At 68.4% G+C, this 54,898-nt stretch carries 56 protein-coding genes and 1 riboswitch (1 of these 57 cut by a window edge); of the genes, 15 read left to right on the forward strand and 41 right to left on the reverse strand.

Annotated features, from left to right (window positions below; all coding sequences use genetic code 11):
* Window positions 1–28: 28 nt before the first annotated feature.
* Together ACFSCU_RS15965 and ACFSCU_RS15970 are read right to left on the reverse strand one after the other, a co-directional pair.
* A complete protein-coding gene (locus ACFSCU_RS15965; RefSeq protein ID WP_180549240.1) occupies window positions 29–1,186 on the reverse strand; it encodes a M20 aminoacylase family protein in 1,158 nt (385 codons plus the stop codon).
* Between the two features lie 69 nt (window positions 1,187–1,255).
* Window positions 1,256–2,731 (reverse strand): MFS transporter, encoded by a 1,476-nt coding sequence (locus ACFSCU_RS15970; protein ID WP_180549241.1) that lies wholly within the window; start codon window positions 2,729–2,731, stop codon window positions 1,256–1,258.
* A gap of 349 nt (window positions 2,732–3,080) precedes the next feature.
* On the opposite strand from ACFSCU_RS15970, the gene ACFSCU_RS15975 reads away from it, so the two are divergent.
* From ACFSCU_RS15975 to ACFSCU_RS16000, 6 genes are all read left to right on the forward strand, one after another.
* Window positions 3,081–4,112, forward strand: a complete 1,032-nt coding sequence (locus ACFSCU_RS15975; protein ID WP_180549242.1) for an LLM class flavin-dependent oxidoreductase — start codon at window positions 3,081–3,083, stop codon at window positions 4,110–4,112.
* Window positions 4,109–4,426: a hypothetical protein gene (locus tag ACFSCU_RS15980; RefSeq protein WP_333706922.1), complete on the forward strand. Its 318-nt coding sequence runs from the start codon at window positions 4,109–4,111 to the stop codon at window positions 4,424–4,426. Before ACFSCU_RS15975 ends, ACFSCU_RS15980 begins: the two co-directional genes overlap by 4 nt.
* 80 nt (window positions 4,427–4,506) lie before the next feature.
* Window positions 4,507–5,127, forward strand: coding sequence for a DUF938 domain-containing protein (locus tag ACFSCU_RS15985; RefSeq protein WP_377561138.1), 621 nt, complete (start codon window positions 4,507–4,509; stop codon window positions 5,125–5,127).
* A gap of 61 nt (window positions 5,128–5,188) precedes the next feature.
* Complete coding sequence (gene gmk, locus ACFSCU_RS15990) at window positions 5,189–5,809, forward strand: guanylate kinase (protein WP_333706924.1); 621 nt, start codon at window positions 5,189–5,191, stop codon at window positions 5,807–5,809.
* A gap of 23 nt (window positions 5,810–5,832) precedes the next feature.
* Window positions 5,833–6,033, forward strand: coding sequence for a DNA-directed RNA polymerase subunit omega (gene rpoZ, locus ACFSCU_RS15995; protein WP_180551632.1), 201 nt, complete (start codon window positions 5,833–5,835; stop codon window positions 6,031–6,033).
* Between the two features lie 125 nt (window positions 6,034–6,158).
* Window positions 6,159–8,390 (forward strand): RelA/SpoT family protein, encoded by a 2,232-nt coding sequence (locus tag ACFSCU_RS16000; protein ID WP_180549244.1) that lies wholly within the window; start codon window positions 6,159–6,161, stop codon window positions 8,388–8,390.
* Window positions 8,391–8,509: 119 nt separating this feature from the next.
* Here ACFSCU_RS16000 and greB read toward each other — a convergent pair whose 3' ends face one another.
* Complete coding sequence (gene greB / locus ACFSCU_RS16005) at window positions 8,510–9,076, reverse strand: transcription elongation factor GreB (RefSeq protein ID WP_180549245.1); 567 nt, start codon at window positions 9,074–9,076, stop codon at window positions 8,510–8,512.
* Window positions 9,077–9,106: 30 nt separating this feature from the next.
* The gene (locus tag ACFSCU_RS16010) at window positions 9,107–9,469 is read right to left on the reverse strand and encodes a hypothetical protein (protein WP_180549246.1); all 363 of its coding nucleotides are present in this window, start codon (window positions 9,467–9,469) and stop codon (window positions 9,107–9,109) included.
* 172 nt (window positions 9,470–9,641) lie between these two features.
* Here ACFSCU_RS16010 and mutS point away from each other — a divergent pair, with 172 nt between their 5' ends.
* On the forward strand, window positions 9,642–12,284 hold the full coding sequence (mutS, locus tag ACFSCU_RS16015) for a DNA mismatch repair protein MutS (RefSeq protein ID WP_377561139.1): 2,643 nt from the start codon (window positions 9,642–9,644) through the stop codon (window positions 12,282–12,284).
* Between the two features lie 32 nt (window positions 12,285–12,316).
* Complete coding sequence (locus ACFSCU_RS16020) at window positions 12,317–13,144, forward strand: proteasome-type protease (RefSeq protein ID WP_180549247.1); 828 nt, start codon at window positions 12,317–12,319, stop codon at window positions 13,142–13,144.
* Window positions 13,145–13,147: 3 nt separating this feature from the next.
* On the opposite strand, the gene ACFSCU_RS16025 is transcribed toward ACFSCU_RS16020, so the two are convergent.
* Window positions 13,148–14,002 (reverse strand): CPBP family intramembrane glutamic endopeptidase, encoded by an 855-nt coding sequence (locus ACFSCU_RS16025; protein WP_180549248.1) that lies wholly within the window; start codon window positions 14,000–14,002, stop codon window positions 13,148–13,150.
* A gap of 104 nt (window positions 14,003–14,106) precedes the next feature.
* Between ACFSCU_RS16025 and ACFSCU_RS16030 the strand changes: the two genes are divergently transcribed.
* Window positions 14,107–14,931 carry an alpha/beta fold hydrolase gene (locus ACFSCU_RS16030; protein ID WP_180549249.1) on the forward strand — a complete coding sequence of 275 codons (825 nt, stop codon included), beginning with the start codon at window positions 14,107–14,109 and terminating at the stop codon, window positions 14,929–14,931.
* A 129-nt stretch (window positions 14,932–15,060) separates the two neighbouring features.
* The gene (locus tag ACFSCU_RS16035; protein WP_377561140.1) at window positions 15,061–15,624 is read left to right on the forward strand and encodes a GTP-binding protein; all 564 of its coding nucleotides are present in this window, start codon (window positions 15,061–15,063) and stop codon (window positions 15,622–15,624) included.
* Between the two features lies 1 nt (window position 15,625).
* On the opposite strand, the gene ACFSCU_RS16040 is transcribed toward ACFSCU_RS16035, so the two are convergent.
* From ACFSCU_RS16040 to ACFSCU_RS16080, 9 genes are all read right to left on the reverse strand, one after another.
* On the reverse strand, window positions 15,626–16,234 hold the full coding sequence (locus tag ACFSCU_RS16040; protein ID WP_377561141.1) for an alpha-ketoglutarate-dependent dioxygenase AlkB: 609 nt from the start codon (window positions 16,232–16,234) through the stop codon (window positions 15,626–15,628).
* A 297-nt stretch (window positions 16,235–16,531) separates the two neighbouring features.
* Window positions 16,532–17,104 (reverse strand): histidine phosphatase family protein, encoded by a 573-nt coding sequence (locus ACFSCU_RS16045; protein ID WP_257645539.1) that lies wholly within the window; start codon window positions 17,102–17,104, stop codon window positions 16,532–16,534.
* Entirely contained in the window at window positions 17,095–17,895 is an 801-nt protein-coding gene (locus tag ACFSCU_RS16050) for an adenosylcobinamide-GDP ribazoletransferase (protein WP_180549252.1), read from the reverse strand. The genes ACFSCU_RS16045 and ACFSCU_RS16050 overlap by 10 nt, the downstream gene beginning before the upstream one ends.
* A 28-nt stretch (window positions 17,896–17,923) precedes the next feature.
* The gene (locus tag ACFSCU_RS16055; protein ID WP_377561142.1) at window positions 17,924–19,219 is read right to left on the reverse strand and encodes a serine hydrolase domain-containing protein; all 1,296 of its coding nucleotides are present in this window, start codon (window positions 19,217–19,219) and stop codon (window positions 17,924–17,926) included.
* A gap of 46 nt (window positions 19,220–19,265) precedes the next feature.
* Window positions 19,266–20,303, reverse strand: a complete 1,038-nt coding sequence (gene cobT / locus ACFSCU_RS16060; RefSeq protein WP_377561143.1) for a nicotinate-nucleotide--dimethylbenzimidazole phosphoribosyltransferase — start codon at window positions 20,301–20,303, stop codon at window positions 19,266–19,268.
* 26 nt (window positions 20,304–20,329) lie between these two features.
* Window positions 20,330–22,372: a cobyric acid synthase gene (locus ACFSCU_RS16065; RefSeq protein WP_377561144.1), complete on the reverse strand. Its 2,043-nt coding sequence runs from the start codon at window positions 22,370–22,372 to the stop codon at window positions 20,330–20,332.
* Window positions 22,369–23,397, reverse strand: a complete 1,029-nt coding sequence (locus tag ACFSCU_RS16070) for an aminotransferase class I/II-fold pyridoxal phosphate-dependent enzyme (protein WP_180549253.1) — start codon at window positions 23,395–23,397, stop codon at window positions 22,369–22,371. The genes ACFSCU_RS16065 and ACFSCU_RS16070 overlap by 4 nt, the downstream gene beginning before the upstream one ends.
* Before the next feature lie 171 nt (window positions 23,398–23,568).
* Window positions 23,569–24,549 carry an adenosylcobinamide-phosphate synthase CbiB gene (gene cbiB / locus ACFSCU_RS16075; protein ID WP_377561145.1) on the reverse strand — a complete coding sequence of 327 codons (981 nt, stop codon included), beginning with the start codon at window positions 24,547–24,549 and terminating at the stop codon, window positions 23,569–23,571.
* 55 nt (window positions 24,550–24,604) lie between these two features.
* Window positions 24,605–25,153, reverse strand: coding sequence for a hypothetical protein (locus ACFSCU_RS16080; RefSeq protein ID WP_377561146.1), 549 nt, complete (start codon window positions 25,151–25,153; stop codon window positions 24,605–24,607).
* Window positions 25,154–25,309: 156 nt separating this feature from the next.
* Between ACFSCU_RS16080 and ACFSCU_RS16085 the strand changes: the two genes are divergently transcribed.
* Window positions 25,310–25,567 (forward strand): hypothetical protein, encoded by a 258-nt coding sequence (locus tag ACFSCU_RS16085; RefSeq protein ID WP_180549255.1) that lies wholly within the window; start codon window positions 25,310–25,312, stop codon window positions 25,565–25,567.
* Window positions 25,568–25,837: 270 nt separating this feature from the next.
* On the opposite strand, the gene ACFSCU_RS16090 is transcribed toward ACFSCU_RS16085, so the two are convergent.
* From ACFSCU_RS16090 to ACFSCU_RS16150, 13 genes are all read right to left on the reverse strand, one after another.
* On the reverse strand, window positions 25,838–26,209 hold the full coding sequence (locus ACFSCU_RS16090; RefSeq protein WP_180549256.1) for a hypothetical protein: 372 nt from the start codon (window positions 26,207–26,209) through the stop codon (window positions 25,838–25,840).
* 215 nt (window positions 26,210–26,424) lie between these two features.
* A complete protein-coding gene (bioB, locus tag ACFSCU_RS16095; RefSeq protein ID WP_180549257.1) occupies window positions 26,425–27,471 on the reverse strand; it encodes a biotin synthase BioB in 1,047 nt (348 codons plus the stop codon).
* Between the two features lie 178 nt (window positions 27,472–27,649).
* Window positions 27,650–28,198 carry a methylated-DNA--[protein]-cysteine S-methyltransferase gene (locus tag ACFSCU_RS16100; RefSeq protein WP_377561147.1) on the reverse strand — a complete coding sequence of 183 codons (549 nt, stop codon included), beginning with the start codon at window positions 28,196–28,198 and terminating at the stop codon, window positions 27,650–27,652.
* Window positions 28,195–28,590, reverse strand: coding sequence for a type II toxin-antitoxin system tRNA(fMet)-specific endonuclease VapC (vapC, locus tag ACFSCU_RS16105; protein WP_333705661.1), 396 nt, complete (start codon window positions 28,588–28,590; stop codon window positions 28,195–28,197). Before vapC ends, ACFSCU_RS16100 begins: the two co-directional genes overlap by 4 nt.
* Window positions 28,591–28,843: 253 nt before the next feature.
* The gene (gene vapB / locus ACFSCU_RS16110; RefSeq protein WP_180549259.1) at window positions 28,844–29,080 is read right to left on the reverse strand and encodes a type II toxin-antitoxin system VapB family antitoxin; all 237 of its coding nucleotides are present in this window, start codon (window positions 29,078–29,080) and stop codon (window positions 28,844–28,846) included.
* Between the two features lie 78 nt (window positions 29,081–29,158).
* Complete coding sequence (cobO, locus tag ACFSCU_RS16115; protein WP_180549260.1) at window positions 29,159–29,740, reverse strand: cob(I)yrinic acid a,c-diamide adenosyltransferase; 582 nt, start codon at window positions 29,738–29,740, stop codon at window positions 29,159–29,161.
* Entirely contained in the window at window positions 29,730–30,527 is a 798-nt protein-coding gene (locus ACFSCU_RS16120) for an ABC transporter ATP-binding protein (RefSeq protein ID WP_377561148.1), read from the reverse strand. The genes cobO and ACFSCU_RS16120 overlap by 11 nt, the downstream gene beginning before the upstream one ends.
* Complete coding sequence (locus ACFSCU_RS16125; RefSeq protein ID WP_377561149.1) at window positions 30,524–31,570, reverse strand: FecCD family ABC transporter permease; 1,047 nt, start codon at window positions 31,568–31,570, stop codon at window positions 30,524–30,526. The genes ACFSCU_RS16120 and ACFSCU_RS16125 overlap by 4 nt, the downstream gene beginning before the upstream one ends.
* 316 nt (window positions 31,571–31,886) lie before the next feature.
* Window positions 31,887–32,897: an ABC transporter substrate-binding protein gene (locus ACFSCU_RS16130; RefSeq protein ID WP_377561150.1), complete on the reverse strand. Its 1,011-nt coding sequence runs from the start codon at window positions 32,895–32,897 to the stop codon at window positions 31,887–31,889.
* The gene (locus ACFSCU_RS16135; RefSeq protein ID WP_377561151.1) at window positions 32,894–33,484 is read right to left on the reverse strand and encodes a bifunctional adenosylcobinamide kinase/adenosylcobinamide-phosphate guanylyltransferase; all 591 of its coding nucleotides are present in this window, start codon (window positions 33,482–33,484) and stop codon (window positions 32,894–32,896) included. The genes ACFSCU_RS16130 and ACFSCU_RS16135 overlap by 4 nt, the downstream gene beginning before the upstream one ends.
* Complete coding sequence (locus ACFSCU_RS16140) at window positions 33,477–34,310, reverse strand: cobalamin-binding protein (RefSeq protein ID WP_257645541.1); 834 nt, start codon at window positions 34,308–34,310, stop codon at window positions 33,477–33,479. The genes ACFSCU_RS16135 and ACFSCU_RS16140 overlap by 8 nt, the downstream gene beginning before the upstream one ends.
* Entirely contained in the window at window positions 34,307–35,704 is a 1,398-nt protein-coding gene (locus ACFSCU_RS16145; protein WP_377561152.1) for a cobyrinate a,c-diamide synthase, read from the reverse strand. Before ACFSCU_RS16145 ends, ACFSCU_RS16140 begins: the two co-directional genes overlap by 4 nt.
* A 77-nt stretch (window positions 35,705–35,781) precedes the next feature.
* On the reverse strand, window positions 35,782–37,650 hold the full coding sequence (locus ACFSCU_RS16150) for a TonB-dependent receptor domain-containing protein (protein ID WP_180549264.1): 1,869 nt from the start codon (window positions 37,648–37,650) through the stop codon (window positions 35,782–35,784).
* Window positions 37,651–37,734: 84 nt separating this feature from the next.
* A riboswitch (cobalamin riboswitch) is annotated at window positions 37,735–37,998 on the reverse strand.
* A gap of 57 nt (window positions 37,999–38,055) precedes the next feature.
* Here ACFSCU_RS16150 and ACFSCU_RS16155 point away from each other — a divergent pair.
* The 3 genes from ACFSCU_RS16155 (at window position 38,056) to ACFSCU_RS16165 (ending at window position 40,057) form a co-directional block, all read left to right on the forward strand.
* Window positions 38,056–38,307, forward strand: coding sequence for a restriction endonuclease subunit S domain-containing protein (locus tag ACFSCU_RS16155; RefSeq protein ID WP_180549265.1), 252 nt, complete (start codon window positions 38,056–38,058; stop codon window positions 38,305–38,307).
* A complete protein-coding gene (locus tag ACFSCU_RS16160; RefSeq protein ID WP_180549266.1) occupies window positions 38,304–38,645 on the forward strand; it encodes a cell division protein ZapA in 342 nt (113 codons plus the stop codon). The genes ACFSCU_RS16155 and ACFSCU_RS16160 overlap by 4 nt, the downstream gene beginning before the upstream one ends.
* Before the next feature lie 587 nt (window positions 38,646–39,232).
* Window positions 39,233–40,057 carry a sulfite exporter TauE/SafE family protein gene (locus tag ACFSCU_RS16165; RefSeq protein WP_377561153.1) on the forward strand — a complete coding sequence of 275 codons (825 nt, stop codon included), beginning with the start codon at window positions 39,233–39,235 and terminating at the stop codon, window positions 40,055–40,057.
* 137 nt (window positions 40,058–40,194) lie between these two features.
* On the opposite strand, the gene ACFSCU_RS16170 is transcribed toward ACFSCU_RS16165, so the two are convergent.
* Entirely contained in the window at window positions 40,195–40,872 is a 678-nt protein-coding gene (locus ACFSCU_RS16170) for a sulfite exporter TauE/SafE family protein (protein WP_180549267.1), read from the reverse strand.
* A gap of 82 nt (window positions 40,873–40,954) precedes the next feature.
* Window positions 40,955–42,337: an oxygen-independent coproporphyrinogen III oxidase gene (gene hemN / locus ACFSCU_RS16175; protein ID WP_180549268.1), complete on the reverse strand. Its 1,383-nt coding sequence runs from the start codon at window positions 42,335–42,337 to the stop codon at window positions 40,955–40,957.
* A 186-nt stretch (window positions 42,338–42,523) separates the two neighbouring features.
* Between hemN and fnr the strand changes: the two genes are divergently transcribed.
* Entirely contained in the window at window positions 42,524–43,243 is a 720-nt protein-coding gene (gene fnr, locus ACFSCU_RS16180) for a fumarate/nitrate reduction transcriptional regulator Fnr (protein ID WP_180549269.1), read from the forward strand.
* Window positions 43,244–43,374: 131 nt separating this feature from the next.
* Here the strand turns inward: fnr and ACFSCU_RS16185 are convergent, their stop codons facing one another.
* The 12 genes in view from ACFSCU_RS16185 to nuoF are tightly spaced (at most 23 nt apart) and all read right to left on the reverse strand, a layout consistent with a single transcriptional unit that may run on beyond the window.
* Window positions 43,375–43,857, reverse strand: coding sequence for a DUF1178 family protein (locus ACFSCU_RS16185; RefSeq protein WP_180549270.1), 483 nt, complete (start codon window positions 43,855–43,857; stop codon window positions 43,375–43,377).
* 10 nt (window positions 43,858–43,867) lie between these two features.
* Window positions 43,868–44,455: an NUDIX domain-containing protein gene (locus ACFSCU_RS16190; protein WP_180549271.1), complete on the reverse strand. Its 588-nt coding sequence runs from the start codon at window positions 44,453–44,455 to the stop codon at window positions 43,868–43,870.
* A 1-nt stretch (window position 44,456) separates the two neighbouring features.
* Window positions 44,457–44,762, reverse strand: a complete 306-nt coding sequence (locus tag ACFSCU_RS16195) for a DUF2818 family protein (protein ID WP_180549272.1) — start codon at window positions 44,760–44,762, stop codon at window positions 44,457–44,459.
* Between the two features lie 4 nt (window positions 44,763–44,766).
* Window positions 44,767–46,254 (reverse strand): NADH-quinone oxidoreductase subunit NuoN, encoded by a 1,488-nt coding sequence (gene nuoN, locus ACFSCU_RS16200; RefSeq protein WP_377561154.1) that lies wholly within the window; start codon window positions 46,252–46,254, stop codon window positions 44,767–44,769.
* 10 nt (window positions 46,255–46,264) lie between these two features.
* Complete coding sequence (locus ACFSCU_RS16205; RefSeq protein ID WP_180549273.1) at window positions 46,265–47,740, reverse strand: NADH-quinone oxidoreductase subunit M; 1,476 nt, start codon at window positions 47,738–47,740, stop codon at window positions 46,265–46,267.
* 17 nt (window positions 47,741–47,757) lie between these two features.
* The gene (gene nuoL, locus ACFSCU_RS16210) at window positions 47,758–49,773 is read right to left on the reverse strand and encodes an NADH-quinone oxidoreductase subunit L (protein ID WP_180549274.1); all 2,016 of its coding nucleotides are present in this window, start codon (window positions 49,771–49,773) and stop codon (window positions 47,758–47,760) included.
* Window positions 49,774–49,780: 7 nt separating this feature from the next.
* Window positions 49,781–50,089, reverse strand: coding sequence for an NADH-quinone oxidoreductase subunit NuoK (nuoK, locus tag ACFSCU_RS16215; RefSeq protein ID WP_180549275.1), 309 nt, complete (start codon window positions 50,087–50,089; stop codon window positions 49,781–49,783).
* Window positions 50,086–50,757, reverse strand: coding sequence for an NADH-quinone oxidoreductase subunit J (locus tag ACFSCU_RS16220; protein ID WP_180549276.1), 672 nt, complete (start codon window positions 50,755–50,757; stop codon window positions 50,086–50,088). Before ACFSCU_RS16220 ends, nuoK begins: the two co-directional genes overlap by 4 nt.
* 23 nt (window positions 50,758–50,780) lie before the next feature.
* On the reverse strand, window positions 50,781–51,290 hold the full coding sequence (nuoI, locus tag ACFSCU_RS16225) for an NADH-quinone oxidoreductase subunit NuoI (protein ID WP_180551634.1): 510 nt from the start codon (window positions 51,288–51,290) through the stop codon (window positions 50,781–50,783).
* Between the two features lie 14 nt (window positions 51,291–51,304).
* Complete coding sequence (gene nuoH / locus ACFSCU_RS16230) at window positions 51,305–52,387, reverse strand: NADH-quinone oxidoreductase subunit NuoH (RefSeq protein ID WP_180549277.1); 1,083 nt, start codon at window positions 52,385–52,387, stop codon at window positions 51,305–51,307.
* Window positions 52,384–54,498 carry an NADH-quinone oxidoreductase subunit NuoG gene (gene nuoG / locus ACFSCU_RS16235; protein ID WP_377561155.1) on the reverse strand — a complete coding sequence of 705 codons (2,115 nt, stop codon included), beginning with the start codon at window positions 54,496–54,498 and terminating at the stop codon, window positions 52,384–52,386. The genes nuoH and nuoG overlap by 4 nt, the downstream gene beginning before the upstream one ends.
* A gap of 18 nt (window positions 54,499–54,516) precedes the next feature.
* Window positions 54,517–54,898 carry the 3' portion of an NADH-quinone oxidoreductase subunit NuoF gene (gene nuoF, locus ACFSCU_RS16240; protein ID WP_377561156.1) on the reverse strand. It continues 965 nt past the right edge of the window, so 382 of the gene's 1,347 nt are visible here — the last part of the coding sequence; its start codon lies off the right edge, out of view — the gene reads right to left on this strand; the stop codon is at window positions 54,517–54,519.

Below are 54,898 nucleotides of genomic sequence, written 5' to 3' on the forward strand. Positions count from 1 at the left end.
ACCGTGCAGGAATCGACCGTCCGGGGGTTCACTTCAGGTAGGCCTCAGCCACCGCCACCCAGTACGCCGCACCGACCGGCAGGTTCTTCTGGTCGAACACGTACATCGGGTGGTGCACGTTGGGCGTGTCGCCGTTGCCGACGAAGCAGTACACGCCCGGCACCTTCTGGGCGTAGAAGGCGAAGTCCTCGCTGCCCATGAAGGTGGGGCCAGGCGTGACGACGTTGTCGTCGCCCAGCACCTGCCGCGCGATGTCGATGCATTTGTCGGTGTTGGCCTCGTCGTTGATCAGGATGGCGCCCGGCTGGCCCTCGCGGATCTCGAACTTGACGTTGTACGCCTCGGCCGTGGCCTTGGTGATGGAGCGGATCTTGTCCAGCACCATCTGGCGCGTCTCGGGCTTGCGGGTGCGGGTGCTCATGCGCAGGATGGCGTTCTGCGGGATCACGTTGCCCGCGTTGCCCGCCAGGAACGCCCCGACGCTGACGACGGCGGCGTCCATCGGCGCCACGTTGCGCGAGACGATGGTCTGCAGCGACATCACCAGCGCCGCGCCGGCCACCAGCGGGTCGATGCTCTTTTCGGGCATGGAGCCGTGGCTGCCGACGCCGGTGAGTTCGATCTCCCAGTTGTCCACCGCGGCCATGATCGGGCCGCCGGTGAAGTGCAGCTTGCCCACCGGCAGGCCGGGCATGTTGTGCATGCCGAAGATCACGTCCATCGGAAACTTCTCGAACAGGCCGTCGGCGATCATGGCGGGCGCGCCGGCCATCACCTCCTCGGCGGGCTGGAAGATCACGTTCAGCGTGCCGTTGAAGTTCTTCGTCTTCGCCAGGTATTCGGCCGCGCCCAGCAGCATGGCGCTGTGCGCATCGTGCCCGCACATGTGCGACTTGCCTTCGATCTTGCTCTTGTACGGCAGGTCGGAACCCTCCTGCACCGGCAGGGCATCGGTGTCGGCGCGCAGCCCGATGCGGGCCTTGCCGTCGCCCACCTTGAGCTGGCCGACGACGCCCGTCTTGCCGATGCCCTCGGTCACTTCGTACCCCCATTCGCGCAGCTTGCCGGCGATGTAGGTGGCAGCGGTCTGCTCCTCGAAGGCCACGCCCGGGTTCTGATGCAGGTAGTGGAAGTGGCTTTCGATCTTGCCCTTGTCAGCGTTCACTTTTTCAAGGATGGCGGTCATTGGTCTATCTCCTGGAATCGATGTTTATGGAATGGGCTCGCGCCATGGCGGCGCGAGCCGGTCAGGCCATCAGGCCTTCTTGCCTTTCGGGATGGTGAGCATGATCGAGATCATGGCGAACACCACCATCAGCAGGTTGAAGCCGAGGGCGATGATGGCGGCCTCGCGGATGGCCACGTTGTCCTGGCGGCCGACGAAGGTGATCACGCCTTCCAGCCAGTGGATGCTGTCGTTGTTGGCGCGCAGGGCCGTGAAGATGGCCGCCGAGATGGCCACGCCGAAGGCGCCACCGAGCGAAGAAGCCATCTTGTAGATGCCCGAGCCCGAGCCGGCCTGTGCGGCGGGCAGGTTGGACAGCGCGGCGTCGGTCGAAGGCGTGGCGTAGAAGGCCAGGCCAATGCCGAACAGGATGTAGGCGATCACGGCCAGAACCTTGTAGTCGCCCAGCATGAGGTTGGTGGGCATCAGCAGGATGATCGACAGGCCCGTGATCAGGCAACCCCACATCATGGGTTTGCGCGAGCCGAAGCGCTGCAGCAACTTTTCACCCACGCGTATGAAGGCGATGATGGCGATGGCGTAGCCCAGCGTCAGCATGCCGGCCTGTTGCGCGTTCATGTTGCCACCCAGCTGCACCAGCTGCAGCGACACGATCAGCATGCCGGCCACGCCGTTGAGCATGAAGTTGGAGATGGTGGCGCCGGTGAAGATCTTGTTGTCGAACAGCTTGAAGTCGATGAACGGCTTGCCGGCCTTGCCTTCGGCCATGAAGAACAGCACGCCAGCCACCACGGTCAAGGCAGCAGCCGTCAGGATGAAGGGGCTCGTCCAGCCGAGCTTGTTGCCTTGCGTGATCACGATCTGCAGGCCCACCATGCCGACCATGAAGGTCACGATGCCGGCCAAGTCAAGCGTGGCGTTGCCGTCGCTGTCGACCTTGCTCTCGGGCGTGCCGCGGATCATCAGCATGCCCAGCACGGACACCGCCGCACAGGCAAAGAAGATCGAGCGCCAGCCGAAGTTCTGCGTCATCAGGCCGCCGAACAGCGCGCACAGGCCCGAGCCGCCCCACGAGCCGATCGACCACATCGACACCGCACGCTGGCGTTCGGCGCCGTCCCAATAGGTCTTCACCAAGGCCAGGCTGGCGGGCATGATGCAGGCCGCCGACACGCCCTGGATGGCGCGGCCGAGCATCAGGAACGGGGTGGACATGGCGCCCGTGGGCGTCAGGGCGATCATCAGCGCACCCACGATGCTGAGGATGAAACCCAGGTTCATGATGCGCACGCGCCCGATGCGGTCGGCCAGGCCGCCCATCACCACGATGAACATCCCCGAGAACAGGGACGTGATGGCCACGGCGATGTTCATCAGGTTGGCCTCGATGCCGAGGTCCTTCTGCATGTCGGGCGCGATGTTGAGCGTGGTCTGGGCAAACAGCCAGAACGCGATCACGCCCATGATCATGCCGAACAGCAGCTTGTCGTTGCCCTTGAAGGCGACGGCCTGGCTATTGCCGGCGGAAGCGGCGACGGTACTCATGTGTGAATCTCCTCGATTCGGTTTCAGACAAGGGGCGAGAAGCGGCAGGACGCCGCAGGGGCACAGGGCAAACAAGGCAGTCGAGCGCCGGGGACGCTGGCTGCGGTTCGGTCGGTGGCTGATGGCATCTGAAGGGCTCCCCTCTTGACAAGTTGAACTATTCAACAGTTGAAATGTTACGACCATCAGTTGCAATCTTCAACTTTCAGCCGCTGCTTCTTTGACGTGCATCAAACCGAGTGTGGCCGGCAAAAATGACAGCTGTTGCGGCCCGGCGACGATGGTCGGCAGCCGGCGCACTGCCCACCCACCGCCTGCAGGCCGGGCGCGAACGCACCACAATACGGGCATGACCAAAGCACTGAAAGACATCGCCTTCTCCATGCTCGACCTGGTGCCGGTGCGCGAGGGCCACAGCGTGGCCGACGCGCTGGCCGTGTCGCTGCAGACCGCGCAGCACGCCGAGCGCCTGGGCTTCACCCGTTACTGGCTGGCCGAGCACCACAACATGGCGGGCATCGCCAGTTCGGCCACCGCCGTGCTGGTGGGCCACATTGCCGGCGGCACGCAGCGCATCCGCGTCGGCTCGGGCGGGGTGATGCTGCCCAACCACCCGCCGCTGACGGTGGCCGAGAGCTTCGGTACCCTGGCCGAGCTGTACCCCGGCCGCATCGACCTGGGCCTGGGTCGCGCCCCCGGCACCGACCCGATGACCATGCGCGCGCTGCGCCGCGACCGCGTGGAGACGGTGGACGACTTCCCGCGCGACGTGGCCGAGCTGCAGCACCTGCTGGGCGAGCCCAGGGCGGGCCAGAAGCTGATCGCCAACCCCGGCGCCGGCACGCAGGTGCCCATCTGGCTGCTGGGCTCCAGCCTGTTCAGCGCCCAGCTGGCGGCCGAGCGCGGCCTGCCCTACGCCTTCGCCTCGCATTTCGCGCCGGCCATGCTGCTGCAGGCGATCGAGGTGTACCGGCGCGGCTTCAAGCCCTCGGCCCAGTGCGAAAAGCCTTACGTGATGATCGGCGTGCCGCTGGTGGCCGCGCCCAGCGACGCGGAAGCCACCTACCTGGCCAGCAGCATCTTCCAGCGCGTGCTGGGCATCCTGCGTGGCGCGCGCGGGCTGCTGCAGCCGCCGCAGGAGGGCTTCTTCGAGCGCCTGAGCGCGCAGGAGAAGGCCGGCATCGCCGACTTCCTGGCCTGCGCCGTCATCGGCTCGCCAGACACCGTGCGCCAGGGCCTGCAGGCGCTGGCCGCCGAGACCGGCTGCGACGAGATGATCTTCACCTGCGACCTCTACGACCCGGCGCTGCGCCTGCGCTCGCTCGACATCGCCGCCCAGGTGCGCCAGGGCGGCGTGACGGCCAGCACCACGGGCGCATGAAGCAGGCCGGCCCGCGCGCGGCCCTGTGCGCAGTGCTGCTCGCGTCCACCTGGCTGGCCGAAGGTTGCGCCGTGGCCAGCGCCACCGCCGGTGCCGCCATCTCGGTCACCGGCGCGGTGGTGTCCACCGGCGTCAGCCTGACGGGCAAGGCGATCGGTGCGGGCATCGATGCCATGTCGTCGAAGCCGGACGAGGCCGACGGCAGCGGCATCGTCATCCGCGAACGCATGGCACCGGCGCCCGAGGCGGCGCCACGCTGCACCCCCATCACGGGCGATGCCGCCCCTGCCGAGGGGATGGTGCACTGCCGCTGACCACGGATCACTACACTTTATATAGCTGCTTGCGCTTACTGGATAAGCGCCAGAGGCCAAAAACACCTGAAACCCATCACATGCCCACCCTGCCCCACAGCCCCGCCGCCGAGCGCAACCAGGGCCCCATCCTGGCCGTGCTGCGCGGCCTGCTGGGCGCCGAAGGCCGGGCGCTGGAGATTGCCAGCGGCACCGGCCAGCACGTCGCGCATTTCGCCGCCGCCCTGCCCGGCTGGCACTGGCAACCGACCGACGTGGACGACGCAGGCTTCGGCACCATCCGTGGCTGGGCCTTGCAGACCGGCGCCACCAACGTCGCCCGGCCGCGGCGGCTGGATGTGCTGGACGCCCCCTGGCCGTCCGACGGCGAGCCGTTTGCCGAGCCGTTCGACCTGGTCTACGCCGCCAACCTGCTGCACATCAGCCCCTGGCCTTGCTGCGCCGGGTTGATGGCCGGCGCCGCCCGTCACCTCGCGCCCGAGGGGCACCTGGTGGTGTACGGCCCCTTCATCGAGCACGGCGTGCCCACCGCCCCCAGCAACCTGGCCTTCGACGCCGACTTGCGCCGCCGCCGCCCCGCCTGGGGCTTGCGCCAGCTGGACGAGGTGCAGCGCACGGCGCAGGCGGCGGGGCTGCAGCTCACCCAGCGCCACGCCCTGCCGGCCAACAACCTGCTGCTGGTGTTCGGGCGCCATCGCTAAAATCCGCGCCATCGGGTGGCACGGCCACTCCTGAATCAATAGCTGCTCGCGCCCACCACCTATGGACCATCCTGGCAATCTCTTCGTCGTCGCTGCGCCCAGCGGATCGGGCAAATCCACCCTGGTCAATGCGCTGCTGGAGGTCGACGCCGGCGTGGCGCCCTCCATCTCGCACACCACGCGCGCGCCGCGCGGGCAAGAGAAGGACGGCCGCGAGTACTTCTTCATCAGCAACGAGGCGTTCGACGCCAAGATCGCCGCCGGCGACTTCCTCGAATGGGCGCTGGTGCACGGCAACCGCTACGGCACCTCGCGCCAGGCCATCGAGGCGCGCATCGCCGCCGGCGGCGACGTGGTGCTGGAGATCGACTGGCAGGGCGCGCTGCAGATCCAGAAGCTGTTTCCCGACGCCATCCTGGTGTTCGTGCTGCCGCCCAGCTGGGAAGAACTGCGCTCGCGCCTGACCCGCCGCGGCGAGGACGCGCCCGACGTGATCGAACTGCGGCTGGCCAATGCCCGCGAAGAGCTGGCGCAGGCCCAGCACTTCGACTTCGTTATAATCAATGAGGTATTTGAACGTGCGCTTTTCGACCTGAAAACCATTGTTCACGCGCAGCGCCTGCGCTACATCGCCCAGAAAAGCGCCCGCGCCGACACCTTCCAAGCCCTCGGCATCGCCTGACACCTCCCGGAGAGACCGCCCCCATGGCCCGCATCACTGTCGAAGACTGCCTCGAGCAGATCCCCAACCGTTTCCAGCTGGTGCTGGCCGCCACCTACCGCGCCCGCATGCTGAGCCAGGGCCACACGCCCAAGATCGAAACGCGCAACAAACCCGGCGTGACCGCGCTGCGCGAGATCGCCGCCGGCAAGGTGGGCCTGGAAATGCTCAAGAAAGTGCCCTGAAAGTTACCGAGCACCGCTCAACGGCTGCCAGCGCCTGTCGCTTCCAGCCCAGCAAAGGCGCCCCGCGGGGCGCCTTTCTCGTTGCAGCTGCACAAATTGGTGACAGCCCGGTTAAATTAGGGGCCATGGGATCCGTCATGCCGCCGATCATCGAGCAGCCCATGGCCGCCGCCAACGCCGCCGCTGCCAGCTTTGCCGCACTCGAGGCCAAGCTCGATTACCTGGATCCGGCCGACGTCGAACTGGTGCGCCGCGCCTACCGCTTTGCCGACCAGGCGCATCTGGGCCAGTTGCGCCACAGCGGCGAGCCCTACATCACCCACCCCATCGCCGTGGCGGCGCAATGCACCGAATGGAAGCTGGACGCCCACGCCCTGATGGCCGCGCTGCTGCACGACGCGATGGAAGACTGCGGCGTGACCAAGGCCGACCTGGTGGAGGAGTTCGGCGCCCCGGTGGCCGAGCTGGTCGATGGCCTCACCAAGCTCGACAAATTGCAGTTCAGCACGCGCGAGGAAGGCCAGGCCGAATCCTTCCGCAAGATGCTGCTGGCCATGGCGCGCGACGTGCGCGTGATCCTGGTCAAGCTGGCCGACCGCCTGCACAACATGCGCACCATAGGCGACATGCCGCGCAGCAAATGGGGCCGCATCAGCACCGAAACCATCGAGATCTACGCCCCCATCGCCCACCGCCTGGGCCTGAACCAGGCCTACCGCGAGCTGCAGGACCTGGCCTTCCGCCACCTCAAGCCGTGGCGCTACGTGGTGCTGGCCAAGGCCGTGCACAAGGCGCGCCAGCGCCGGCGCGACCTGATCCAGAAGGTGCAGGCCGAGGTGCTGGCCGCGCTGACCGATGCCGGCCTGACGGCGCACATCATCGGCCGCGAGAAGACGCTCTACTCCATCTACCGCAAGATGGACGACAAGCACCTGTCGTTCGCGCAGGTGAACGATTTGTACGGCGTGCGCGTGGTGCTGCTCAACACCATCAGCTGCTACACCGCGCTGGGCCTGCTGCACCAGCTGTACAAGCCGGTGCCGGGCCGCTTCAAGGACTACATCGCCATCCCCAAGGTCAACGGCTACCAGTCGCTGCACACCACGCTGGTGGGGCCGGCCAGCATCAACATCGAGTTCCAGATCCGCACCGACGCCATGGACCTGGTGGCCGAGGCCGGCGTGGCCGCGCACTGGCTGTACAAGGCCGGCAAGACCGAGGGCGGCGACGAGCTGGGCACCAAGTGGCTGCAGTCGCTGCTCGACATCCAGAACGAGACGCGCGACGCCACCGAGTTCTGGGAGCACATCAAGGTCGATCTCGTGCCCGACGCGGTCTACATGTTCACGCCCAAGGGCCAGATCATGGCGCTGCCGCAGGGCGCCACGGTGGTCGATTTCGCCTACGCCATCCACAGCAACATCGGTGACCACGCCGTGGCCGCCAAGGTCAATGGCGAGCAGGTGCCGCTGCGCACCGAGCTGCACAACGGCGACGTGATCGAGATCATCACCGCGCCCGTCTCCACCCCCAACCCGGCGTGGCTGGGCTTCGTGCGCACAGGCCGCGCTCGCTCGCGCATCCGCAGTCACCTGAAGGGGCTGGCGCAGAACGAGTCGCGCGAACTGGGCGAGAAGCTGCTGGCGCAGGCGCTGCGCGCCGAAGGCGTGGGCCAGCCGCCCGGCCAGGAGGAAACCGACAAGCCGCTGTGGGACAAGCTGCTGCGCTTCACCGGCAACCGCACGCGCGAGGAAATGATGACCGACATCGGCCTGGGCAAGCGCAGCGCCAACATGGTGGCCAAGCGCCTGGTCACCATGCTGGCGGCCAGCGGCGTGCGGCCCGACGCGCTGATGCTGACCCACGCGCGCTACACGGCGCACGAGAACCTGTCGCAAGGCGCCGTGATCCTGGACGGCGCGCCCAACACCACGGTGAAGTACGCCACCTGCTGCCGCCCCATCCCCGGCGACGGCGTGCTGGGCTACCTGGGCCGCGGCGAAGGCCTGGTGGTGCACACCGACGACTGCGCCGTGGCGCGCCGCCTGCAGAACAAGGACGCCGAGCGCTTCATCACCGTGGCCTGGGCCGACGAGCCGGTGCGCAACTTCGAGGTCGGCGTGGTCGTCACCGTGGTCAACGGCAAGGGCGTGCTGGCCCGCGTGGCCGCCGCCATGGCCGCGGCCGAGGCCGACATCGTGCACATGGGCATGACCGACGAAGCCGCGCAGGACGCGCTGGACCTGCGCTTCGTCATCACCGTGCGCGACCGCGAGCACCTCGACACCGTGCTGCGCCACCTGCGGCGCACGCAGTCGGTGCTGCGCGCGGCGCGCATCATGCCGGCGGCGGGTTGATTCCGCACATACTCCCCAACTACCTGGCCGCTAGCGCCCGTGTGACGGGCGCAACAAGCCTATACTCCCCATGAGATGTTCGGCGGAGAGAATTCCCACGCAGCCTGCAGCCTGCGTCGCTACGCCGGCCCGGCCGGCGCCGGGTACGCCACCGCCAGCACCTCGATCTCCTTCACGCCCGCGGGCGTCGGCAGTTGCAGCACGTCGCCCACGCGCGCGCGCAGCAGGGTGCGGGCGATGGGGCTGATCCAACTCACCTCGCCCTGGCTGTTGTCCACCTCGTCGATGCCCTTGATGGTGACGCTGCGCTCGGCGCTGTCGTCATCGGCATAGGTCACGCGCGCGCCGAAGAACACCTGCTCGCCGCCATGGTGCACGCTCGGGTCGGTCACCTCGGCCACCTCCAGCCGCTTGGTCAGAAAGCGGATGCGGCGGTCGATCTCGCGCAGGCGCTTCTTGCCGTACAGGTAGTCGCCGTTCTCGCTGCGGTCGCCGTTCTTGGCCGCCCAGTGCACGGTCTCCACCACCTTCGGCCGCTCGTCGTCGATCAGCGTCAGCAATTCGCCGCGCAGGCGCGCATAGCCCTGCGGCGTGATGTAGTTCTTGCCGCCCACAGGCAGCGGCGGCAGTGCGATGTCGTCATCATCGTCGCCGCCATCGGTCTCGCGGGTGAAGGCCTTGCTCACGGATCGAGCCCTTCCTGCCTCAAGCCATGGTCACGATGGCTTGCCCTGGGTGTAGAAGCTGCCCACGAAGGGCGTGCTGGGCAGCGTCAGGCGGGCGCCGCCTCTGCCGTGCGCACGCCCATCGGCTGGCTGGCGCGGGGGCTTTTGCAGCAGGCGTTCGATCGCGGCCACGCTGGTGTTCTTGGGCGCGGCCGTCTCGACGGCGCCGAAGGTCTCGGTCCACAGGCCATGCAGTTCGTCCCAGGTCAGGTCGGGCATGCCCGAAACCTTCTGGCGGTTCAGCCAGTGGCGCCAGCACGGCGTGTGGTAGCTCGCGTCCTGCATGCAAATCGATTCGCCGTCGTAGTTCGGCCATTCGGGGAGGGTGATGTTTCCTTTGATTTCGTGACTCATGCCCCCACATATAGGGGCACTTGTCCCGATTTCAAACCGGGCGGCTTTTGTGTGGCTGCCAGACGCTGCCGCCGCGTGGCGCCACCGCCGGCGCGCAGCGTAAGATGCCGCGAAAAATCCACGCCGGTGGGCCGGCCACATCAGCGCCGGCCCCGCCCGGCCGGGCCGTGACATGAGCAGAGCCGTACCGCCAGAACCCACCCCCGCCGCACAAGCCCCCAGCGCCGGCGCCGCCCACACGCCGATGATGGCGCAGTATCTGCGCCTGAAGGCCGACTTCCCTGACACCCTGCTGTTCTACCGCATGGGTGACTTCTACGAGATGTTCTACGCCGACGCCGAACGAGCCGCGGCGCTGCTCGACATCACGCTCACCACGCGCGGCCAGTCGGCCGGGCAACCGATTCCGATGGCGGGCGTGCCCTTCCATTCGGTCGAAGGCTATCTGGCGCGCCTGATCAAGCTGGGCGAATCGGTGGCCATCTGCGAGCAGGTGGGCGACGTGGCCACCAGCAAAGGCCCGGTGGAGCGCAAGGTGGTGCGCGTGGTCACGCCCGGCACGCTGACAGACAGCGAACTGCTGAGCGACAAGAGCGAATCCATCCTGCTGGCCTTGCACGCGGGGCCACGCAACCGCTGCGGCCTGGCCTGGCTGGCGGTAACGCAGGGCCAGGTGCACCTGGCCGAATGCGCGGCCGACGAACTGCCCGGCTGGCTGGAGCGCGTGGCGCCCAGCGAGCTGCTGCTGCCCCAGGACGCCACGCCCGCCTTCGAGCAGCGCCTGAAGGACGTGCGCCCCGCCGCGGGCCGCGCACCCGCCCTCACCCACCGGCCCGAATTCCAGTTCGACGCCGCCCTGGGCCGCCGCAAGCTGCTGGCGCAGTTGCAGACCGCCAGCCTGGCCGCCTGGAACGCCGAAGACCTGCCCCACGCCCACGCCGCCGCCGCCGCGCTGCTCACGTATGCCGAGCACACGCAGGGCCGCGCGCTGACGCACGTGCGCGGCGTGATGGTCGAGCGGCCGGGTGAGCTAATCGACCTGCCCGCCACCACGCGCCGCAACCTGGAACTGGTACAGACGCTGCGCGGCGAGGACGCACCCACCGTGTTCTCGCTGCTCGACACCTGCATGACCGGCATGGGCAGCCGCCTGCTGAAAAGCTGGCTGCTGGCGCCCGCGCGCGACCGGGCCCAGGCCAGCGCGCGCCTGCAGGCCATCGGCGCGCTGCGCGACGGCTTGTGGCAGAAGCTGCGCGCGCAGCTCAAGGGCACCAGCGACGTGGAGCGCATCAGCGCCCGCCTGGCCTTGAACCAGGTGCGCCCGCGCGAGTTGGTGGCGTTGCGCCACGCACTACAAAAACATGAGCTTCTGGCGCTGGTGGGACGGGCGCCAGAGCCACTTTTGGCTCAAATCTCCGCCGACCTGGCACCGCCCGCCGAAGCGCTCGATCTGCTGCGCACCGCGCTGCTCGACGAACCCGCGGCGCTGATCCGCGACGGTGGCGTGATCGCGCCGGGGCTGGACGCCGAACTGGACGAACTGCGCGCCATCTCGGAAAACTGCGACGCCTTCCTGATCGACCTGGAAGCGCGCGAGCGCCAGCGCACCGGCATCCATAACCTGCGCGTGCAGTTCAACAAGGTGCACGGCTTCTACATCGAGGTCACGCAAGGCCAGGCCTCGAAAGTGCCCGACGACTACCGCCGCCGCCAGACGCTGAAGAACGCCGAGCGCTTCATCACGCCCGAACTCAAGGCCTTCGAGGACAAGGCCCTGAGCGCGCAGGAGCGCGCCCTGGCGCGCGAGAAATGGCTGTACGAGCACCTGCTGGCCGAACTGCAGCCGCACGTGCCGCAGCTCACCCGCTTTGCCCGCGCCATCGCGGCGCTGGATGCGCTGAGCGCGCTGGCCGAGCGCTCGCTCACGCTGAACTGGTGCGCGCCGCAATTCGTGCGCGAACCCTGCATCGAGATCCGCGCCGGCCGCCACCCGGTGGTCGAAGCGCGCCTGGCCGAGACCAGCGGCACGCCCTTCATCGCCAACGATACGGTGCTCGGCCCCAAGACCCGCATGCAGGTCATCACCGGCCCCAACATGGGTGGCAAGAGCACCTACATGCGGCAGGTGGCGCTGATCGTGCTGCTGGCGTCGATGGGCTCGTACGTGCCGGCGCAGAGCTGCCGCCTCGGCCCCATCGACGCCATCCACACCCGCATCGGCGCCGCCGACGACCTGGCCAACGCGCAGTCCACCTTCATGCTCGAGATGACCGAGGCGGCGCAGATCCTGCACACGGCCACGCGCGAATCGCTGGTGCTGATGGACGAGATCGGCCGCGGCACCAGCACCTTCGACGGCCTGGCGCTGGCCAGCGGCATCGCGGCGCAGCTGCACGACAGGCTGCAGTGCTTCACGCTGTTCGCCACGCACTATTTCGAGCTGACCGAGTTTCCGGGCACGCACCACGCGGCCGTCAACGTGCACGTGGCCGCCGCCGAAAGCGGTCACGACATCGTGTTCCTGCACGAGCTGCAGCCCGGCCCGGCCAGCCGCAGCTACGGCATCCAGGTGGCGCGACTGGCCGGCGTGCCGGCGCCGGTGGTCAACCATGCGCGGCATGTGCTGAGCGCGCTGGAGCAAGGCGCCAGCGCCAGCCAGGCACAGGTCGATCTGTTCGCGCCGCCGCCCGCCGCCGCGCCGGCCGAGCCCAGCGCCGTAGAATCCGCCCTCGCCCGCATCGACCCCGATGCCCTGAGCCCGCGCGACGCCCTGGACGCGCTTTACCAGCTCAAATCGCTTGCAGCCAAGGCCTGACGGGCGCAAGCAGCTACATACTCCATAGCAAAATGACCTACTGCTGCGCCATCAAAGTCAACGCAGGCATGGTGTTCCTGTCGGATTCGCGCACCAATGCGGGTGTCGACGCCATCAGCACCTTCCGCAAGATGCTGATCTACGAACGCGCCGGCGACCGCTTCATGGTGATGCTGTCGGCCGGCAACCTGTCGATCTCGCAGTCGGTGCGCGAGATCCTGCAGACCGAATCCGTGCGAGACCCGGAGAGCGGCGACCCGATCACGATCTGGAACGCCCGCAGCATGTTCGACGCCGCCCAGGTGCTGGGCGCGGCGGTGCGCCACATCAACCAGCGCGACGGCGCGGCGCTGCGGCAGGCGGGGCTCGAATTCAACGTGTCGCTGATCCTGGGCGGGCAGATCGCGGGTGAAGGCATGCGCCTGTTCCTGGTGTATTCGGCCGGCAACTTCATCGAGGCCACCACCGAGACGCCGTTCTTCCAGATCGGCGAATCGAAATACGGCAAGCCCGTGCTCGACCGCGTGGTCGAGCCCGAGATGCCGCTGGACGAAGCCACCAAGTGCGCGCTGGTGTCGATGGATTCGACCATGATGTCCAACCTGTCGGTCGGCCTGCCGCTCGACCTGGTGGTGTACGAAGCGGGTGCGCTGGCCAGCGACCGCGTGGTCTGCATCGACCAGGAGAACCCCTACTTCGAGATGCTGCACAAGAGCTGGGGCCAGCGCCTGCGCCAGGTGTTCGACAGCATCGAGGACCCGCAATGGAACGGCGAAGCGACCGACGTGCCGCTCAAGGTGTGCTCGACGCGCCACCCGCCGCTGAAGAAGATCACCCAGGCCGACGAGCGGCTGATCTGAATTTCAAGCCAAATCGGGCCGCAGCGCGCGCCGGTAAAGCGCTGCCAGCAACAGTATTGATAGCAAGGTGAGCAGCGGCCCGGCCCAGGCCAGGGCCTCGATCCAGGGCTGTGCCAGGCGCACATCGGGGTAGCGCGCCAGGCCCGTGGCCAGCGCCAGCGTGTTGTTCAGGCTGTGCAGCAGGATCGGCGCGCTGATCGAGCCCGTAAGCTCGTACGCCAGCACCAGCACCAGGCCCACGCCCACCAGTTGCCACAGTTGCTGGGCCTGCCCCTCGCCGCCGTGCGCCCAGGCAAACAGCCCGGCCGACACCGCCGCGCCCACGGCCACGCCCCAGCCCAGCGGCCCATGCCGCGCCAGGCCATCGCGCAGGCTGCGGTAGATGAGGCCGCGGAACAGCAGCTCCTCGCCCAGCGGTGCCAGGGCCACGATGCACAGCACCAGCGCCAGGTCGAACACCGTGTCGTGCCCCAGGCCGAAGCTGCGCATCACGGTGGCCGAGGCCTGCGCGGCGGCGGGGTCGACGGCCTCGATGGCCTCGACCACGGCGAAGGTGACCACCGCGAGCACCGCCACCACCACCGCCGTGCGCCACGGCCGCGCCGGCACCCAGCCCCAGTCTGCCGCCAGGGCGCGCCGGCCGATGGCCCACGGCACCGCCAGCGCCACCGCGATGAACATCAGGAACTGCGCCACCTGCCCCCACACGCCCACCCAGCCCAGCAGCACCAGCGCGAACAGCAGCCCCAGCGACAGCGCCACGCCCACCACCGCATACCACCAGCGCCAGTGGCCCACGGGCAGCGCGCTCCAGCGCGGTTGCGGGCGCGGGGGTGCGAAGGGCGGGCGACGTGGCATGGCGGGGTGGAAAGAAAGACGGCATTGAAACATGGCCGCAGCCAGCGCCCCGGCCGATGCGGTGTAATCCAGGGTTCGACCTTTCGCCTTGCAGTGTCTCGTTCATGTCCGCCATCGTCTTCTCTCACGGCAACAGCTTTCCGGCCAGCACCTACCGCGTCATGCTCGACAGCCTGCGCGCGCGCGGCTACCAGGTCAGCGCCATCGAGAAATACGGCCACGACCCCGCCTATCCCGTCACCGACAGCTGGCCGCACCTGGTGCGCCAGCTGGCCGACTTCGCCGCCCAGCGCCAGCAGGAAGCGGGCGGCCAGCCGCTGTGGCTGGTGGGCCATTCGCTGGGCGGCATCCTGAGCCTGATGTGCGCGGCGCGCCACCCCACGCTGGCGCGCGGCGTGCTGATGCTGGATTCGCCCCTCATCGCCGGCTGGCGCGCCGGCGCCATGGGCGTGGTCAAGCGCACGGCGCTGATGAAGCGCCTCTCGCCCAGCCTGGTCAGCCGCCGCCGGCGCGACCAGTGGGAAAGCCGCGAGGCCGTGTTCGAGCACTTCCGCGGCAAGAAGATGTTTGCCGCCTGGCACGAACAGGTGCTGCACGATTACGTCGACCACGGCACCTTCGACGCCGATGGCACCTGGCGCCTGGCCTTCGACCGCGAGGTCGAATCCGCCATCTACGACACGCTGCCGCACCAGATCGGCGCGCTCCTGCGCGAACACCCGCTGCAATGCCCGGTGGCCTTCGTCGGCGGCCTGGCCTCGGTCGAGATGAAGCAGGCGGGCGGACTGGATTCGATCGCCGAGCTCACGCAAGGCCGCGTGATGATGCTGGACGGCTCGCACCTGTTCCCCATGGAAAAGCCGCTGGCCACCGCCGCCGCCGTGGAAGCCAGCCTGCGCGGGCTGGACGATTCGGCGCGTGGCGTGTGAATGTCACGCTCTGGCGGCGCGAGGGCACCGCCGGCGGGGCCGTTGCGCGGCCCGCCACCCTGGAATCGGCTGTGATGATTTCGTATGACTTCCGGCGTGCCGTTTGGCACCCGCACCAGGGATTGCTGCATGGCTGAATGGAGTGTGTTGTTCATGGGGCCGGTGGGCGCGGGCAAGACCACCGCCATCCACACGCTGTCCGACATCGAGGTGGTGCATACCGAGGCACGCGCCACCGACGCCACGCGCCATCTCAAGGCCACCACCACGGTGTCGATGGACGTCGGCGTGCTGCACCTGCCAGGCAACGACAAGCTGCGCCTGTACGGCGCGCCGGGCCAGGACCGCTTCGACTTCATGTGGGACATCCTGCTGGAGCAGGCCAAGGCGGCCATCGTGCTCGTCAACCACGCCGCGCCCCACCCCGAGCGCGACCTGGCCCTGTACATGCGCAACATCGCCGAGCGCCTGGGCCAGCGGCCGCTGCCGCTGGTGGTGGGCGTGACGCATGCCGACCGCCAGCCAGACCGGCCCCTCAGCATCTACGACGACTGCCTGATCCCCCCGCCCCACGTGCCCGCCCACAGCCGCGTACCGCTGCTGCAGCTGGATGCGCGCGACCGGGCGCAGGTGCGCGCGCTGCTGATGGCGGCGGTCGGCCTGCTGGAACAGAGCCGCACGGCGACCGCCTGACTCAGCCGCCCGCCGGTGGAACGCCGGCACCCTGAACCCCCCGCACCCTGAACGCCAGGCTGATGCGCGGCCCCAGCGGCGCGCTGCATTTGGGAATGCCGTGGTCGTGCGTGCGCTGCGCCGCGTGGCTCATCACCAGCACGCTGCCCGGCGCCAGCCGCACCCGCTGCGCACTGCCCCCGCGCTTGGGCTTGATCAGCATGTCGCGCGCCGCGCCCAGCGACAGGATGGCGATGGGCTGGCCTGGCGCCAGGTCGTGGATGCGGTCGTTGTGCATGGCCACGCTGTCGCGCCCGTCGCGGTACAGGTTGAGCCCGGCGCGCGTGTAAGGCGCCGGCGCCACGGCCTGCACGGCGGCCAGCGCGGCGTCGATGCAGGCGGGGCGCTCGGGGTCGTTCAGGGCCACGCTGGCCATCAGGCGCGGCACATCGACGATGCGGTCGTACATCGGCCGCCGCTCGCTGCGCCAGGGCACCAGCGGCAGCAATGCGGCAAACCAGCCGGCCACCACCTCTTCGGGCACGCAGGCCGGGTGGTAGCGGATGCCGCCTTCGGCGTCGTGCACCAGTTGCACAGCCTCGTCGGCGAACAGAGAATACTGTGATTGCATCCAGTGATGCTAGCGCTGCGCGCTGAGGTGCGCAAGCTTGTTGACGACTTGATGCCGGCGATGGAGCAGGTCAGAGGGAACGCGCCGCATCGCGGCCCAGGCCGCTCCTGCGAAAGCGGCTCCACCACATACTCCCAATGCATCATGCCTCTGCCGCTGATGTGATGGGCGCTGAAATCATATACTCCCCCATTAATGCCACTGTCTTTCGATGCAACCCTGACCCGTCGGGAGCGGGCTTGCCCGCGATGGGAAGCGCGTCGACGACACCCGCGCTGCCCGCGCGCCCAAGCCGCCCTACCCCGCCGAGCGCAAAACCATCAGCTCGCCGAACGGCAGCGCCTCGGCCGGCCAGCCCGCCGCGCTGCCCGGCACCCGCACGCCGCGCGACAGCAGCAGCGCCGCACGCATCACGCCGGCGTGGGTAACCCACAGCGCATCGGCCCCGCTGGCACGCCAGTCGTCCCACGCCGCGCCGACGCGCTCCATCAGTGCCCGCACCGTCTCGGCGCCCGCCGCCGGTGGCGTGTCGGCAAACCCGGCCAGCCAGCGGTCGAATTCGGCGCGCGGAATGTCGGCCCAGCGGCGGCCCTCCCAACTGCCGAAGTCCATCTCGCGCAGCCGGGCATCGGTTTGCAGCACCAGATCGGGCCGCAGCCCTTGCAGAGCCAGCGCGAGGCGCTCACAACGCTGTAGCGGCGAGGTCAGCACGGTGAGCCCTCGCGGCAGCCGCGCCGCCAGGGCCTCGGCCGCTGCGCGCGTCTCGATGTCGTCGGCCCGCAAGTCGGTGGCGCCGTAGCACAGCCCACTTTCGGCCAGCACCGGCGCATGGCGCGCAAGCCAGAGCGTGGCCTGGCGCATCACGGCCATGCCAGCGCGAAGCCCAGGTACAGCGCCAGTTCACACACCTGCTGCGTGGCCCCCAGCGTGTCGCCGGTGAAGCCCTGCAGGCGCCGCCGCAGCAGCCGCAGCATGAACGCCAGCGCCGCCGCCCACAGCAGCAGCGACGCTATCAGACCAAGAGCACCCTGCGCTTGCCAGATGAGCGCCAGCGCCGGAATCGACCACAAACACCCGATGCCGAAGCCGCGCCCCGTCACCGCCTCGGCGATGGGCTTGGCCTTGGCGTGGGCGGCGTCGCTCACGTAGGGCAGCGAACGCATCACCACCAGCGGCGCCAGCCGCGACAGCGCATGGGCGGCCAGCAGCGCCGCCGCCGCCGGCCAGGCGCCGCGCTGGGCGATCAGCGCCAGCAGCGCCACCTTCAGCACCAGGGCCAGCAGCAGCGCCACGGTGCCGTAGCTGCCGATGCGCGAGTCCTTCATGATCTCCAGCGCCCGCTCGCGCGTCAGCCCGCCGCCCAGGCCGTCGGCGGTGTCGGCCAGGCCGTCCTCATGGAAGGCGCCGGTGATCCACACCGTGGCGATGGTCGCCAGCACGGCCGCCACCAGCGCGCCCAGCGGCCCCGCCGGCAGCCAGGCCAGCGCGCCCGCCATCACCAGCGCCGCCACGCCGCCCACCACCCAGCCCACGCCCGGAAAGTGAGCGCTGCTGGCGTGCAACATGGCCGGGCTGTAGCCCACCCACGCGGCCAGCCGCCCGGTGACCGGAATGCGGGTGAAAAACTGCAGGGCGAGCAGGAAGTGACGCAGTGCGGTCATGGGCTGGACAGCTCGGACACGGCGCGTTTCAGCGCCCTGCCGCTTCCTGATCGATCGCCTGCTGCACCGCGCGGTAGAAGGCCTCGCGCGCGGCCATGGCGGTGGCGTCGAGCGCGCCACCGGCCCAGTTGGCGTTGGCGACGATCACCAGTTGCCGCTTCGGATCGATGAAGATGCCCTGCCCGAAGATGCCGCGCGCGCTGAAGCTGCCGTCGTCATACGTCCACCATTGGTAGCCATAGCCGCGCCCGGGCACGCCGATGTCGGCCTGCTTGTACGTGGCCTGTTCGAGCCAGCCCTCGGGCACGATCGAGTGAAGGCCCCCACGCTCCGCGGCGGCGCCTGCTGTGCGGCCCCCCAAGGGAGCCGCACCCGGCCCTGGGAGCGACCCGGCGGCTGGCTCGCCGCTCACCCGCGCGCCTTCCAGGATGAACTGGCCAAAGCGCGCGTAGTCGCGCGGCGCCGCCTGAATGCAGCAGCCGCTGATCTCGCGGCCGGTCTTGCTCAGCAGCCAGGTGGCGGGCGCGGCCATGCCGGCGGGTTGCCAGATCTTTTCCTGCAGGTATTGCGCCAGCGGCTTGCCCGTGGCCTGGCTGACCAGGATGCCGATCAGATTGGTCTCGCCGGTGCTGTAGTTCCAGCGCGTGCCGGGCGGCGCGGCGCGTGGCAGGCGGCGCAGGTAGCTCAGCAGCGCGTCGGCGCCGGGTTCGGGCTGGTGGTTGTTGAAGCGGGCTACGTCGGAGTGGGGGTCGCCGTAGTCCTCGTTCCACTGCACGCCCGAGGTCATGCTGAGCAGCTGGGCCACGCTCACGTCGTCGTAGGCCGAGCCCTTCAGCTCCGGCACGTAGGCACTGACCTTGTCGTCCATGCTTTTGATGGCGCCATCGCGCAGCGCCGCGCCGACCAGGGTGGAAGTAAACGACTTGGCGACCGAGAAGCTGGTCCAGCGGCCGTCGCCGTCGAAGCCCAGGCCGTAGCGCTCCAGCCGCAGCTGGCCGACCTGCACGATCAGCAGCGCCGCGCTGCGCTGGCCGGCCATGTAGGCGTCAACGTCCAGCGGCAGCTTCAGCGGCGGGCCGGGCGGCAAGGGCCGCGGGCTGGCGCCGGGCACGATGGTGTGCCACTTGGCCAGCAGCGGGATGCGGTCCAGCGCGCGGAAGGCCGCATCGCGCTGCGGCACGCTCCAGAACAGCAGGTCGCGGTTGGTGGGCACGGTGGCGAGCAGGCCGCGCGTTTCCTTGTCCAGGCTGAACCACACGCCCGCGGTGGCGAGGATCACCACCAGCAGCAGGCCGAGGCCGATTCGTTTCAGCGTTCTTTTCATCAGGCTCATTCCATGCCCGGGGCGGGCGCGTGCATGGTAGCCGCGCTCAGGCCTTGTCCGACACACCGGCCGACTCGAAGCTGGCCATTTCGTTCAGGATCGCGCACGCGCTCACCAGCAGCGGCCAGGCCAGTGCCGCGCCGCTGCCCTCGCCCACGCGCAGACCCATGTCGATCAGCGGCTCGGCCCCCAGCAATTGCAGCAGGCGCGCGTGGCCGCGCTCGTCGCTGCGGTGCGCGAACACGCAGCGCTGCAGCACGTGCGGCGCGATCTTCGATGCCACCAGCACGGCGGCACTGGCGATGAAGCCATCGACCACCACCACGCGCCGCTCGCTCGCGGCCTGCAACACGCTGCCCACCATGGTGGCGATCTCGAAGCCGCCCAGCGCGGCCAGCACGGCCAGCGGCGCGGTGGCGCCCGCGTTGGCGGCCAGCGCCTCGCGCAGCACCGCGGTCTTGCGCGCGATGCCGGCCGCGTCGAGCCCCGTGCCGGCGCCCGTCACCTCGGCCACGTCGATGCCGCCCAGCCGCGCCGTCAGCAGCGCCGCGGGGCTGGTGTTGCCGATGCCCATCTCGCCCAGCAGCAGCGCATTGCCGGGCAGCCCCTTCACCAGTTCGATGCCGTTGGCCAGGGCCTGCCCGCATTGCGCGGCGCTCATCGCCGGGCCGACGGAGCAATCCGCCGTGCCGGGCGCAATCTTGGCGGTGTGCAGGCCCGGCGCGGCGTCGAAGTCGCGCCGCACGCCGCAATCGACCACCGTCTGCGCGATGCCGTGCTGGCGCGCCAGCACGCTCACCGCCGCGCCGCCGGCCACAAAGTTGCCCACCATCTGCCCCGTCACGTCGCTCGGGTAGGCCGACACGCCGCGCGCCGCGATGCCGTGGTCGGCGGCGAACACCACCAGCTGTGGCTTGTCGAGGCGCGGCTCGGTCGTGCCCAGGATCGCGCCCAGCCGCTCGGCCAGGGCCGCCAGCCGGCCCAGGGCGCCGTGGGGCACGGTCTTGCGGTCGATCTTGTGGCGCAGGGCGGCGGCGAGCGCGGGGTCGTGCAGGTCGGGCACAGGGGGGAGATTCAGGGACATCGCTTCTTTGGGAATGACAGGAAATTTCAGGGCGCGATCAGCGCGTCGAGCACGCCGGGGGCGCAGGCCTGCGCCAGCGTATCGACCAGGCGGTCGAACACGTCATCGAGCGACGGCGCCCGCGCACCGAACAGCGCGCGCAGCACCGCCGCGTCCTCGAACAGGCCGTGCAGGTAGCAGCCCATCACGTTGCCGGCGGCGTTCTGCCAGGCCAGGCCGGGGATGACTTCGCGCGCCACGTCGCCCTTGGCCGCCATGGCCGGGTGCTGGGCGGTCTGGCCGCTGTGGATTTCGTAGCCGCTCACGGGCACGCCCGACAGCGCCCCCCAAGCGCCCGCCAGTTCACCAAAGCGCGTCGTGGTCCGACGCACGGTTTTCTGCGGCTCGAAGCTGGTGACCAGCGGCAGCAGGCCCAGGCCGGGGGCGTTGCCCTGGCTTTCAACGCCGTGCACGTCGATCAACGCCTCGCCCAGCATCTGCAGGCCGCCGCAGACGCCCAGCACGCGCCCGCCTGTCGCGGCGTGGGCGGCGATGGCGGCATCCAGCCCTTGCGCGCGCAGCCAGGCCAGATCGGCCGCGGTGGCCTTGCTGCCGGGCAGCACGATGGTGTCGGCGCCGTGCAGCGCGGCGGGCGTGCGCGCCCAGCTCAGCGTGACGCCGGGCACGTTCTTCAGCGGCTGGAATTCGTCTAGGTTGCTGATGCGGGGGGTGGCGACGATGGCGATGTGGGTGATGGGCGGGGCACCCTCACCCCGGCCCTCTCCCGCCAGCGGGAGAGGGAGGAAATCCACGGAGCCAGGCACGCGCGCCGGGCTGGCTCCCTCGCCCCTTTGGGGAGAGGGCTGGGGTGAGGGGCCGGCGGCGCCGATGGCTGGCGCGGTCTGCCCCCACCCCAACCCTCCCCCAGCGGGGGAGGGGGCGCCCTCACCCCCGCCCTCTCCCGCCAGCGGGAGAGGGAGCAAGTCCATGTCGCCGCCCAAACGCGCGGGGCCCACTCCCTCGCCCCTTTGGGGTGAGGGGCCAGCGGCGCCCATGGGTGGCGCTGCCGGCCCCCAGCCCAACCCTCCCCCACTGGGGGAGGGAGCATGCCAGGCCCGGTCATCGAACACGCCATCTTCCTCCGGCAAACCGTGCCCGAAACGCATCGGCACCACGGCGACGGTGGGCACGCCGGTCAACTCCTCCAACTGCTCGGGCGCCGGTGCCAGCAGCGCCGCGTCACCCCTGAACTTGTTCAGCACGAAGCCGGCGATGCGCGCGCGATCATCCTCGGGCAGCAGCGCCCAGGTGCCGTACAGGTGCGCGAAGGCGCCGCCGCGGTCGATGTCAGTCACGAGCAGGCAGCGCGCGTTGGCATGCCGCGCCACGCGCAGGTTCACCACGTCGCTGGCCATCAGGTTGATCTCGGCCGGCGAGCCGGCGCCTTCGATCACCACCACATCGTTTTCGGCGATCAGCGCATCCAGCGCGGCGGCGATGTGCGGCCACACGCGCTCGCTGCGGCCGCGCCAGGGCAGGTCGGTCAGCTCGCAGTTCACCTGCCCCATCAGCACCACCTGGCTGCGCGTGTCGGCCTCGGGCTTGAGCAGCAGCGGGTTCATGCGCACGTCGGGCTCGGCGCGCGCAGCCAGGGCCTGGAAGTACTGGGCTGAGCCGATCTCGCCCAGAGGGGCGCCGGCGCCCTCGGCACGCGCAGCTGGCCCCCACCCCAACCCTCCCCCAACGGGGGAGGGAGCGCCCTCACCCATACTTTCTCCCGCAGGCGGGAGAGGGAGCAAGTCCATGTCGCCGCCCAAACGCGCGGGGCCCACTCCCTCGCCCCTTTGGGGAGAGGGCTGGGGTGAGGGGCCAGCGGCGCCCGTAGGTGGCGCTGCCAGCCCCCACCCTCCCCCAGCGGACGAGGGAGCCACGCCCCCCGCCACCACGCGCGCGTTGTTGCTCATGTTCTGCGCCTTGAACGGCGCTACCTTCAGGCCCTGGTTGGCGTAGTGGCGGCACAGCGCGGTGGCGATCCAGCTCTTGCCCGCGCCACTGCTCGTGCCCAGCACCATGATGCAGCGGGCGGTCATGCCATGTCCTTTCGAGTCACATCGTCCAACGCAGCCATCAACGCATCCTGCACCGCCGGCGCCACCACCGCCATGCGCACCCTGCCGGGCAGGCCGAAGCTGGCGCAGTCGCGCAGCTTGATGCCTTGCGCGCGCAGCGCAGTCAACAGCGGATTCAAGCCAAATCGACCTTCAACGCCCGCTCCATCTGCGCCAGCAGCTACCAAAAAGTTAGCAGCACTGGCCGCCACCCGCCAGCCGGCGGCTTGCAGCAAGTCGATCTGGCGCGCCTTCCAGCCGCGCAGCGTGGCGCGGCAGTCCTGCAGCCAGTCGTGCGCATCCACCGTGGCCCAGGCTTGCAGCAGCGCCACGCCGTGCGCGCCCACGGGCCACGAAGGCGCCAGCGCGTGCAGGCGCGCCAGCAAGGCCGCGTCGGCACCCCGCGGCGCAATCGCGTAGGCCGCGCGCACGCCCGTCAGGCCCAGCGCCTTGTTGGGGGTGACGAGGCGCCACACGCGGTCCTGCGCCGCCGCGTCCAGCGCCAGCGCACCGGCCAGGCGCAGCGGCTCGTAGGCCTGGTCGAGCACCAGCGCCTGCCCCCGCCGCAGCGCCGCCACCTGATCGGCCAGGCCCGCGTGCGGCTGGCCCAGCGGGCTGGACGGGTCGCACGCCCACAGCAGCGCGGCATCGGTGGGATGGTCCACCCGCGCCAGCCCCGCCGCCTGCGCCGCGCGGGCGTAGTCGCCATAGGCGTGCGCGGGCAGCCAGACACGCGCGCCCGGCGCCTGCAGGGCGACGGCCACGCTGATGCGCTGGATGAACTCGCTGCCGCTGGCCGCCAGCACGATGCGCGCCGGCGCCACGCCGTGCCAGGCCGCCAGCTGCACGGTGAGCGCGGTGTAGGCCGGGTCGGGGTAGTGCCGCGCATCGGCCACCCGCAGCGCCTGCACGGCGGGTGCGTAGGGGCCGCAGGCATTGGCGTTGGTCGACAAGTCGTGCGCCGGCACGCCCAGTGCGTCGGGGCCGCCGTGCGTGGGCGGGCTCATCACTTCGTTATTCATAGCTGCCTGCGCTTGACTGGCGGGCGCTGGAGCCCGAAAACGCTTGAAAACCGTCGTAGGAGCGGCGGCAGCCGTGAATCAGCGCACCCATGCATAACGGCACCTTTTCGCGGCTGCCGCCGCTCCTACGGCACCCCGCCATCGCCCGCCACACGTTCAAACCAACACCCCCAGCAACGCCCCGCACGCCAGCAGCGTGGCCACGCCCACCGTGCGCGATCCGATGGCGCAGGCGCGCAGCGTGTCGGCAGGCTCGGGCGTGCGGCCTTCGGGGTTCAACGTGTAGATGCCCGGCTTGCGCAGCTGCACGCGCAGGGCCAGCGCCATGGCCGCCATGGGCCAGCCGCCGTTGGGCGATGGCGTGCGCGCCGCCTCCACCCACAGGCGGCCCGGGCCGGCGGTGTGGCCGGCCGGCAGCGCGATCAGCGCCGCGGTGATGCGCGCCGGCACCCAGGCCAGCACGTCGTCCGCACGCGCCGCCCACTTGCCGGCCCATTGCCAGTCGCGCCCGCCGCGCACGCCGGGGTAGCCCCACATGGCATCGGCCGTGTTGGCAAAGCGAAACAGCACCGCCCCCGGCAGCCCCAGCAGCACGAACCAGAACAGCGGCGCCACCACCGAATCGTTCAGGTTCTCGGCCAGGCTCTCGATGGCGCTCTCGCGCACCTGGTGCGCCGACAGCGCGCTCACGTCGCGACTCACCAGCCGCGCCAGTTGCGCGCGGCCCGCGTCCAGCGATTCGCCCAGCGCGCGCTCCACCGCCAGCACCTCGTCGTGCAGCATGGCCCAGGCCAGCAACGGCTTCAAGAACAGCCCCAGCGCCAGCGCCGCCAGCCAGGCCGGCTGCGTCAGCACCCAGCCCTGAAACAGCCAGGCCACGGCAAAAAACGCCGCCGCCGCCGCGCACCACGACAGCGCCGCGAACCAGAACACGCGCGCATCCGACAGCACGCGCGCCTCACCCACGCGCGGCGCCAGCCGCTCGCCCGCCCAGGCCAGCCAGCGCCCCATCCATGCCACCGGGTGCCAGCGCAAGGGCGGCTCGCCCAGCAGGCGGTCGATGGCGATGGCCAGCGCCGGAGCGCTGGCCAGCAGCACGGCCCAGGGTTCGCCGGCAACGGACCACCATGCAATCACGGCGCGCCCTCCCCGCCGGCCAGAGCCCGCAGGGTCACATTCGGGTCGTTCGGATTCACGACTGCAGGCGCTCCTCGATCAGCGGCAGCGCCAGCGCGCGCTCGTGCGGGCTGCCGGCGCGCACGGCATCGAACAGCGCCAGCAGCTCGTACAGCGCCGGGTTGCGCCGCGCCGCCTCGGGCACGCTCGGGTACAGCGGGTGCAGCGTCATGCCACGGCGCGTGCCGTGCGGGTCGGGCCAGACGGGCGGCGGCTCGCTGGCGGGCGCCACGATCAGACCCTCCAGCGGCGCCGCGGCATAGCCCGTGGGCAGGCCGCGCGTCAGCTCGCCGCGCAGCGGTGCAAAGCAGTAGCGCGCCCCGTGCTGCACAAACAGGCGCAGCGCCTCGCGCACCACGCGCGGGCCGCCCTCCGGGTCGATGTAGGCCAGCCCGGCCGCCACCGCGCGCTGCACGGCGCCGTGCGTTTCCGACGCCGTCAGGCCCAGCTCGGCCGCCAGCGCTGCATAGGACGGCGCCGGCCCATCCTGCAGCACCAGGCGCAGCAGCACCAGCAGATCCTGCGGGCGCAGCATGGGTTGGGGGTTGGATTTGCCAGCGGCCATGGGCGACGTTCATTCGCTATTTGCGAATAGCGAATATAGCCGCCAGCGCCTGGCGACGCAAGCCGCCCCATCCTGTCACACCCTTGTTCGGCAAGCGCGTCAGAATGGCCTGGCACCAGGCAACCCGCCGGGGGCACCATCCAAGGAGAACGCGACATGGACATCACCACCCAAACCCTGCTGGCCGCCGACCTGGCCGACCGCTGGATCGACGCCATCCTGGGCGAACAGCCCGACGTGCTGCTGCAGGCCGACACCGACGAACCCCTGACCCCCGAAGACATGGCGCGCAACCTGGCGCAGTTCCGCGCCACGCTGATCGAGGAGCTGAGCGAGCAGCCCATCGCCTTCGCCATGGACGACGATGACGATGACGACGAGGATGACGACGGCGAGGACGACGCGCCGCGCTGACGCCGAGCCGCGCCCGCGCGCGGCCGCCAGCCCTGCGCTGTTCCATCCTTGAAAATTGGGGAGTATGCGCCTTCAGCGCCTGTCTGGCGGGCGCTGGCGGATATCTATATAGGGAGTATGTGGCCAGTTCCAGCTGCGCGGCGCACCGCATCCAAACGGAGCGCGTGCCAACCCGGCAGCGCCTGCCGCATGGGCACGCATCGCCCCGACGCGTAGGCGCTCACCGCTTCTTGCGTCGCCGCCGCGCGGCGGCGGCGGGCAGCAGGCTGGTCATGCGCTGGTACAGCGTGAACAGAAAGGCCACGCGCTCGGCGTCGCCTTGATTTCGTTCCAGGACAGGGTCCAGTCGGCGAACTTCTGCTGGTCGGCGGGTATGTTCAGGTCCAGGCCCTTGGTCTGCGCATACCGGGCCAGCATGGGCATCACGTTGTAGCCCTCCCCGCTCTGGTCGTTGAGTGCTGCGGCGGCGGACTCCGACAGGCCGGCGTGCTGCAGGAATCGCGTCGAGACGCCGCCATCGTTGCCGGGCTCGTGCTTGTTGGCCTCCTTGACGGAGTTCCAGATACCCAGGCCAACCACCGACACCACGACCAGGCCGATGCCGATCGGCCCGGCGATGCTGCCGGCGCCCAGCGCTGCCATCACGCCACCGGTGGCGCCGACGCCGCGCCGCGCCGCGCTTGCACAGCTGCCAGCGTTCCCATTGGGAAGCCTACCTATGGGCTTGTCATCGCTTTGTCATGCAAGCGAGGGCTGGGCACATACTCCCAATATAGAGCAGCTGTAGCACCCGACTGACGCGCGCTAACCAGGCATACTCCCCGTCATTCGTCGCCCATGTTCATGGCGTGGCGCCCTCAGCCGGCCGGCAGCAGCGCGTCCATCCCCGGCACGCCCGCCCTGCCCTTGACGCCCAGGCGCTGGAACAGCGCGCGGTCGCCCGCCACCTCGGGGTTGCCGGTGATGAGCAGCTTTTCGCCATAGAAGATGCTGTTGGCGCCGGCCAGAAAGCACAGCGCCTGCACCGCCTCGCCCAGCTGCTGGCGGCCGGCCGACAGGCGCACGCGCGACTTCGGCATGGTGATGCGCGCGGCGGCGATCATGCGCACGAACTCGAACGGGTCCAGGTCGGGCTGTTCGGCCAGCGGCGTGCCTTCGACCTTGACCAAGTGGTTGATGGGCACGCTGTCGGGCACCTCGGGCAGGTTGGCCAGTTGCGCGATCAGCGCGGCGCGCTGGCGGCGCGATTCGCCCATGCCGACGATGCCGCCCGAGCACACCTTGACGCCCGCGCCGCGCACGCGGTCGAGCGTGTCGAGCCGGTCCTGGTAGTCGCGCGTGCTGATGATCTCGCCGTAGAAGTCGGGCGCGCAGTCGAGGTTGTGGTTGTAGTAGTCGAGGCCGGCGGCCTTGAGCTTTTCCGCCTGCCCGTCGGCCAGCATGCCGAGGGTGACGCAGGCTTCCAGACCCACATCCTTGACGGTGCGCACCAGTTCGGCCACGGCGTCGATGTCGCGGTCTTTGGGCGCGCGCCAGGCGGCGCCCATGCAGAAGCGCGTGGCACCCGCGGCCCTGGCGGCTTCGGCGGCCTGCTTCACGGCGCCGCTTTCCATCAGCTTCTCGGCCTTCACGCCGGTGTCGTAATGCACCGACTGCGGGCAGTAGCCGCAGTCCTCGGGGCAACCGCCGGTTTTCACGCTGAGCAGCGTGGCCAGCTCGACCTCGTTCGGATCGTGGTGCGCGCGGTGCACTTTCTGGGCCTGCCACAGCAGGTCGGTGAAGGGCAGGTTCAGCAGCGCCTCGATCTGCTCGACGCTCCAGCGTTCGGTGCCGGCGGTCGCTGCGGGCGCGGCGCGCTTGTGGAGGGTGATGGGTTGCGGCGGGGTCGTGGCGGTGAGGGGCATCGGTGTCCTTTCGAAGTCAACAACTACTGAATGCATGACGCCGCGCGTGCTGCAGGGCGCGCTGTCACGGTTTATCGCGGGGCATCGGTTTTACTCCCTCGCCCCTTTGGGGAGAGGGCTGGGGTGAGGCGCCGGCGGCGCCACCCGCCCCAACCGTCCCCATCAGAAAACCAGACCCTCACCCCCCGCCCTCTCCCGCTGGCGGGAGAGGGAGCAAGTCGGTCTCGCCACGCTCCAGGCCCAGCAACCACTGCTTGCGCGGCAGACCGCCGCCGTAGCCGGTGAGCTGGCCGCTGCTGCCGATGACGCGGTGGCACGGCACGATGATGGAGACCTTGTTCTGCCCGTTGGCGGCCGCCACGGCGCGCACGGCGGTCGGCCGGCCGATGGTGGCGGCCTGCTCGGCGTAGCTGCGCGTCTGGCCGTAGGGGATATTCAGCAACGCCTGCCACACGCTCTGCTGGAACGGCGTGCCGACCAGGTCGAGCGGCACGTCGAAATCCTTGAGTTCACCCCTGAAGTAGGCATCGATCTGCTGGCCCAGCGCACGCGTGCGCGCATCCTCGCCCACCTGCGCCAGCGCGCCCGCATGGCGCTCCACATCGCGCCATTCGCGGCTCAGCCCCTTGGTGTCGCAGCTGAACTCCAGCAGGGCGAGGCCCTGCGGCGTGAACAGCGCCACCATGTCGCCCAGCGGCGTGGGGTAATGGTGTTCGATCAGGTTCATGCGGCAGCGATCCAGTTGTCCAGCAGCAAGGCCGGCACGCGGGCGAATTCGCGCTGGTTGTGGGTGACCAGGGTCAGGCCCTCGCTGCGTGCGTGGGCTGCGATGTGCAGATCGTTTTCGCTGATGGGCTGGCCCGCACGCTCCAACGCGGTGCGAATCTGGCCGTAGTGCATGGCGGCCTTGGGGCCATAGGCCAGCACCTCCAGCCGCGACGCGAAGCTTTCGACCACGCGCAGGTTGTGCTCCACGCGGGCGCTTTTTTCGGCGCCGTGGTACAGCTCGGCCAGCGTGATGCTGCTGATGCACAGGCCATCGGCATGGCGGTTGAAATGCGCCAGCGCCTCGGGCGGGCGGCGCTTGATGACGTAGATGACGATATTCGTGTCGAGCATGTGGCGCAGCATGGTTACCCTAGAAACTGCAGTTGGATGCGCCCGAGCGTGCCGTGATGGGCGTGCCAGGCAAGACGCGAGGACGCGGCAGGCTCGTGCCTGCAAGGACGAGCAACGCGGCATGGCGCGGCCAGTGTGGCGCGATCGGGTGCATAGCGCGCTCGCCCAATGGGTGAACGTGATCGAAGCCAAGGAAGTCAGCGCTCATGCGGGTTGCCCAAGGATGTCTAGCGGTCAACTGCCGTTTCTAGGGTTAAAGCTCCTCGCGCTGGGCGGGGCGCTGCTCGACACGCTCGTTCATGAAGTCGTCGTCCGCCGGTGCTTCGTGCAGGAAGAAGCTGTCCCAGACCCGGTCGGCGGGCGCCAGAATGCGCTCGGCGCCCAGGGCTCGCACACGCAGCTTTTTCACGTCGTCGCCAAAGCGCATCTCAGCCGGCAGGCGCACGGCTTGCGAACGGTTGTTCATGAAAATGGTGGCTTGCGCGGTCATCAGATTCCCCTGTCGTGCACGTAGATGCCAAGTGTATATGCCAGTAACAGGGATGTCGAACCGGACTGGAATCCGGCCTCAATCCTCGATGCCGCGCTGGGCCGGAACGCCGGCCTTGAAGGCGTGCTTGACCATGGTCATCTCGGTCACGGTATCCGCGATGTCGATGATCTCCTGCGGGCAACGCCGGCCCGTCAGGCACACGTGCACGTCCTTGGGGCGCTGCTGCAGGGTCTGCAGCACATCGTCCAGCGGCAGCCAGCCGTAGATCAGCGGGTAGGTGATCTCGTCGAGCACCACCAGGAAATGCTCGCCGTCCAGGATCGCCGCCTTGGCCCGCTGCCAGCCGTCGCGCGCCAGTTGCGCCGAATGGTCGAGATCCTTGCTCTTCCAGCTGAAGCCGTCGCCCAGCCCTTCGATGGGCAAACCAATCTGCTCGAACATGCGGTGCTCGCCAAAGCGCGCCGTGGGCACTTTCATGAACTGGAAAATCTTCACCTGCCTGCCGTGCACGTGCTGGCGGCCGAAGGCGCGCAGTGCCAGGCCGAAGGCGGCCGTGCTCTTGCCCTTGCCGTCGCCGGTGTTCACGATGACGAGGCCGCGGCGCTCGCCCTCGGGGCGGTCGTAGCGCTTTTCGGTGGGCGGGGTTTCAGTCTGCATGTTCGTGCTCCGGTTGTGGCAGGCGTGGCAGCGCCACCCAGCGGTCTTTCACCTGATAGACGCCGATGCGCCAGTCGAAAGCGGCCTGCAGCGCGCGGTGCGTGCTGGGGCTGGCGCAAGGGCCATGATGCGCGATGCCACCGTCCTTGACGATCAGCAGCTCATCGGCCTGCAGCGCCATGCCCAGCTCGTGCAGCACGCTGACCACGGTGCCGCCGGCGGCCACCTGCGCGCGCACCACGGCCAGCCAGTCGGCCTGGTGCGGCGGGTCGAGGTGGGCCAGCGGCTCGTCCATCAGCAGCAGCGGCGCCTGCACCGCCAGCGCGCGCGCCAGCAGCACGCGCTGACGCTCGCCGCCCGACAACTCGCCCAGGCGGCGCGTCTGCAGGTGCGCGACCTGCATCGCCGCGAGCGCCTGCCGCACGGCCGCGTGGTCGGCGTCGCTGGCGGGCGCCAGCCAGGCGCGGTGCGGCAGGCGCCCGAGCATGACCACGTCGTAGGCCGACAAGTCGTCGCTGCCGCCTTCGGCCTGGCCCAGCCAGGCCAGCTGGCGGGCGCGTTCGCGTGCGGGCCAGTCGGCCAGCGGCCGGCCGTGCAACTGCACCGTGCCATCGGTCGGCAGCAGGCCGGCCAGCACGCGCAGCAGGGTCGATTTGCCGGCGCCGTTGGGGCCGACGATGGCGGTCCAGCGGCCGGCGGCTATCCGCACGTCGATCCCATGCAGGATGAGGGCCTTGCCGATGCGGGTGGCCGTGGACCGTGCGCTGACTGCGATCGAATCCGTCATCGCGATCTCTGGTGCATCAGCCACAGCAGGTACATGCCGCCCAGCACCGCCGTCAACACGCCCACCGGCAGCTCCTGCGGCGCGATGACCACGCGCGCGGCCACGTCGGCGGCCATCAGCAGCAGGCCGCCGGCCAGCGCGCTCAGCAGCACCAGCGGCCCGTGCGTACTGGGCGCCATGGCGCGCACCAGGTGCGGCGCCACCAGGCCGACGAAGCCGATCAGCCCGGTCTGCGCCACCGCCGTGCCGGTGCCCAGCGCCAGCACGCCGATCAGCAGCGCGCGCATCGGCGCCAGCGGCAGGCCCAGGCTGTGCGCGGTGGATTCGCCCAGGCTCAGGCCGTCGAGCACGCGCGCCAGCGCCCAGGCGGTGAGCATCAGCGGCGCCAGCACGGCGGCCATCAGGCCCACCGCGCTCCAGCCCACGAAGCCGGTCACGCCCAGGGTGAAGCCCTGCATGGCCTGCAGGATGTCGGGCTCGGCCAGTTGCACCAGGTCGCGCACCGCGCCCAGTACGTAGCCCACCACCACGCCGGCCAGCAGCAAGCGCAGCGTCTGCTGCACGCCCTGCGCCAGCACCAGCGCCAGCAGCACGCCACCCAGCGCGCCGACGAAGGCGGCGCCGGTCAGACCCAGGCGGGCCAACCAGGGCGAGGCCATCTGCGCCAGCGCTGCGCCGTGGGCGCCCCCCGCGGCCATCACGGCGAACGCGATCGCCACCGCCAGCGCCGCGCCCGAGGCGCTGCCCAGCAGAAACGGATCGGCCAGCGGGTTGCGGAACAGCCCCTGCGCCACCGCCCCGGCCAGCCCCAGCAGCGCGCCGGCCAGCCAGGCACCCAGCGTGCGCGGCAGGCGGATGTCCCACACGATCTGCCAGGCCACGGCGTCGTGGCGCGCACGCAGCACGCTGTCGAAACCCGTGCTGCCCACACTGGCGCCCAGCGCCAGGCCGAAAACCGCCAGCGCCAGCAGCGCGAGCGCCAGCCATGCGGTGCGCGCCATGCCGGCGCGCGGCGCAGAAGAAGACAGCGCGGCGTCGGTCATGGATGCTGGGCTTTTGCGCGGCTGGCCATTGGGCATGGAATCGGGCGTTGGGCCTTTGCTGTCAAGCGCGTGCAGCTATAATTTTTGATTCTCGGGGTGGCAAGGGGCGCCACCCTCACCCCGGCCCTCTCCCGCTGGCGGGAGAGGGAGAGAGGGAGCGTCAAGCGCCGCGGTATGGCACTCTCACCCCTCTGGGGAGAGGGTTGGGGTGAGGGGCGGCGGCGCCGGCAGGTGGCGTGGCCGGCCCCCACCCTCCCCCCATGGCAGCAAAACTGTCCCATCAAGCCCCGGCCATTGCCCAGCAAGCGCAAGCTGCTCATTTTTTTGCAGCCACCGATTTCGCCGCGCAATCGGCCATCAGGCGCGCCGCCTCGGGCATGCGCGGTCCGGGGCGCACCAGGATGTTGCGGTGCTCGGCGTCGAACACGCACACGCGCCCGTCGCGCAGCGCCTTCAGGCTGGCCCAGCCGGGGCGGCGCGGCATGTCGGCGGCACTCTGGCTGCTGCTCATGATGAGGTCGGGCGCGGCGCGCACCACCAGCTCGGGGTTGATGCGCGGAAACGGCCCTTGCTCCGGCCCGATGATGTTGCCCAGGCCCAGCTCGGTCAGCAGTTCGCCGATGAAGCTGCCGTGCCCGGCCGCGTGCGGCGACGGGCTGACCTCGAAGTACACGCGCTGCCCGCGCGCGGCGGCCGGCACCGACTGCGCCGCAGCGGCCACGCCGGCGTCGATCTGGCGCATCAGCGCGTCGGCGCCGGGCACTTGCAGCACCTTGCCCAGGCGAGCGACGACGCGGCCCACGTCGGCGCGTGTCTTGGGCTCCAGCGCCACCACCTTCAGCCCCAGCGCGCGCAGGCGCACCCCGGCGCGCGAGGAGTTGGCCATCAGCACCACATCGGGCCGCAGCGCCACGATGGCCTCGACGCTCGGATCCAGCCCGCCGCCCACCTGCGGCAGCTTCTGCACGCTGGCGGGCCAGTTGGAATAGCGGTCCACGCCGACCAGGCGGTCGCAGGCATCGAGCGCGCACACGGTTTCGGTCAGCGAGGGCAGCAGGCTGACGATGCGCCGCGGCGGCGCGTCGAAGCGCGTGGTCTGGCCGGCGTCGTCCTGGATGTCGTAGGCGTGCGCGGCCAGGGCGAGCGGCCACAGCAGCAGGGCCAGCAGCCAGCGGGCGGGCCGGCGTGCCTCCTTCCCCCCCTGGGGAAAGGCAGGGATGGGGGCCGCGCCGTGGGGCGTGGTCGATGGATTCGCCCCCACCCCGGCCCTCCCCCAGCGGGGGCGGGAGAAAAAACCGGCGCGGCGGAAGATGGGTGGTGCTTTCATGGCTGTCCTTTCAGCGTCAGCGGCAGCCCGGCCGCCATCAGCGTCACGCGCTCGCACGCCGCCGCCACCTGCTGGTTGAGCGTGCCCAGCGCATCGACGAAGGCGCGCACCTCGCGCCCGAGCGGGATGACGCCCAGGCCGATCTCGTTGCCGACCAGCACGATGGGGCCGGGGCAGGCCCTGATTGCTTCGATAAAAAGAGCTGTTTGCGCCCGCCAGTCGGGCGCTGGCGGCCGATTCGGTCCAGAATCCTCCAGCGGCATCAGCTGTTGCGTCAGCCACAGCGTGAGGCAATCGACGATGTGCAGTGTGTCAGCGCCGCCGGCCTGGGCGATGGCGGTGGGCAGGTCGTGCCGCGCCTCCAGCGTGCGCAGGCCCGGCACGCGCGCGGCGCGCTCGCGCTGGTGGCGAGCAATGCGCGCGCGCATCTCGTCGTCGTGCGCTTCGGCGGTGGCGATCAGCACCGCGCGGTGATCAGGCGACCGCGCCAGCCAAGCGGCGGCCAGGTTTTCGGCCCGGCGCGATTTGCCGCTCTTCTGGCCGCCCAGGATGAGCTCGCTGCACGCCACCGTCAGGGCTTCAGCCATGCGCGTCCATCCATTGCGTGACGATGCGGTGCAGTTGTTCGACGCCATCGGTCAGCGCCGCCGGTCCGGGCTGCAGGATGTCGGCGGACTTGATCTCGAACAGCTGGCCGTGCCGCACGGCGGGCACGTCCTGCCAGCCGGGGCGCGCGGCGACCTTCTCGGGGCGAAACTTCTTGCCGCACCACGAGCCGACGATGATGTCGGGCGCTCGCCGCACGATCTCCAGCGGGTTGGCAATGATGCGGTCCTTGCCCAGCGGCTGGGCCGCGAGTTCAGGAAACACGTCCTCGCCGCCGGCGATGCCGATCAGCTCCGACACCCAGCGGATGCCGCTGATGGGCGGCTCGTCCCACTCCTCGAAGTAGATGCGCGGGCGGCGCTTGCCAAGGGCGAATTGGGCCTGAACCGCTTTCTGAATAAGCGCCAGACGCTCCTCAAATTGAAGCAGGAGCGCCTGCCCGCGTTCGGCGGCGCCAACCAGCGCCGCCAGCTGCGCCAGCATGTCGGCGATCTGCGCCACGCTGCGCTGGTTGAACACCATCACCGGCAGGCCGGCACGGATCAGCGCGGCGGCGATGTCGGCCTGCATATCGGAAAAGCCCAGCACCAGGTCGGGTTCGAGCGCGAGGATCTTGTCGAGCTTGGCGCTGGTGAAGGCGCTCACCTTCGGCTTCTCGTCGCGCGCGCGGCGCGGCCGCACGGTGTAGCCACTGATGCCGGCGATGCGGCGCTCCTCGCCCAGCAGGTAGAGCCACTCGGTCGTTTCCTCGGTCAGGCAGACGATGCGCTGCGGGCCGCCCGCCATCCCCAACAGGCCTGCATTCATGGCTGATCGCCCTTGCTGCATGCCGACCCGGCGCCGATGCCGCTTGAAAAAAGCCGCACCGCCGCGCGCGGGCTGGAGGCCAGCCAGGCGTGGAAATAGCTGCCGCGCACGGCGCCGCGCGGGCCGCCCACGTACACGGCTTCGCCCTCGCGCCGCGCGCTGCCGGGCGCGGGCGTGGTGCGGCCCACGGGCGCCAGAGGCGTGTCGCACACCGAATAGTGAAAGCTGTGGCCGCGCAGCGGCGGCGCGTCGGCCGCAGCCGCCCAGGCCTGCATGCCCAGGCCGGCCAGCTTTTTCTGCATGGTCGTGCGACCCGGCAGCAGGCCCCACATTGCGTGCGCGGCACCGTCCGCCGTGACCAGCTCTTCGAACAGCGCCATCATGCCGCCGCATTCGGCCCAGATCGGCTTGCCGTCGGCGGCGTGCCTGTGCAGGGCGCTCCGCAAATCAGAGCGCGCGGCCAGCGCGGCGGCGTGCAGCTCGGGGTAGCCGCCGGGCAGCCACAGCGCGTCGCATTCGGGCAACGCATCGCCCGCCAGCGGCGAGAAGAACACCACGCGCGCGCCCAGCGCCTGCAGCGTGGCCACGTTGGCAGGGTAGATGAAGGCAAAAGCCGCATCGCGCGCCACGGCTACGGTGCGGCCGGCGAGCAGCGGCGGCACGGCGTCGGCATCGCCGGCGGCGGGCGCGGCAAACGCCACGGCCCAGCGCGCGCGCCAGTCGTCCAGCGTCAGCGCGCCCAGCGGCGTGGCGGCCAGCAGGTCGGCGGCGGCGTCCAGCCGCGCCAGCGCGGCATCCTGGCCCAGTTCGTGCGCGGCCACCAGGCCCAGGTGCCGCTCGGGCAGCTGCATGGCGGCGCTGCGCGGCAGGTGGCCGAGCCAGCCCTCGGGCGGATCGACCGCACCCTGCAACAGCGCCGCGTGCCCGGCGCTGGCCACGCCGTTTGCCAGCACGCCGGCCCAGGGCAGGCGCCCGTTGCTATCCTTTTTGTAGTGGCGCAGGCCATGCACGACGGCGCCCAGCGTCTGCGCCATGGCGCCGGCCTGCACCACGGCCAGCACCGGCAGGCCGAAGCGGCGCGCCAGGTCGGCCGCGCTGGGCGTGCCGTCGTGCAGGCCCATCACGCCTTCGACCAACAGCACATCAGCCTCGCCAGCCGCGGCGTGCAGGCGCGCGCGGATGTCGGCCTCGCCGGTCATCCACAGGTCGACGTTGTGCACCGGCGCGCCGCTGGCAAGCTGGTGCCAGAACGGGTCCAGAAAGTCCGGCCCGCACTTGAACACCCGCACGCGCCAGCCGCGCCGCGCCAGCATGCGCGCCAGCGCGGCTGTGACGGTGGTCTTGCCCTGGCCGGAGGCCGGAGCGGTGATCAAGAGAGCGGGGCAATCGGCCATGGTGCGCGGCTAAAGAACACAACTTGACGATGGGGCATGGTGTGCCGAAGGGGCACGCCAGCCCCGTGGGCACGCGTTTACCTGGGCGTCCATTTCAGGCCGACGTAGAAGGTGCGGCCCGCCGTGTCGTAACCCCGGGCCGTCTGATAGTCCTTGTCGGTCAGGTTGTCGATGCGCGCCAGCAGCGTCCATTCGCGCGCGATGGTGGTGCTGGCATACAGGTTGACCAGGCCATAGCCGCCCAGGCGGTTGGTGTTGGCGGCGTTGTCCCAGCGGTGGCTGACGCCTTGCAGCTCGGCGCCCAGGGTCCAGTTCAGTGCGCCAGTGGTCACGCGCGTGTCGGCATTGAGTTTCAGGGTGCGCTGGGCGCGGCGCGCCAGCAGCTTGTCGGTCAGGTCGTTGCGCGGATCCTGGTAGTCGAACGAACCCGACAGGTTGACGCCGCCCAGCTTGTGCGCGCCCGACACCGTCACGCCCTGCAGCACGGCGCGGCCGGTGTTTTCGTAGCAGCCGAAGCTGTCGCTGCACGGTCCGGGCGCGCCGAAGTTGATGAGGTTGGTGATGCGGTTGCGGTAGACGGTGACGCCGAAGGCGCTGCCGGCCTGCGCCCAGTGCAGGCCCAGCTCGACGTTGCGGCTTTTCTCCGGCTCCAGGCCGGGCTGGCCGTACTGGGAAAAGCGCTGGTACAGCGTCGGCACGCGGAAGGCCGTGCCGACCGCCCCGGTCACGCGCCATCCGGGCGCGAAGGCGTAGCCGTAGGCCAGCCCGCCGGTGGTCTGGCCGCCGAATTCGCTGTCGCGGTCGTGGCGCAGGTTGGCCTGCAGCGTGTGCGCGCCGCTGCTGTAGCCATAGCCCAGGGCCACGGCGTTCTGGTGGCGGCCCTGGTCGATGGGGCCGTTGACCAGGTGATCCTCGCGCCGCTCCAGGGCGGCGGTGACCAGGTGGCCACCCTGGCGCCACTCGTTGTGCAGCAGGTAATTGCGCAGCGTGGTCTTGGTCAGGTAGGGCGAGGGCACAGTTTCGTAGCGCTGGCGCGATTCGCTGACCGACAGCCGGGTGCTGTAGTTGCGCGTCCACTGCGCCGACCAGGTGCCGCCCAGCGTGTACAGGCGATTCAGCGCATGGTCGTCGTTGCCCGGCGCGAAGCCGTCGTACTGCGCGTCCATATCGCTGGCGGTGCCGCTCAGGTCGACGCGGTGCGCGTCGTTGACCTTCCAGCCCAGCCGGCCGCTGGCGGCGCTCTGGCGGTAGCCGTCGCGGTCGGGGTTGCCGTCGGACTTGATGTTGAAGCCGCGGCTCACGGCGCGCTCGACGCCGAGCGAATAGTCGATGGCGCCGCTGGCGCCCGAGAAACCTGCCTCCAGCTTGCCGGTGCGGCGATTGCCCACACCCACGCCGACGTAGGGCGTGAACGGCCCTTCGCCCTTGCGGGTGAAAATCTGGATCACGCCGGCAATGGCGTCGGAGCCGTACACCGCCGCCGCCGGGCCGCGCACAATTTCGATGCGCTCGATCTGGCCGAGCGAAATCGCTTCCCACGGCGCGCCGCCACTGCCCGATTGCGTATCGACCCGCACGCCATCGATGTAGACGGCGGTGAAGCGGTTTTCGGCACCGCGCATGAACACGCTGGTGGCGGTGCCGGGGCCGCCGTTGCGCGACAGCTCCAGCCCCGGCTGGCGCTGCAGCAGATCGGAGACGCTGACCGCGCCGCTCTGTTCGATCTGCTCGCGGTCGATCAGGGTGACGTCGGCCAGCACGTCGGTCAGCGGCTGAGCCACGCGCGTGGCGGTGACCACCGTCTCGGGCAGGCTGGGGCCGCTGGCCTGAGCCACCGTGGTGGATTCGGATGGCGTCTGGGCATGGGCAGGCCAGGCTGCGGCGAACGCGCAGGACAAAGCCAGCGGCAGCACGCCAGGCCGGAACGGAAGCAAGGTATTTTTCATGACGGAAGCACGGATGAGCGCCCCTGCCGGCTTCCCCGCCAGCGTATGGGGCAAACATGGCCCGCACCGCCCTCCTCGGGCACTGCGCGGTCCTCCTCGTTGGCCGGTATCCGGGCTGGCGGTGGTTGCTCCGTGTCGCCTCGCCTTCCCGGCATCGTGTGTGATGAACCAGTGGCGGTGTGAGGCTGGAGCCGGCGCCTGAGCTGCGTCAGGGCGCCGTCCGCTTACCGTTGCGGGGGCAGCGCAGGTTAGGCACCGGTCGGAGGTGACCGGCAAGCCCTCCTGCTTCCCGTTGAACTGCGGCCGTGAGAGTCACGGCGCGCGAGCACCAACGCCGGTGATTGTAAGCGCCGCCCTGCAGGCGCCGCCTACAATCCCCGGCTATCCCGACCCGAGTGCGCCCCGATGACGAACCCACCCCTGATCGAACAGATTGCCGAGCGCGTGGAACGCCTGCTCGTGCGCCACGAGGAACTGCGCCGCACCAACGAGTTGCTGACGCAGCAGGTGCAGGCGCTGACGCACGAGCGCGACAACCTCAAGTCGCGCCTCATGGCGGCGCGTGCGCGGGTCGATTCGCTGATCGACCGCCTGCCTGCCGCCGCCGCTGCAGTGGCCGCCGCGCCGGCCAGCGACGACAAGGAGGGCGCCGCATGAAGCAGCTCGAAGTCAAGATCATGGGCCAGGGCTACCTGCTAGGCTGCCCCGAGGGCGGCGAGGAGCGCCTGCAGCAGGCCGTGCAACGCGTCGACGCCGCCATGTGCAAGATCCGCGACGCCGGCAAGATCAAGGCGCGCGACCGCATCGCCGTGCTGGCGGCGCTGAACATGGCCTTCGAGCTGACCGAGCCGCAGCGCACTGCGGCCCCCGCCGACGACGCCGCGGCAGCTGCATCCGGTGATGCACCCGCGCTGAGCGTGGCCGAGCAAGCCACCCTGGGCGCCCTGCTCGGCCGGCTGGACGAGGCGCTGAGTGACGACGGGCGTCTGCTGTAAGCGGCCTGTTTCGATCCGCCCCTCCTTCTGAAGCCGACCAAGAAGTACGACTTCGCCGCAGGCGGAGGAGTGCTCGCGGCAGCCGCTGCGCTGGCTTTGCCAGGCCGCTGGCTGCGTCCCCCCGCGCAGCAGGGGGGAAGGCGCGCCAGCGCCTCAGGGGGGTAAAATCCATCCTGTCTGTGAATGCACGCCGGGCTTTATATTTCCTTGAACCAATGCTCATATGAGCCCGGGCTTGGAACATCGCCTGGTCGGCGTGAACGTCTCGCGTCAGATGATCCCAGGATCAGGTTGACCTCGCCCACCTGAACCCCTGCGTTCAGGATGACGGTCCGGTGGCATTCGCAGACACCTAATTCGGCGTTCCCCCCTGAGGCGCTGGCGCGCCTTCCCCCCTGTCGAGCGGGGGGACGACGCCAGTGGCCGGTGCAAGCCCGGCCACGGCGCCACTTGCATGGCCTGCTCCGCGGCCATTTGATTTCTTGGGGTTCTGGGCGTCGCCGTCTTTTTGATCAGCCACCGTGTGTTGTTGAGCGCTGCTTTCTTTTTTGCCTGTCGCTCGCTTTTCTCCTCCTTCCCCGCTCTCCATGCCCATCGAACCTATTCTTGTCGTCCAGCTCGCCGTGCTCGGCCTTGTCACTGGCTTTCTGGCCGGGCTGCTGGGCATCGGGGGCGGGATGATCATGGTGCCGTTCATCTCGGCCATTCTCAGCGGGCGCGGTGTGGAGCCGGGGCTGGCGGTGAAGATGGCGATTGCGACGTCGATGGCGACGATCATCTTCACCTCGGTCAGCAGCGTGCGCGCGCACCACCAGAAGGGGGCGGTGCGCTGGGACATCGTCAAGCGCCTGGCGCCGGGCATCGTGCTGGGGGCCATGGTGGCCAGCCTGGGCGTGTTCGCGCTGCTCAAGGGCGCGGCGCTGTATTTCGTGTTCGCGGCCTTCGTGGCGTTCTCGGGCTCGCAGATGTTCCTCGACAAGAAGCCGGCGCCCACGCGCCAGTTGCCGGGCACACCAGGGCTGCTGGGCGCGGGCGGGGTGATCGGTTTTCTGTCCGGCCTGGTGGGTGCGGGCGGCGGCTTCGTCAGCGTGCCGTTCATGACCTCGTGCAACGTGGCCATTCACAACGCGGTGGCCACCAGCGCGGCGCTGGGCTTCCCGATTGCGCTGGCCAACGTGGTGGGCTACGTCATCGCCGGGCAGCGGCTGGAGGGGCTGCCGCCCTACGCCTTCGGCTACCTGTGGCTGCCGGCGCTGGTGGTCATCGCCAGCTGCAGCGTGCTGATGGCGCCGCTGGGCGCCAAGGCGGCGCATGCGCTGCCGGTGAAGAAGCTCAAGCGCGTGTTCGCGCTGGTGCTGTTCGTGCTGGCGGGCTACATGCTGATGAAGGGGCTGGGTGCCACGGCGGGCTGATGCAGCGGCGTGCGGCCGTTGCAGGGTGCCATGATTTTGATAGCTGGTTGCGCCCGTCAATAAACGATTTCAGTCACAAATATGCCTGAAATCGCCGATTAGCGAGCGCGAGCAGCTATCATTTTCTTCGTTCTGCATCAAGGCACGACGCACCACGGCGCCTGGTCGTGCACCAGGCCCATGTACAGGCCCCAGGCCGAGACGGCCATCAGCGCCAGGCCGGCGATGCGCATGCTCCAGGCGCCGCGCCCGTTGCTGCCCAGCCGCAGCAGCAGCCACGGCCCGGCCCACAGCGACACGCCCGAGCCGATGGCGAACACCGCCATCACCGCCGCGCCACCGGCCACGCTGCCGGCCAGTGCCGCCACCATCAGCGCCGAATACAGCAGCCCGCAGGGCAGCAGCGCCCAGGCCACGCCCAGGCCCAGCGGCGCGGCCAGGCCCATCGACTGCGTGGCCGAACGCACCTTGGTCCAGATGCGGCGCGCGCCCGTTTCCAGCCACACGGGCTGCTGCGCCAGCACCACCAGTGCCAGGCCCATCAGCACGGCGGCCACGTGCACCATGGTCCACACCGGGCGCAGCGCGGCCGATTGCACGGTGAGCCAGCCCAGCCCCTGCATGGTGGCCGCTGCCAGCCCGCCCAGGGCGCCGTAGCCGATCACGCGGCCCAGCTGGAACGTGCCGATGGCCCGCGTGCTGTGCGGCGCCGCCGCCTGCCCGATGCCGGCGCAGGCCGCGCCGCACATGGCAATGCAGTGCGGGCCACCGGCCAGCCCCATCAGCAGCGCGGTGACCAGAAGAGAAGTTTGCATGGCCCAAGTCTAAGGGCGCCGGCCACCGCAGGGCGTTGCGCAAAGTCATGCGCAGACGCCTTCACGGGCCGGGCGGGGACGATCAGAGGATCTTGGAGAAGCGCGCCCGCGTGCGGTCGGCCTGCAGGTACTTGTCGAACACCATGGCCACGCCGCGCACGAAGAACCAGCCCATGGGCGTGACCTTGATGCCGGTGTCGCTCAACTCCACCAGGCCCTGGTCCTGCATGCCGCGCAGGGTTTCCAGCTCGCTGGCGAAGTAGCTCCTGAAGTCGATCAGGTGCGCCAGCTCGGCCGATTCGAACATCACCTCGCCCTGGCACATCAGCGCCATGATCACGCAGCGCCGCAGCAAATCGTCGCGCGACACGGCCAGCCCGCGCGCCACGGGCAGATGGCCGTGGTCCAGCAGGTCCTGGTATTCCTCCAGCGACTTGGCGTTCTGGCTGTAGGTGGCGCCCACCTTGCCAATGGCCGACACGCCCAGGCCGATCAGGTCGCAATCGGGCTGCGTGCTGTAGCCCTGGAAGTTGCGGTGCAGCCGGCCCTGGCGCTTGGCCACGGCCAGGGCGTCGTTGGGCAGCGCGAAGTGGTCCATGCCGATGTAGTCGTAGCCCGCGGCCTCGAACGCCGCCAGCGAGCGCGCCAGCATCGCCACCTTGTTGGGTGCACCCGGCAGGTCGATGGCGATGATGCGCCGCTGCGGCTTGAAGCGCTCGGGCAGGTGCGCGTAGGCGTACAGCGCGATGCGGTCGGGCCGCAGCTCGGCCACCTGGGCCAGCGTGCGGTCGAAGGATTCGGGCGTCTGCTTGGGCAGGCCGTAGATCAGGTCGACGTTGATCGACTCGAAGCCGATCTCGCGCGCCGCGGCGACCAGGGCAAACACCTGCTCGGCCGGCTGGATGCGGTGCACCGCCTTCTGCACGATGGGGTCGAAATCCTGCACGCCGAACGACAGGCGGTTGAAGCCGAGCTGTGCCAGGTGGCGCAGCCGCTCGGGCGTGACGGTGCGCGGGTCGACCTCGATCGAATACTCGCCGCCCGGCACCAGGCTGAAGTTGCGGCGCAGCATGGCCATCAGCTCGCTGAGTTCGTCGTCGCTGAAGAAGGTGGGCGTGCCGCCGCCCAGGTGCAGCTGGCTGACGGCCTGGCCGGCGCCGATGCGCGCCACGTGCAGGTCCACCTCGCGGCTCAGGTAGCGCAGGTAGGGCGCGCTGCGGTCGTGGTGCTTGGTGATGATCTTGTTGCAGGCGCAGTAGTAGCACAGCGATTCGCAGAACGGAATGTGCACGTACAGCGACAGCGGCAGCGCCATGGCGGCCGGGCCGGCGCGGCGCTGCTCCAGCGCCTGGATGTAATCGGCCTCGCCGAACGCCTCGACGAAGCGGTCCGCCGTCGGGTACGAGGTGTAGCGCGGCCCGGGCACGTCGAATTTGGTGAGCAGTTCGGTGGTGATGGCTTGCATCGGACTTCCTTTGACTAGCAAAGCCAACTGTCGCCGGGAGCGCGACCCGTTTCCTTGACGACGATCAATTTAACCGAGCTGAATCGTCGGGATTTGTGCTGGATCAAGGCCGCGGCCGCCTGGCGCCACCCTCGCCTAAAATGCCTGTGCCGTTGCCATCCGTCACCCCCGATTCCTTCGCCTTACATGACACCCCAGACCATCCGCGTAGCCTGTTCCAACTGCAATCTGCGCGAGCTGTGCATGCCGATGGGCCTGTCGGAGTCGGACATCGGGCGTCTGGACGACCTGGTGGCCACGCGCCGCAAGATCAAGCGCGGCGCGGCGCTGTTCTCCAACGGCGACCGCTTCAACGCGCTGTACGCCATCCGCACCGGCTTCTTCAAGACCTGTGTGGCCACGGCCGACGGGCGCGACCAGGTGACGGGCTTTCAGATGGCGGGCGAGATCATCGGCCTGGACGGCATCGTGGCCGACCGCCACAGCTGCGACGCCGTGGCGCTGGAAGACGCCGAGGTGTGCGTGATGCCCTACGACCGCATCGAGGAGCTGTCGCGCGAAGTGCCGGCGCTGCAAAGCCACGTGCACAAGATCATGAGCCGCGAGATCGTGCGCGAGCACGGCGTGATGCTGCTGCTGGGCAGCATGCGCGCCGAGGAGCGCCTGGCCGCCTTTCTGCTGAACCTGGTGCAGCGGCTGCATGCGCGCGGCTTCTCGCAGAGCGAGCTGGTGCTGCGCATGACGCGCGAGGAAATCGGCAGCTACCTGGGCCTGAAGCTGGAGACGGTGAGCCGCACCTTCTCGAAGTTCGCCGAGGAAGGCATCGTCGAGGTCAAGCAGCGCCACGTGCGCATCCTGGACACCGAGGCACTGCGCGCCATCGTCAACGCGCCGGCCTGCGCCTGAGGGGTTGTTGCCCTGAAGCTGGCAGCGCCCGGTCGCTTTCATATTGATAGCTGCTTGCGCCTGCTATACCTTGATTTCAGAATGATTTCATACTGAAATCTTTGTATATCAAGAGCAAGCAGCTATCAAAACTATTGCAAGGTGTTCTTGAAGCCGGCCGGAATCGGCAGCGGCATGACGGCGATGCCTTCGTCCAGGAGTTCCTCGGTCTGCGCCGGCGTGGCCTGGCCGCGGATGCCGCGCTCTTTCGATTCGCCGTAGTGCATCTTGCGCGCCTCTTCGGCAAAGCGCTCGCCCACGTCCTCGGTGCTGGCCATCACGCGCCGCACCATGTGCATCCAGGCGGCCTGCAGTGCGGCCGGCGGCATGGCGGCCACGGGGGCGGCATCGCTGGCGCTGCGCCCTGCTCCGGCGTGCGCCTCGGCTGCAGCGGGCGCGCTGCCGGCGCCGCTCAGGTTCAGGCGCGGCGCGCTGGGCAGCTTGGCCACCGCCCGGTCGCCACACAGCGGGCATTCGACCAACTGGCGCGCCAGCTGGCTCTGAAAATCGTCCTCGGACGAGAACCAACCCTCGAACGCATGGCCCTGGGTGCATTGCAGATCGAGCACCTTCATCGGTCCACCCTCACACGGCGCCCGCGGCCTGCCAATCCAACGGCCAGGCCCCGCTCTGCACATTCTGCAGCCACAGCGCGCCGATCAGCGTCTTGGCGTCGGTGATCTGCCCGGCGCGGCACCAGTCGTACAACTGCGTGGCCGAGGCGGTGAACACGTCCAGGAACTCGCCCTCGTCCAGGCGCCGTTCGCCCGGCTGCAGCCCGCGGGCGAACCAGATCTCGATGAACTCGGTGGAATACGACACCACCGGGTGCAGCACGCCGGCACGCGCCCATTCGCGGGCGGTGTAGCCGGTTTCCTCGCGCAGCTCGCGCTGGGCACAGGCCAAGGTGTCTTCGCCAGGGTCGAGCTTGCCGGCCGGGAACTCGATGATCTCCTGCTGCACCGGGTAGCGGTACTGGCGCTCCAGCACCAGCTGCATGGCGCCATCGGCCGCTTCCAGCAAGGGCACGATCATCACCGCGCCGGGGTGCACCACGTATTCGCGCTGCGTGAGCTGGCCATTGGGCAGGCGCACCTGGTCGCGGAAGGCGTGCAGGAAGCCGCCCTTGAACAGCTCCTGGCTGTCCACCCGCTGTTCCGCCAGCTTGCTCATGTCAGGCGCGGCGCCGCGCCAGATAGCGGTAAACGAATCCGGGGAACGCCAGGGTCAGGAACAGCGAGGCCGTGACGGCATAGAACTCCCAACCCTGCGGGTAGTTCTGCCCCATCGACTTTTCGAGCGCCATGCCGACGCCGCCGACGATGAAGTACCACACCACCAGCTCGGCCAGCCGCCACGCCAGCGACTTGACCGGCGTGCGCAGCGGCACCACGGTCATCAGGCGCTGGTTGATGAACGGCAGGTTGGCGGCAATGGCAGCCAGCCCGATCAGCAGCCAGATGGACAGGTTCTGCGACATGCCGTCAGGTCGCCAGCATCTGCACGATGGCCTTGGCGCACAGCGCCATCAGCGCACCCGGCAGAATGCCCAACACCAGCAGCAGCGCGCCGTTGAGCGACAGCACGGCCCGCATGTCGAGCGGCGCCTGGATCGGTGCGTCGATGGCTGCGTCGTCGAAGTACATGACCTTGATGACGCGCAGGTAATAGAAGGCACCGATCAGCGACATGATCACCGCGAACACCGCCAGCGCGATGTACGCTGCCAGCCCGGTGCTGACCAGCGCCTGCAGCACCGACAGCTTGGCCTGGAAGCCCACCAGCGGCGGCAGGCCCGCCAGCGAGAACAGGCAGATGGCCATGATGCCGGCATACAGCGGGCTGCGCTGGTTCAGGCCGGCAAAGTCGGCGATCTCCTCGCTCTCGAAGCCTTCGCGCGACAGCAGCAGGATGACGCCGAAGCTCACCAGCGTGGTCAACACGTAGGTGACGATGTAGAACATGGCCGAGCTGTAGGCGTTGGCCGCCGCCAGCGCATTGCCGTTGACCACGCCCGCCATCAGGCCCAGCAGCACGAAGCCCATCTGCGAGATGGTGGAATAGGCCAGCATGCGCTTGAGGTTGGTCTGCGCGATGGCGGCCAGGTTGCCGATCAACAGCGAGGCGATCGCCAGCAGGCCCAGCATCTGCTGCCAGTCGAACGCCAGCGGCAGCAACCCCTCGACCAGCAGGCGGATGGCCATGGCGAAGGCCGCCAGCTTGGGCGCGGCCCCGATCATCAGCGTGGAGGCCGTGGGCGCGCCCTGGTAGACGTCCGGGATCCACATGTGGAACGGCACGGCACCGAACTTGAACGCCAGGCCTGCGACGATGAACACCAGCCCGAACACCAGCACCTGCTGCTTGATCTGGCCCGACGCCACGGCCTTGAAGACGCCGGCGATGTCGAGCGTGCCGGTGGCGCCGTACAGCATCGACAGGCCGTAGAGCAGGAAACCCGACGCCATGGCGCCCAGCACGAAGTATTTCATCGCCGCCTCGACCGCGGTGCCGTGGTCGCGGCGCAGCGCCACCAGGGCATAGCCGGACAGCGTCAGGCACTCGAGCCCGAGGTAGATCAGGATGAAGTTGTTGGCCGAGATCAGCACGAAGCCGCCCAGCAACGACAGCAGGCTGAGCACATACCATTCGCCACCGCGCAGCATGCCGCGCTCGACCACGTAGGTGCGGCCGTAGACAAAGGTCACCAGCACCGCCAAGGCGGCAAAGCACTTCAGCCAATTGGCCATGGGGTCGCTGACCACCATGCCCTCGAAGCCGTAGATGGTCTGCCCGCCGATGGCATACGTGGCGGTCAGGCCAGCCACGGCCAGCAAGGTGAGCACCGACAGGATGTAGGCGCCCATGCGGCGCTGGCTCTTGTCGAGCAGGTCGGTCAGCGCGATCACGCACGCCATCACCAGGAGCACGATCTCCGGATAAATGGCGATCCAACTGAATCTGTCAATCATCTGCACGTCCTCAATTCAGCTTGGATACCGCCACTTGCTTGAGCAGGTTGGCCACCGACGCATCCATCACGTCGGTCATCGGTTTGGGATACAGGCCCATCCACAGCACGGCGACGGCCAGCACCGCCAGCATCAGGAATTCACGGCCATTGATGTCCTTGAGCTGGCGCACGTCGTCGTTGGCGACCGGACCCAGATAGACGCGCTTGAACATCCACAGCGTGTAGGCGGCGCCGGTGATCAACGCCGTGGCTGCCAGCAGGCCGAGCCAGAAATTGGCCTTCACCGACGCCAGGATCACCATCCATTCGCCCACGAAGCCGGCCGTGCCCGGCATGCCGCAGTTGGCAAAGGCGAACAGCAGCGCGAACGTGGTGAAACGCGGCATGGTGTTGATCACGCCGCCGTAGCTGGCGATCTCGCGCGAATGCACGCGGTCGTACAGCACGCCGATGCACAGGAACATGGCACCCGAGACGAAGCCGTGCGCGATCATCTGGACCAGGCCACCGGTGATGCCCAGGTCGTTGAAGACGAAGAAGCCCAGCGTGACGAAACCCATGTGCGCCACCGACGAATAGGCCACCAGCTTCTTCATGTCCTGCTGCACCAGGGCCACCAGGCCGACGTAGATCACGGCGATGAGCGACAGCGCGATCATCAGCCAGGCCCATTCACGCGAGGCATCGGGCAGGATCGGCAGCGAGAAGCGCAGGAAACCGTAGGCACCCAGCTTCAGCATGATGGCCGCCAACACGGCGGAGCCGCCCGTCGGTGCCTCGACGTGCACGTCCGGCAACCAGGTGTGCACCGGCCACATCGGCACCTTGACCGCGAAGGCCGCGAACAGCGCAAAGAACAGCAGCGACTGCGCCGTGCCCGACAGCGGCAGCTTGTGCCAGGTCAGGATATCGAAGCTGCCGCCCGAACTCGTGTACAGGTAGATGAAGGCCACCAGGGTGAGCAGCGAACCCAGCAGCGTGTACAGGAAGAACTTGAACGCGGCGTAGATCTTGTTGGGGCCGCCCCAGATGCCGATGATCAGGTACATCGGGATCAGCGTGGCCTCGAAGAACACGTAGAACAGCACGCCGTCGAGCGCCGCGAACACGCCGACCATGAGGCCCGACAGGATCAGGAAGGCCGCCATGTACTGGTTGACCTTGCGCTGGATCACTTCCCAGCCGGCAATGACGACGATGATCGTGATGAAGGCCGTCAGCAGCACGAACCAGACCGAAATGCCGTCGACACCCAGGTGGTAGTTCACGTTGAAACGCTCGATCCAGGACGTCTTCTCGACGAACTGCATCTCGGCGGTGCCGAGTCTGAAACCGGTGTACAGCGGAATCGTGACCAGAAAGCTGATCACCGACCCGATGAGAGCGATCCAGCGCACGAGCTGCGCCTGACTCTCCCGGCCCAGTGCCAGCAACACGGCGCCGAAAACAATCGGCGTCCAGATGGCAAGGCTCAACCAACCCATTTTGTTCTCGCTCTTCCTTACTTGTTGAGCCAGACGAAGTACGTCATCAGCACGAAGATGCCCAGAATCATCACCAGCGCATAGTGGTACAGGTAGCCAGACTGCAACCGGCGCACGATGCCCGACACCCAGCCCACCAGCTTCCAGGAACCATTGACCAGGGCGCCATCGATCAGGGCACGATCACCGCCCTGCCAGAGACCGGTGCCCAGCAGGCGTGCACCGCGCGCAATGACGTTCTCGTTGAACCAGTCCATGTAGTACTTGTTGTCGAGCACGGTGTAGACCGGCTGGAACATGTGCTTGATGGCGGCCGGCAGCGCCGGATTGATCATGTACATGTAGAACGCCGCCACCACGCCCGCCAGCGCCAACCAGAACGGCGCCGTGACAAAGCCGTGCACGCCCATCGCCGCCCAGCCGTGAATCTTCTCGGCCAGTTCCGCCATCGCCGGATGGCGGGCCGCATCGACATGGATCACGCCCTTGAAGAAGTCGCCGAACAGCATCGGCATCAGGGTCATGGCGCCGATGACCACGGACGGAATCGCCAGCAGCACCAGCGGCAGCCAGACCACCCAGGGAGATTCGTGCGGCTTCTCGTCGTGGCCATGCCCGTGGCCGTGATCGTCATGATGCGCGTCCGGGTTCTGGTCAAAGCGCTCCTTCCCGTGGAACACCAGGAAATACAGGCGGAACGAATAGAAGGCCGTCACGAACACGCCGGCCAGCACGGCAAAGTGGGCGAAGCCCGCAGCGGGAAGAGTGCTCGCATGCACCGCTTCGATGATGGCGTCCTTGGAGTAGAAGCCGGAGAAGAACGGTGTGCCGATCAGCGCCAGCGAGCCGAGCAGGAAGGTGATCCAGGTGATGGGCATGTACTTGCGCACGCCACCCATCCACCGGATGTCCTGATTGTGGTGCATGCCGATGATCACGGAGCCGGCCGCCAGGAACAGCAGCGCCTTGAAGAAGGCGTGCGTCATCAGGTGGAACACGGCCACCGAATAGGCGGAAGCGCCCAGCGCCACCGTCATGTAGCCCAGCTGCGACAGCGTGGAATAGGCCACCACGCGCTTGATGTCGTTCTGGATGATCCCCAGAAAGCCCATGAACAGCGCAGTGATCGCCCCGATGATCAGGATGAAGTTGAGCGCAGTGTCGGACAGCTCGAACAGCGGCGACATGCGCGCCACCATGAAGATGCCGGCTGTCACCATGGTCGCCGCGTGAATCAGTGCCGAGATCGGCGTCGGGCCTTCCATCGAGTCGGGCAGCCACACGTGCAGCGGGAACTGCGCGGACTTGCCCATGGCACCGACGAACAAGCCGATGCAGATGACAGTGATCAGCATCCAGTCGGTGCCCGGGAAGCCCATGGCCGCCAGTTCGCCGGACTTGGCGAACACCTCGCTGTAGTTGAGCGTGCCGGCGAATGCCGCGATCAGCCCGATGCCGAGGATGAAACCGAAGTCGCCGACGCGGTTGACCAGAAAGGCCTTCATGTTGGCGAAGACGGCCGTCTCGCGCTTGTACCAGAAGCCGATCAGCAGATAGGACACCAGGCCCACGGCCTCCCAGCCGAAGAACAGCTGCAGGAAGTTGTTGCTCATGACGAGCATGAGCATCGAGAACGTGAACAGCGAGATGTAGGAGAAGAAACGGTTGTAGCCGTCGTCCTCGGCCATGTAGCCGATGGTGTAGATGTGCACCATCAGTGACACGAAGGTCACCACGCACATCATCGTGGCGGTCAGGCTGTCGATCAGAAAGCCGACCTCCATCTTCAGGTTGCCCACCGTCATCCATTCGTAGATGGTCTGGTTGAAATGGGCGCCGCCCAGCACGCTCTGGAGGGTCAGGGCCGACAGGATGAAGGCCACCAGCACGCCCAGGATGGTCGCCCCGTGCGAAGCCGCGCGGCCAATGCGGTTGCCACCAAATGCAGTGCCCAGGATACCGGCCAGCAACGATCCTGCCAGCGGTGCCAGCGGCACGGTCAGCAGGGTTGCGGCAGAAAGGGTCTGACTCATTGTTCTTTTAGCCCTTCAGCGAATTGAGCTCATCCACATTGATGCTGGACTTGGTGCGGAACAGCAGCATCAGGATGGCAAGACCGATGGCCGACTCGGCAGCGGCCACCGTGAGGATGAAAAACACGAACACCTGCCCGTGCATGTCGCCCAGGTAATGCGAGAAGGCGACGAAGTTCATGTTGATGGCCAGCAGCATCAACTCGATCGCCATCAGCAGCACGATGATGTTCTTGCGGTTCAGGAAGATCCCGACCACCGAGAGCGCGAACAGGATCGCACCCAGCGTCAGGAAGTGCGCGAGCGTCAAGGTCATTGCTTGCCCTCCTCCGCGGGCGCGGCGGCCTGCGGCTCCACAGGCACGGGCGCCTGCGTCGGTTCGATCTTCACCATCTCCAGCCGGTCGCTCGCACGAACCCGGACCTGGAGCGCGGGATCGATCTTCTTGCTGTCCTTGCGCTCACGCAGCGTCAGCGCGATCGCGGTGATCATGGCGATCAGCAGCAGCACGGCCGCGATCTCCACGGGGTACAGATACTTGCTGTAGAGCAGCGTGCCCAGCGCCTTGGTGTTGGAATACTGGACCACCTCGCCCGCCGCGTTGGTCACGGTTTCCGGCACGGTCGGCGCCTCGCTGATGCGGAAACCGCCGAACAGCACCACGGCCATCTCCAGGGTAATCAACGCACCGATGACCAGGGCCAGCGGAAAGTGACGCCAGAACCCCTGCCGCAGGCTGTCGATGTGGATATCCAGCATCATCACCACGAACAGGAACAGCACCATGACCGCGCCCAGGTAGACCAGCACCAGCGTGATGGCAAGGAACTCGGCCTTGAGCAGCAGCCAGATGCCGGCGGCCTGCGAGAAGGCCAGCATCAGAAACAGCACCGCATGCACGGGGTTGCGCGCGGTGACCACCCGGAATGCCGCAAACAGCAGCACGAGTGCAAACAGGTAGAAAAAGGCGGTGGTGACGTCCATGGTCTTGTCTGGTCTGTTCGCCTTCAGCGGTACTTGGCGTCGGCCGCCTTGGCAGCGGCGATCTCGGTTTCGTACCGGTCACCAACGGCCAGGAGCATGTCCTTGGTGAAATACAGATCACCGCGCTTCTCGCCGTGGTATTCGAGGATGTGCGTCTCGACGATCGAATCCACCGGGCAGCTTTCCTCGCAAAAACCGCAGAAGATGCACTTGGTCAGATCGATGTCGTAACGTGTCGTGCGGCGCGAGCCGTCTTCACGCTGCCCGGCCTCGATGGTGATGGCCACGGCAGGACACACCGCCTCGCACAGCTTGCAGGCGATGCAGCGCTCTTCGCCGTTTTCGTAACGGCGCAGCGCATGCAGGCCGCGAAAGCGCGGCGACAGCGGTGTCTTCTCTTCCGGGAACTGAATCGTCACCTTGCGGCTGAAGGCGTACCGACCGGTCAGGGCCATGCCCTTGAGCAGTTCCACGAGCATGAAGCTCTTGAAGAAGTCGCGAAGCGAAAAAGGTGATGCTGCTACGGAAGCCATGACTCCTCCTCCGTTCAATGCCAGATGTTCCACGGGCTGTGCATCCAGAAGCCCACGACGAGCAGCCAGACCAGCGTGACGGGAATGAAGATCTTCCAGCCCAGGCGCATGATCTGGTCGTAACGGAAGCGCGGGAACGTGGCACGGATCCAGATGAACATCGACACCACGATAAAGGTCTTGATGCCCAGCCAGATCCAGCCCGGCACCCAGTTGAACAAAGCGCTGTCGATGGGCGACAGCCAGCCACCCAGGAACATGATCACGGCCAGGATCGACACCAGCCACATGGCCGCGTATTCCGCCAGGAAGAAGGTGGCAAAACCCATGCCCGAATACTCGACCATGTGACCGGCCACAATCTCGGCCTCGCCCTCCACCACGTCGAACGGATGGCGGTTGGTCTCGGCCACACCCGAGATCAGGTAGACGACGAAGATGGGCAGCAGGGGCAACCAGTTCCAGGACAGGAAGGCCAGGCCCTTGTCGGCCGCCATGCCCTGCCCTTGTGCCATCACGATGTCGGTCAGGTTCATGCTGCCCGAAACCATCAGCACCACCAGGAAGCAGAAGCCCATGGCGATTTCGTAACTGACCATTTGCGCCGAAGCGCGCAGCGCACCGAGGAACGCGTATTTCGAGTTGGAGGCCCAGCCCGCAATGATCACACCATAGACCTCGATCGACGTGATGGCCATGACCAGCAGCAAGCCGGCATTGACGTTGGCCAGCGCCATGTCGGGGCCGAACGGGATCACCACCCACGCCGCCAGCGCCGGCATGATGGCCATCAGCGGCCCCAGGAAGAACAGCGGCTTGTTGGCAGCCGTCGGTCGAATGATTTCCTTGGTGAGCAGCTTGACTGCATCAGCAATGGGTTGCAGCAGACCCCAAGGCCCCGTGCGGTTCGGGCCGTGACGCACCTGCATGTAACCCAGCAGCTTGCGCTCCCACAGCGTCAGGTAGGCGACGGCGCCCATCAAGGGCAGCAGCACCACCACGATCTTGATGAGGTTCCAGATCACCGGCCAGGCGATGCCCGACCACCAGCCACCGCTGAAGAGATGCAGGCCACCGTTGTAGAAGGCGTCGATCATGCTGCGGCTCCTTCTCGTGCATCGGCCGTCAATTGCAGCGAGGGCGCACGGCGCACGATGCCATCCAACTGGTAGATGCCGACCGGCACCCCAGCCACGAACGACGGCCCTGCATCGATCGATGCAGTCGTCCGGTTGCTCAGGACCGCTGTCGGAATGGTGTCCGGTTCAGCACCGCCGAGGGCCTGCGCGAGCACTTCCTGCGAACTGTCGTAAGCAGGTTGTGCGATGCCCAGCATGTCGGCCAGCACACGCAGCACCTTCCAGGCCGGGCGCGCCTCACCCAGAGGACGCACCACGGCGTGGAAACTCTGCACGCGTCCTTCCGCGTTGACGAAGGTGCCGGAGGTTTCAGTGAACGGCGCAATGGGCAGCAGCACGTCGCTGATATCCAGGTTCGCCTTGAACGGGCTCAAGGTGACCACCATGTCGCATCCCGACAGTGGCCGCCCCGCCGTATCCGCGCCAGGTTCACAGTTGAGAAACAGGGCTGCTTTCAAACCACCCGCCAGCATCTGTGCTGCGTTCTGGCCACCATCCTGCGGCAGCGCCTTGACGAACTGCGCCCCCACGGTGTTCGCCGCCTCGGTCAGATAACCGACCACGGCACCCGATTGCGCCCCGATCCATTGGCACAGTGCCAGCAGGCTCGATGCCTTGGGGTGGTGTGCAGCCGCATTGCCCAGCAGGATCGCCTTCTGCTCGCCCGACATGAGCGCCTGCACGATGGCCTTGGCTGCGTCGGTCGATGTGCCGGCAGCAGGCGCCGAAACGCCTTTCTGCTCTGCCATCGCGGCAGCCACGTCCGCCAGCCGTTGCACCCACTCTCCGGGTTCTGCCAGCGTGTGGGCGCTCAAGGGCATGGCCCAGGCGCCTTCAGTCTTCAGCAACGCTTCGGAAGTAATAGCACTCACTGCACATCCGTGGCGCGCTGCCTGCCGAATTCGCTGTGCAAACAGAGGATGGTCCTTGCGCAGGTTGGAGCCGACGACGAGCACGCTCTGCAGTTTGGACAACGCTGCGATGGGCATGCCCAACCAGCGGATGCCTTCGGTTGGCGCAAACTCCTGGTGGCGCAACCGATGGTCGATGTTCTGACTGCCGAGCCCGCGCACCAGCGTGCCGGCCAGATACAGCTCTTCCAAGGTGCTGTGCGGACTGACCAGGGCACCGATGGCCCCTGCGCCGTGCTGCGCCTTGACCTGATTCAGGCCGTTGGCCACGTACTCCAGCGCCGTCCGCCAATCGACCTCTTTCCAGGCACCCCCCTGCTTGAGCATGGGCTTGGTCAGGCGCTCCTCGCCATTCAGCGCCTCATAGGAGAAACGGTCGCGATCAGCGATCCAGCACTCGTTGACGGCCTCGTTCTCGAGCGGCACGACGCGCATCACCCGATTGCTCTTGACCTGCACGATCAGGTTGGTGCCGGTCGAATCGTGCGGGCTGACGCTCTTGCGGCGCGACAGCTCCCAGGTGCGGGCGCTGTAGCGGAACGGCTTGCTGGTCAGTGCGCCGACCGGGCAAATGTCGATCATGTTGCCCGACAGCTCGGAATCCACTGACTGCCCGATGAAGGTCTCGATCTCGGAGTGCTCGCCGCGATGGGACATGCCGAACTCCATCACGCCGGCAATCTCCTGGCCGAAGCGCACACAGCGGGTGCAATGGATGCAGCGGCTCATTTCCTCCATCGAAATGAGCGGCCCCACATCCTTGTGGAACACCACGCGCTTTTCTTCCCCGTAGCGAGACCCCGATGCGCCATAACCCACCGCCAGATCCTGAAGCTGGCATTCGCCGCCCTGGTCGCAGATCGGGCAGTCGAGCGGGTGGTTGATGAGCAGAAATTCCATCACCGACTTCTGCGCCTTCACGGCCTTGTCGGTCTGCGTGTGCACCACCATGCCCTGCGTCACCGGCGTAGCACAGGCCGGCATGGGCTTGGGCGCCTTCTCCACATCCACCAGGCACATGCGGCAATTGGCAGCGATGGAGAGCTTCTTGTGATAGCAGAAGTGCGGGATGTAGGTACCAGCCTTCTCGGCTGCATGCATGACCATGCTGCCTTCAGGCACTTCCACCTTCTTGCCGTCGATTTCGATTTCAACCATTTGCTCAGTCCGATCCGATCAGGCGGCCGCCTTCATTGCAGCATCGATCTTGGCCGCGAACTCGTGCCGGAAATGTTTCAGCATGGCACGCACCGGCATCGCTGCGGCGTCACCCAGGGCGCAGATGGTGCGGCCCATGATGTTTTCCGCCACGTTGTCGAGTTTGGCCAGATCCTCTGGCCGGCCCTGCCCGTTCTGGATGCGGTGCACCATGCGCCACAGCCAGCCCGTACCCTCCCGGCAGGGTGTGCACTGACCGCACGATTCGTGCATGTAGAAGTACGACAGGCGCTGCAGCGTTTCGACCATGTCGCGCGAATCGTCCATCACCATCACGGCGCCGGAGCCCAGCATCGAGCCGGCCTTGGCAATGGAGTCGTAGTCCATCGTGCACTGCATG

This window comes from Ottowia beijingensis (genome assembly GCF_042680925.1).
Taxonomy (GTDB): domain Bacteria; phylum Pseudomonadota; class Gammaproteobacteria; order Burkholderiales; family Burkholderiaceae_C; genus Ottowia; species Ottowia beijingensis.

Coding starts and splice junctions, on each gene's coding strand:
- ACFSCU_RS15965 (WP_180549240.1), bottom strand. CDS start 1,186: ATGACCGCCATCCTTGAAAAAGTGAACGCTGACAAGGGCAAGATCGAA.
- ACFSCU_RS15970 (WP_180549241.1), bottom strand. CDS start 2,731: ATGAGTACCGTCGCCGCTTCCGCCGGCAATAGCCAGGCCGTCGCCTTC.
- ACFSCU_RS15975 (WP_180549242.1), top strand. CDS start 3,081: ATGACCAAAGCACTGAAAGACATCGCCTTCTCCATGCTCGACCTGGTG.
- ACFSCU_RS15980 (WP_333706922.1), top strand. CDS start 4,109: ATGAAGCAGGCCGGCCCGCGCGCGGCCCTGTGCGCAGTGCTGCTCGCG.
- ACFSCU_RS15985 (WP_377561138.1), top strand. CDS start 4,507: ATGCCCACCCTGCCCCACAGCCCCGCCGCCGAGCGCAACCAGGGCCCC.
- gmk (WP_333706924.1), top strand. CDS start 5,189: ATGGACCATCCTGGCAATCTCTTCGTCGTCGCTGCGCCCAGCGGATCG.
- rpoZ (WP_180551632.1), top strand. CDS start 5,833: ATGGCCCGCATCACTGTCGAAGACTGCCTCGAGCAGATCCCCAACCGT.
- ACFSCU_RS16000 (WP_180549244.1), top strand. CDS start 6,159: ATGGGATCCGTCATGCCGCCGATCATCGAGCAGCCCATGGCCGCCGCC.
- ACFSCU_RS16010 (WP_180549246.1), bottom strand. CDS start 9,469: ATGAGTCACGAAATCAAAGGAAACATCACCCTCCCCGAATGGCCGAAC.
- mutS (WP_377561139.1), top strand. CDS start 9,642: ATGAGCAGAGCCGTACCGCCAGAACCCACCCCCGCCGCACAAGCCCCC.
- ACFSCU_RS16020 (WP_180549247.1), top strand. CDS start 12,317: ATGACCTACTGCTGCGCCATCAAAGTCAACGCAGGCATGGTGTTCCTG.
- ACFSCU_RS16025 (WP_180549248.1), bottom strand. CDS start 14,002: ATGCCACGTCGCCCGCCCTTCGCACCCCCGCGCCCGCAACCGCGCTGG.
- ACFSCU_RS16030 (WP_180549249.1), top strand. CDS start 14,107: ATGTCCGCCATCGTCTTCTCTCACGGCAACAGCTTTCCGGCCAGCACC.
- ACFSCU_RS16035 (WP_377561140.1), top strand. CDS start 15,061: ATGGCTGAATGGAGTGTGTTGTTCATGGGGCCGGTGGGCGCGGGCAAG.
- ACFSCU_RS16040 (WP_377561141.1), bottom strand. CDS start 16,234: ATGCAATCACAGTATTCTCTGTTCGCCGACGAGGCTGTGCAACTGGTG.
- ACFSCU_RS16045 (WP_257645539.1), bottom strand. CDS start 17,104: ATGGCCGTGATGCGCCAGGCCACGCTCTGGCTTGCGCGCCATGCGCCG.
- ACFSCU_RS16050 (WP_180549252.1), bottom strand. CDS start 17,895: ATGACCGCACTGCGTCACTTCCTGCTCGCCCTGCAGTTTTTCACCCGC.
- ACFSCU_RS16055 (WP_377561142.1), bottom strand. CDS start 19,219: ATGAAAAGAACGCTGAAACGAATCGGCCTCGGCCTGCTGCTGGTGGTG.
- cobT (WP_377561143.1), bottom strand. CDS start 20,303: ATGTCCCTGAATCTCCCCCCTGTGCCCGACCTGCACGACCCCGCGCTC.
- ACFSCU_RS16065 (WP_377561144.1), bottom strand. CDS start 22,372: ATGACCGCCCGCTGCATCATGGTGCTGGGCACGAGCAGTGGCGCGGGC.
- ACFSCU_RS16070 (WP_180549253.1), bottom strand. CDS start 23,397: ATGAGCCCGCCCACGCACGGCGGCCCCGACGCACTGGGCGTGCCGGCG.
- ACFSCU_RS16080 (WP_377561146.1), bottom strand. CDS start 25,153: ATGGCCGCTGGCAAATCCAACCCCCAACCCATGCTGCGCCCGCAGGAT.
- ACFSCU_RS16085 (WP_180549255.1), top strand. CDS start 25,310: ATGGACATCACCACCCAAACCCTGCTGGCCGCCGACCTGGCCGACCGC.
- ACFSCU_RS16090 (WP_180549256.1), bottom strand. CDS start 26,209: ATGGCAGCGCTGGGCGCCGGCAGCATCGCCGGGCCGATCGGCATCGGC.
- bioB (WP_180549257.1), bottom strand. CDS start 27,471: ATGCCCCTCACCGCCACGACCCCGCCGCAACCCATCACCCTCCACAAG.
- ACFSCU_RS16100 (WP_377561147.1), bottom strand. CDS start 28,198: ATGAACCTGATCGAACACCATTACCCCACGCCGCTGGGCGACATGGTG.
- vapC (WP_333705661.1), bottom strand. CDS start 28,590: ATGCTCGACACGAATATCGTCATCTACGTCATCAAGCGCCGCCCGCCC.
- vapB (WP_180549259.1), bottom strand. CDS start 29,080: ATGACCGCGCAAGCCACCATTTTCATGAACAACCGTTCGCAAGCCGTG.
- cobO (WP_180549260.1), bottom strand. CDS start 29,740: ATGCAGACTGAAACCCCGCCCACCGAAAAGCGCTACGACCGCCCCGAG.
- ACFSCU_RS16120 (WP_377561148.1), bottom strand. CDS start 30,527: ATGACGGATTCGATCGCAGTCAGCGCACGGTCCACGGCCACCCGCATC.
- ACFSCU_RS16125 (WP_377561149.1), bottom strand. CDS start 31,570: ATGACCGACGCCGCGCTGTCTTCTTCTGCGCCGCGCGCCGGCATGGCG.
- ACFSCU_RS16130 (WP_377561150.1), bottom strand. CDS start 32,897: ATGAAAGCACCACCCATCTTCCGCCGCGCCGGTTTTTTCTCCCGCCCC.
- ACFSCU_RS16135 (WP_377561151.1), bottom strand. CDS start 33,484: ATGGCTGAAGCCCTGACGGTGGCGTGCAGCGAGCTCATCCTGGGCGGC.
- ACFSCU_RS16140 (WP_257645541.1), bottom strand. CDS start 34,310: ATGAATGCAGGCCTGTTGGGGATGGCGGGCGGCCCGCAGCGCATCGTC.
- ACFSCU_RS16145 (WP_377561152.1), bottom strand. CDS start 35,704: ATGGCCGATTGCCCCGCTCTCTTGATCACCGCTCCGGCCTCCGGCCAG.
- ACFSCU_RS16150 (WP_180549264.1), bottom strand. CDS start 37,650: ATGAAAAATACCTTGCTTCCGTTCCGGCCTGGCGTGCTGCCGCTGGCT.
- ACFSCU_RS16155 (WP_180549265.1), top strand. CDS start 38,056: ATGACGAACCCACCCCTGATCGAACAGATTGCCGAGCGCGTGGAACGC.
- ACFSCU_RS16160 (WP_180549266.1), top strand. CDS start 38,304: ATGAAGCAGCTCGAAGTCAAGATCATGGGCCAGGGCTACCTGCTAGGC.
- ACFSCU_RS16165 (WP_377561153.1), top strand. CDS start 39,233: ATGCCCATCGAACCTATTCTTGTCGTCCAGCTCGCCGTGCTCGGCCTT.
- ACFSCU_RS16170 (WP_180549267.1), bottom strand. CDS start 40,872: ATGCAAACTTCTCTTCTGGTCACCGCGCTGCTGATGGGGCTGGCCGGT.
- hemN (WP_180549268.1), bottom strand. CDS start 42,337: ATGCAAGCCATCACCACCGAACTGCTCACCAAATTCGACGTGCCCGGG.
- fnr (WP_180549269.1), top strand. CDS start 42,524: ATGACACCCCAGACCATCCGCGTAGCCTGTTCCAACTGCAATCTGCGC.
- ACFSCU_RS16185 (WP_180549270.1), bottom strand. CDS start 43,857: ATGAAGGTGCTCGATCTGCAATGCACCCAGGGCCATGCGTTCGAGGGT.
- ACFSCU_RS16190 (WP_180549271.1), bottom strand. CDS start 44,455: ATGAGCAAGCTGGCGGAACAGCGGGTGGACAGCCAGGAGCTGTTCAAG.
- ACFSCU_RS16195 (WP_180549272.1), bottom strand. CDS start 44,762: ATGTCGCAGAACCTGTCCATCTGGCTGCTGATCGGGCTGGCTGCCATT.
- nuoN (WP_377561154.1), bottom strand. CDS start 46,254: ATGATTGACAGATTCAGTTGGATCGCCATTTATCCGGAGATCGTGCTC.
- ACFSCU_RS16205 (WP_180549273.1), bottom strand. CDS start 47,740: ATGGGTTGGTTGAGCCTTGCCATCTGGACGCCGATTGTTTTCGGCGCC.
- nuoL (WP_180549274.1), bottom strand. CDS start 49,773: ATGAGTCAGACCCTTTCTGCCGCAACCCTGCTGACCGTGCCGCTGGCA.
- nuoK (WP_180549275.1), bottom strand. CDS start 50,089: ATGACCTTGACGCTCGCGCACTTCCTGACGCTGGGTGCGATCCTGTTC.
- ACFSCU_RS16220 (WP_180549276.1), bottom strand. CDS start 50,757: ATGGACGTCACCACCGCCTTTTTCTACCTGTTTGCACTCGTGCTGCTG.
- nuoI (WP_180551634.1), bottom strand. CDS start 51,290: ATGGCTTCCGTAGCAGCATCACCTTTTTCGCTTCGCGACTTCTTCAAG.
- nuoH (WP_180549277.1), bottom strand. CDS start 52,387: ATGATCGACGCCTTCTACAACGGTGGCCTGCATCTCTTCAGCGGTGGC.
- nuoG (WP_377561155.1), bottom strand. CDS start 54,498: ATGGTTGAAATCGAAATCGACGGCAAGAAGGTGGAAGTGCCTGAAGGC.